A 57,671-nucleotide genomic window follows, 5' to 3' on the forward strand; every position below is an offset into this window, starting at 1 on the left:
TCGCCGACGCACCCGCACCCCCGGCACTGGCCGCCCTGGACGTCGACCTCCACTACCACGGCGACGTCGGTGTCCCGCTGCACCGCTTCAACCCGGTGGCCGCCGAACCGGAGCGCGACCCCGAGCCGGTCCACGTTCCCACCGCGGGATCGCCCCACCCCGCCACCAGACGGCTGCTGGCGAGCCTGGAGGAGCACGGCACCCGCCCCGCGTCCCCCCGTTGGGAGGAGCTGCCCGCCACGCTGCGCGCCGTCAGCGCGGTGGCCACGGACACACCGGGCCTCGCCCGGCGCGCGACGGCCTGCGGAGCCCGTGCCCTTCTCCTGGGCAGGGACGACGGGGACGGCGACACCAGTGCCGCCCCCCGCCCCCCGGAGGCGCTGCGCACTCTCCGGCCCGGTGCGGGAGGTCCGCACTCCCACCCCGTCGGGGAGGAGCTCGCCCGGCTGCGCGCCCAGGGCCCCCTCACCTCGGAGGAACTCCGTTCGACGCTGCGTCACCTGTTCCTTACCGAGGCCACCCCCGTGCGGCTGGCGGAACTGTTTCGCCAGGTCCAGCTCGCCCCCGGCGCCGGGAATCCCGACCTGCCGTTGCACGACCGTCGGGTGGCGCTGCTCGCCCTTCCGGGCGACGACATCACGTCGCTGAGTCTGGCCGAGGACATCCTCGCCCAGCAGTACCCGCCCGCCGAGGTCGTCGTCCCGCAGGAGTCGGCCCCGTTCACCGGGGTGGAGCGGCTGCGCTCCCACGGCATCCCGGTGCGCACCGCGCCCGTGTCGGTGCCGTCGGCCGCCCCTGGCCCCGACGTGTGGGCGGCCCTGGCACGCGCCGCGGAGTCCCCGTGGGCGGCACTGTGGCGCGAACCCCAGGGGCCGGCGTTCCTGGTCGACGCGTTGTGCGCCGCCGAGTGCTCCGGCGCCGACGCGGTCGGGCCCGCCATCGACTCGTGGCGCCAGGGGGACGCGCCGCACGCCGACGCGGTGGACCAGGCGGCCGCCGACCAGGAGTACGTCTTCGTCAGCGCCATCCGACCGGCACTGGCACGGTGCGAGCTGGTCCGGCGCGGTCTGCAGCCCGGTGTGTGGAACCGGCACGGCGCCCGGCTGCTCGCGCTGAGCCCGCCGCACGGAACCGAGCCCGAAGAGTCGCCCGACCACGCGCGAACCGCGCCGAAAGGGAACACGTGACCAACAACCGACGCGAAGGTCAGCGAGTGAGTGCGAAACCGGCGCCGGGTGGCCGGGTGCGCGAGGAGCAGCGCGGCCGGCCGCTTCGGGCCCTCGTGTACGGCGACGTCGACATGAACATCATCGACGGTTCCGCGGTGTGGGCGCAGTCGATGACCCGTGCCCTGGCGGGCGCCGGCTGCGAGACGACCCTGCTGCTGAAGGCGCCGGTGCGCACCGACCGGCTCACCGCCCCACTGGACGCGACCGAGGGAGTGACCCTGCGGCGGCCGCACGAGGAGGGGCTGCTGTCCGGGTCCGACGGGCGCGGGCTCACCCCGGAGCAGGCGGTCGCCCTGATGCAGCGGCTCGACGCCGAACGCGGCTTTGACGCGATCGTCGTCCGGGGGAAGCGGCTGGCGGAGCAGGCCGCGCAGAACGAGAACCTCGCCGGACGGTTGTGGACCTACCTCACCGACATCCCGCAGAACGTCGGGGAGATGACGGCGACCGTCGTCTCCGAGCTGACCGACATCGCGGAGGCGTCCCGGTTCCTGCTCTGCCAGACCGAGGAGCTGCGGGGCTTCCTGGAGTCCAGCGTCCCGGCGGCCTGCGGCAGGAGCGTCCTCTTCCCTCCCGTCGTGGAGGTACCGGACGAGGCCCTCGGTGACAGCACACCGGCCCAACGGTTGAGGCTCGTCTACACCGGGAAGTTCGCGCCCGCCTGGAACACGCTGGAGATGACCGCCCTGCCCGAGGCGCTGGAGCAGCGCGGTGTCCCGGCGGAGCTGCACATGGTCGGCGACAAGATCCACCGGGACTCGCCCGACTGGGCCAAACGGATGGGCAGGGCGCTGGAGGACACCCCCAACGTGCACTGGCACGGCGGCCAGCCGCGCGCCGAGGCGCTGCGGCTCTCCGCGGGGTGCGACGTCGGCCTGTCCTGGCGCGACCCGGCCATGGACGCCAGCATGGAGCTGTCCACCAAGGTTCTGGAGCTGGGCGCGCTCGGGCTGCCGGTGGTACTCAACCGCACCCCGATGCACGAGGACCTCCTGGGAGCGGACTACCCCCTCTACGCCGGGGACGACGCGGAGTCGGTCGCCGACGCGCTCACGCTCGCCGCGGACCCGGACGTCTACGCGGAGGCGGCCCAGCGCTGCCGGGACGCCGCCGCGCGTTTCAGCCTGGAGAACGCCACCGCGCGGCTGCGGGACTACCTGGAGCAGGCGTGCCCCGGTCCGCCGTCCGGCACCACCCCGCAACGCCCGCTGAAGGTGGTGATCGCCGGGCACGACCTGAAGTTCTTCACCCGCCTGGCCGACTACTTCACCTCGCTGCCGGGGATGGACGTGAAACTGGACCAGTGGGACTCGCTGCGCCACCACGACCAGTACCGCAGCCGCGAACTCGCCGCGTGGGCCGACGTCGTCATCTGCGAGTGGTGCGGACCCAACGCGATCTTCTACGCGCAGCACAAACGCCCCGGACAGCGGCTGCTCGTGCGGTTGCACCGTTTCGAGCTGTACGCCGAGTGGCCGCGGAAACTCGACATCGACAAGATCGACGCGGTGATCTGCGTCAGCCCCCACTACGCGTCACTCACCCGGGAGCTGGCCGGATGGCCGTCCGACAAGGTGGTGCCGCTGCCGAACTGGGTGGACGTCGAGCAGCTGGACCGGCCGAAGCTTCCCGGCGCCGAACACACCCTGGGGATGATCGGGATCGCCCCGTCCCGCAAGCGGTTCGACCGCGCGCTGGAGGTCCTGTCCGAACTGCGCCGCCGCGACTCCCGCTACACCCTCGCCGTGAAGTCGAAACAGCCGTGGGAGTACTGGTGGATCTGGAACCGCCCCGAGGAGCGGGAGTTCTACGAGCGCACCTACCGCCGGATCCAGCGGGACGAGCTCCTCTCCGGCGGGGTGGTGTTCGACCAGTTCGGCCCGGACGTGGCGACCTGGCTGCGCCGGATCGGTTTCGTCCTGTCCACGAGTGACGACGAGAGTTTCCACCTGGCACCGGCCGAGGGTGCGGCTTCCGGCGGCGTCCCGGCGGTGCTGAACTGGCCCGGTGCCGACACGATCTACTCGCGGCAGTGGCTGCACGAGAGCACCACCGAGATGGCGGAGGCGATCCACGGCACCGTCAGCGAGGGACGGTTCGACGAGGCGCGCGCCGCGGCCCGGGAGGAGATCACCGGGAACTACGCGCTGCGCCGCGTGTGCGAACTGTGGACACGGCTGATCGTGGACGGGGAGCGTCCCGCCCAGGTCGACCTGTCCACCTCCGCCGTCACCGCGTGAGGCCGCCGGGTCGCGCGGGAACGGTCCGTAACCACCGTTCCCGCGCGACCCGGCACCGTTGTCAGCCGCACTCCACCTCGGCGTCGCTGGCGGTCTTCCCCTCGACTCCGTCGGGAACGCCGCCGCTGTCGCCGCTGCCCTGGAAACCGTCCCAGTCGCTGGACAGCACCAGCTGCACGGTCTCACCCAGCGCCGGGTTGGACTCCACGGTTGCGGTGCTCAGTTCGTCGGCCAGCGCCTCGGCGTGCTTCTTCTGCCCGTCCCCGTAGTACACCGTCGTCTGGTCGGGCACCTCCCCGCGCGGGTTCCCGGTTCCGGCGACCCGGAAGTCCCGTTCGCGCAGCCCGCCGGAGACCTCCTCGGCGAGCCCGGTGATCCCGGTCGCGTTGATGACCTCCGCGGAGACCTCCTGCGGTTCGACCGAACCGCCGCCACCGTCGCCGTCGCCGCCGCTGTCCTTGTCGTCCTCGGCGAGGCTCTGACCGTTGGCCAACGCGTTGAACAGTTCGTCGGCCGCGGGCTGCGACCACTGCAGCCGGTTCGGGTCGTTGGGGTGGGGGCCGTTGGGGACGGTGACGAACGTGATGTCGTCCATGCTCACCTCGCGCATGGTGATGGCGAGGTCGCTCATGGTGCTCAGGTTGAGCTCGTCGTCGGTGGTGAGGGACTCGGTCACCGACGCGAGGAAGTCGTTGATGTTAGTGGGGCTGGTCAGCATGTCCCCGCTGGTGACCTTCTTCAGCATCGCGCCCATGAAGTCCTGCTGGCGCTTGATGCGGGACAGGTCGCTGCCGTCGCCCTGCCCCTTGCGGGAACGGACGTAGCCCAGGGCGTCCTCACCGTTCAGCGTCTGCTTGCCGGCCTCGAGCTCGAGGCCGCCCGCCTTCTCGTCGGTGACGGGCTCCGGGATGCACATCGGCACGCCGCCGACGGAGTTGACCATGCCCTTGAACCCGGTGAAGTCGACACTGACGAAGTGGTCGATGTGCACACCGGTGAGCTGCTCCACCGTCTTCCACAGGCACTGCATCCCGCCGCTGTTCATCGCCTCGCCGATCATGCCGGTGTGCGCCTCCTGGCCCGGCTTGTTGTCCTTGCCCTCGACCGGGTCGCAGGCGGGCATGGCGACGATGGAGTCGCGCGGGAGGTTGACCAGGTTGGCGCTCTTCTCCTCCGGCAGCAACTGCGCGATGGCCAACGTGTCGGGACGCTCCCCCTCGGCTTCCCCGTAGTCCGCGTTCTCGCCGTCGCGCGCGTCGGAGCCGACGACGAGGATGTTGGTCACCCCCTCGACCTTGGTGGGGCGGTCGCCGAACTTGTCCGTGTTCACGTTCTCCTGGTTCAGGTTGCTGGAAATGTTGTGGTATCCGGCATAGGCGGTCAGGCTGCCGCAGATCACCAGGGCTGTGGTGATGATGGCGACCCAACCGCCGACGGATAGTTTCCGCGACGTGGAACGGGCTCGTGCGGGCGAGTGTTTTCTGGACATCGGGCACCACTAGGTCGGTGTCAGGGGAGGGGCCTGATGTTGCCCGTGAGAGCGGGGGACCCGGGCCGCGCGCCGGCGATCGCCGTGACACGCTCCATATCAAGCCGTGATTGCAGGGTGGTGGGGGAGTCGGTTTCGGGGGTCAACAGCAGGGACGATCCGGTCACGACCGGGCAGAGAGCGGGGGAGAGGTCGTGACCGAGCGTCTGGAGCGGGGCGGACGCTGGTGTGATGATAGCCACTCGGTCAGCCGGTGTCAGCTCCCAGCTGGCGGCGCGATCCCGTGCGGCGGCGGCGATCCCGCCCCCCGTGTGGCTGCCGGCGCTCTCCAGGGCCGCGGCCGCGGGGTCGTCGGCCGCGGGAGGGACGAACTGGTCGGCATACCCGCGCACCTCGACGGTGTAGTCCAACGCGGCGGGCGGGCAGTCGGCCAGCGGAGCACCCAACGGGTGCAGGGAGGTTCCCACCACCTCGCGGGCCCCCGAGTCCAGCCCCGCCTCGATCCGGGAGGCGTCGGTGACGGCGATGTCCGCCTCCGGAACCTCGTCGGCCTCGGGCAGGACCACCGTCGTCCTGGTGGACCAGCACGCCAGCGCCCAGGCCAGGCTCTGCCAGTGCACCGGAAGCGCCAGCGCGACCCGATCGCCCGGTTCGGCGCCGAGGCCGTCCACGAGCATGTTCGCCGTTTTGGAGACCCAGTTGTCGACGGTGGCGTAGGACAGTTCCACCCGGCCGTCGGTGTCACCGTCATAGGCCGTGACGAACGGGCGCGCCGGATCCGCGGCCACGGCGGAGCGCCACAGCTGCGCGGGGGTTTCCGTACCCACGGGTAGCTCCCACTTCTCGGATCGGTGACGTGGTCCCACCACAGGGGCGGACGCCGCACATGCTACTTGCGGGTTCGGCGATGCTCACATCGGGAGCGGACGAGGAGGAAGCGTACGGGACCGCTGTCGTCCCTCACACCGTTTCGGTGGGTTCGTGCGTCTTTCCCGTGGTGAGAAACGCCACGGACACGAGACGTCAAGGACCCTCCCGAGGGGTTCCATCGGGACGCGGGCGGCGCGTGCCGATGGAACAGTCCGCCCCGGAAACCCGGGAGGCCCCCGCTGGTAAGGGAGGAACCCACCACGTCGCCGGTGGGAAGCCGGGTTCCCGCCCTCGCGGGACGGCGAAACCAGATGCGGGCGTTGTCCCCGCGCACGGGAGTGCCGCCCCCGGTGAGCGGGTTGGTAGATTCACGGGGCGGACCCATGCCGACGCCGCAACTCCGGTCGAAGGGAAGCTCCGTGGTCGACCCCGCACCCCTGCAGAACGGCGACCCCGCACGGCTGGGCCGGTTCGGCCTCCTCGGCCGCCTCGGAACGGGCGGGCAGGGCGTGGTCTATCTCGGCCAGGACCACGACGGCTCCCGCGTCGCAGTGAAAACCCTGAACGACCAGGGGACGAACGACCCCGACCTGCGTCAGCGGTTCCGTCGGGAGGCCGAGGCGGCCCAGCGTGTGGCGTCGTTCTGCACGGCGGCCGTCCTGGAGGCGGACCTCGACTCGGCCCCGCCCTACATCGCGAGCGAGTACGTGGACGGCCCCTCCCTGCAACGCCGGGTGGAGGAACACGGGCCGCTGTCCGGCGGGGAACTGAACCGGGTGGCGGTCGCCACCCTCACCGCCCTCGTCGCGATCCACGAGGCCGGAATCGTCCACCGGGACCTCAAACCCGCCAACGTGCTGCTGGGTCAGGGCGGTGCACGGGTGATCGACTTCGGCGTCGCCCAGGTCGCCGCGGGGGCGGGCACCCTCACGAACTCCTCGATCGGTACCCCCGCCTACATGGCGCCGGAACAGATCTCCGGCGACCCGGTCAGCCCGGCCAGCGACGTGTTCGCCTGGGGCTCGGTGATGGTCTACGCCGCCACCGGCCGCACCCCCTTTCCCGGAGACCAGGTGCCGGCGATCCTCCACCGGATCCTCAACGGTGAGCCCGAACTGGACGGACTCCCGGAGACCCTGCGTCCCCTGGTCGCCAGCGCGCTCGCCAAGGACCCGAACCAGCGCGTCTCCGCCACCGACGCGCTGATGGCGCTACTCGGCAAACGCGAGTACCCCGCCGTCGCCGCTGCCGGTGCGGCGGGTGCCGGAGGGGCCGCCGGAGCACAGACCGCACCGGCACCCACCGTCGCCGACGCGGGCGGCCCGCCCACCGCGGTCGAAACGGCTCGGGGGCGTTCCGGGCGCCGACGCGGCGCCGGAAAGTGGGTGCTGGGCGTGGTGGTCGCGATGCTGCTGCTCGCGGCCGCGTTCGGCGGGCTGATGCTCGGGCGCGACCTGGGCGGCGCCCCGCAGGCCGGGACTGGGGGAGAGTCCAGTCCCGGCTCCTCCAACAACACGGAATCCCCGCCGCCGACCGGCACCACGACGGGCGGCTCACCCGACGAGACGACCGAGACCCCGTCCGACGACGACACCGCCCCGCCACGGGAGCCCGCCACGTTCGACGCCTCCTACGACGGGGACTGGGCGGGATACGGCGGAACCGAGGAGTACCAGCTCGACATCAGCGAGGGAGACCGGGAGGCCACCCTCGAGGGCGACGACTGCGAGTACGACCTCGTCCTCACCGACACGTCCGGTACGGGCTACGACGCCGCCGCGACCTCCGCCGATCCCGACGAGGAACAGTGCGCGCGCCCTGACAGCGCGCACCTAGAGCAGCGGGGCGGTGTCGTCACCGTCGAGCTGGGCGGCGACCCCGACGCGGAAACCGTGACCCTGCGCCAGGAGAACTAGGGTCCCGGCCGTTTCGGTAGCTGGCGCGGTGCCCCGAGTGCCCGATGCCCGCGCCGGACGAGGACACCGGCCTCATCCCCACGTGCGTGGGGCTCACGCCACCACCCGCCTGACGCTGCCCAACGGCGCCGGTCCATCCCCACGTGCGTGGGGCTCACCAGCGCGCTGGCGGCCCTGGCGATCGGGCTGTAGGTCCATCCCCACGTGCGTGGGGCTCACACCAGCTCCAGGCGCCACAGCTCCGCCCGGGTAGGTCCATCCCCACGTGCGTGGGGCTCACGTCACCGCCTACGACCTCAGACAGGTCATCACCGGTCCATCCCCACGTGCGTGGGGCTCACGCACATGTTGGTGTTTTCGCTCACGGGTTCCCCGGTCCATCCCCACGTGCGTGGGGCTCACCTGGATTACGTGACCACGGCGCTGCGGATCTGGGGTCCATCCCCACGTGCGTGGGGCTCACCCTTCGCCACCTGCAACAATGCGTGGCGTTATTCTTTTGCAACCCCATATGGCCGGTATTCCGGTGAATGCGGTCAGGATCTGACCGTACCGTTCCGCTGCTATCAACACACCCCCATGAGAGCACGGAAAACCGACCACTCCCGGGGGCGCCAAGTAGAAGGCAGGAGCAGCCGGGAACGACAGTGGGGGCGTGTGCGGCCTCAGCCCACACACGCCCCCACTTGCGCGCCCGACCGGCGACGCGCATAACCATTGGGGTCTATTCCTGGAGTTCGACCGGGATCCAGTCGGTCAGGGTGCGGGGGTTGGCGTGGCGCACCGGGCCACCCCTGACGGGTCGTACGAGGACCTCACCCCGATCCGTGCCGGGCTGGGGTGTGTGGCCGGTGACCACGTGCACGGTGGAACCGGCCGCGTGCAGCCGTACCCGCAGTCCCACGGGCCACCGCGCACGCAGATACGACAGATCCCCATGGCACAGGCGCTCCACCGTGTCGGGGTGCACGGTAACCGTGCGGGCGTCGCCGACCGTGTCACGGGGAGCGATCCGCAGCATCCCGTCAACCTGCTGTGTGACCACATCCCACGGGGTGAGGCCGTCGGGCTCCCCGCAGAACCGCACCCACATGCCGGGTTCCCACCCGGGCTCTACTCCTCGCACAGGCCACCACCTCCCCCAACCTCGCGCTGGTGAGAGATCGCCCCCGTGTCCCTGTCGCTCCCGTCGGTGTCGTGGTCCTCCTCGCCGAGCCAGGCGTCCAGCCGGTCGCGCAGCGCGAGGATGGTCGCGCGGACCTGGTTGAGCCAGAACGCGTGGCCCTCGGTCGCCTGGACGAGCTGCTCCACCAGGTCACGTAGCTCTTGGCGTTCCTGCGGGGTGAGATTCACGCCTGACCACCCCCGTCCTGGTGGTGGATGGCGGCCAGCAGGGTGTGGACATCGTCCGGGAGGAACCGGCGATGCCCGCCCGGAGTGACCACCACCGGGGACAAGCGCCCCTCACGCACCCAGACGTTGACAGTCGAGGTGGTCACACCGAAGACCTCGGCGACATCACCCGGACGCAGCAACGGGGCGGGCCAGCTGTGGGGGATACTCACCGGACCACCCCCACACGGTTCTTCTGCTCGCGCTGGGACAGCCACTGGCGCACCAGCGGGGACAACTCCGCGCGCACGTCGTCCAACCCGTCCTCGTAGGTCGGCGGGGCGGAAGGTTCCGGCATGGTGGCAGCACCGCAGGCCGGGCAGTGCCCCTGTTCCTCCCGCTGTTGGCGGTGGCGCTCGTACTCGGTCACGTAGGGCCGCACGGGGCTGTGCTCCTCGGGATCGAGTGCCTCGGGTTCGGGAAGCGGGTGAGTCAGTGGCTCCGGGAGTACTTCCGACGCTCTCGACGGCGGCACAGTGAAGCGGCGTGCCGCCGCCCGGCGGCGAGGCGCAAGCGGCACCGCAACGCGCGGTTCCAGCCGCTGGTAGCGATCCCGATGCCGCGTGGGCGGGAACAGGGCGATAGCCAGCATCAAGAGCAGCGTCCACAGGGACGCGAGGTTACGCATAGCTCACCTCGTGTAGTTGGCGGCTGGTTAGGCCGCTGGGTTCTGGTACTGCCCATATACTGCCTCCTTGCTTCCATATTTTCAATACAAAGATTTAGATAGATGATCTACTGCTCTCAAAAGTTTGGTTGAAGGGGTGATCTACCATCGCGGCACGACGAACACGGCGATACCAGGGGGAGCGTGCTGTGGCTGACAGGCAGAGTCCAGCTGTCCGAAGAAGACGGCTGTCTGCTGAATTGAAACGCTTGCGTGAGGAGTCGGGCTTCACAGCAGAGCAGGTGGGAGAACGCCTTGGCTGGTCACGAGGCCGCCTCACCAACATGGAACTCAACAAGTGGAAACGACCGGACCCAACGATCGTTCGTGCGTTGGCCGAGCTGTACAAAGCTCCTAAGGAAACCGCTCAGGCCCTGGAGACACTGGCTCGGCAGTCTCGCGAAAAGGGATGGTGGGTGCGCTACTCCGACGTGTTCACCGACTCCTACGTCGCGTTCGAAGCCGAGGCGGCAGCCATCTCCACCTACCAGTCGATGGTCGTACCAGGGCTGCTACAAGGACACAGCCACCTACTCCCAGGACCCGGCCGTGAACCAACGCGCGGTTGAAGCGCGCATGGAACGCCAAGAGATCCTTGACCGCGAGGATGCCCCCAAGTTCTGGGCAGTCATCGACGAGGCAGTCTTGTTGCGCCCGGCCGGTGGCACCGATGTGATGCGCGGCCAGATCGAAAAACTCGTGCGGCTGTCCGAGGAGGCGAACGGGATCAAGATCCAGGTGCTTCCTCTTGAAGTGGGACTGCATCCGGGAACGACGGGTGCGTTCACGATCCTGGACTTCGCCGAAGCGATCGACCCGTCAATCGTCTACGTGGAGAGCCGCACGGACGGCCTTTACTTCGACGACCCCGCCGAGGTCGAGATTCACCGTGAAGCGTGGGACGACATCCGGGTAAGGGCCATGCATCCTGAAGCATCAGCTGAATATATGGTGCAACTGGCCAGGAAGAAGTACGAGTAGGAAGCCCCATGTGCCAGAACCAGAACCTGTACTTCCGCAAGTCCAGCTACAGCGCCACTCGCAACGAGTGCGTTGAGGTAGCGGATGCCCCCGCATTGCATGCTGTTCGCGACTCGACACGTCCCGAAGCTGGACACCTCGACTTCTCGTCAACTGCGTGGAAGGCATTCATCGAGGCGATCAAGACCGATAGGCTGTAAGGCCGACACATAGCTATGGCCCCGAAACAACATCGGGGCCATAGCTGTACCAGAACCACTTGCACCTTACCCCGTCCCGGCGACATTCAGCTATGCGCCCGCCGGGGGCTGCTGCTGCCGTTCTACGGCTGAGTCCCTTTGCCGTTGCAGGCATCACACCGGGTGGAGTTCCCTCACCCAACCTGGGCCTGGGCGATCAAGGGGGTCCATCCCCGCGTGCGCGGGGAGTATGGTAACAACAGGGCGGGGGAAGAAACCGCCCGGGTCCATCCCCGCGTGCGCGGGGAGTATCCTCTTTGACCTGGTCTTCTAGGGCGCGCGCATGCCCGTGTGTGCAACTTCTGGATATTCAGACATAGCACGCACACCCCTCACAAACGGATTCCTGCCAGGTGGAGCGGCATCCACCACCGCGGCAAGGCCAGGAGACCATAACTGTCCTCACGGCGCATGCCCTGCCGATCACGCCCCCGCGCGATCCCGTCGGGATACCGAGGCCGAGAACGCGACCAGACTCCCGCCCGTGTGTGCACCCGTTGCCAGTACAGCTCACAGGTGGTCTCGCTCGGCCCCATCCCCACGTGCGTGGGGATCACGCGTGGCCTCGCTGGGTACCTCGCCCGCGGGAGCCAGCCGGCCATCGTTGATCTGGGCGGCGATGTCGTCGGCGATTTGCAGGTATACCAGCGTCGCTGGTGTCGCCCCCTGCCGCGCCCACCCATAGTCCTCACGTTTCCCGTAAGCTCCTGTACGTGAGTGATAGTGCCGGAGGTGCTTCCACGCTGCCGCTGCACTCAGTGTCGGTAGCCGGAGCGGTGGTACGTGACGACGGATGCCTCCTCGCGATCCGCCGTGCTGACAACGGAACCTGGGAGTTGCCGGGCGGAGTGCTGGAAACCGCTGAGGCCCCGGAGGACGGTGTTGTCCGCGAGGTCTGGGAGGAGACCGGGATCGAGGTCGAGGTGGATCGGCTCACCGGGGTGTACAAGAACACCACACGCGGCGTTCTCGCCCTCGTGTTCCGGTGCGCGCCAATTCGCGGGGTCGCGCGCCCCTCCGGGGAGTCGACCGCTGTCGCCTGGCTGACGACCGACCAGGTGGCCACCCGCATGTCCGAGGTGTACGCCGTCCGCCTCCTGGACGCCCTCGACCGCACTGGCCCCCACGTACGTACCCACGACGGGCGGACCCTGGCCCCGACACGGTGACCACCGTGCCCGCCCCGCCTCTGGTTCACCCCCGCGCGTGGGGAGCATGCGTTCACCGAGGAGCAGATGGGTGCGGCGTGGGGTCCATCCCCGCGCACGCGGGGAGCATCCGCAGTGGCTGCGACCGTCTCCGGGTCCATCCTCACGGGCGTGGGGATCACGGCCAGCTGCAACTCCTCCAGCCGACGCACCGCGGTCCATCCCCACGTGCGTGGGGATCACGTGACGCTGCGTCCCGCCGCTTCTGCGAGGTCTTCCTGGTTCCACTGGTGTTGGCGCCGCAGCCCTCGGATCTGTCCGCGTGGTGTAATATCCTCATTCATGAGAAAACCCCGTCCTTGCTGGCTGGTTGCTCGCTCCAGCATAGGGTGGGGCTTTTTCTGTGTCAGGGCCGCTACCGGTTCGTGACACCGGGTCGGCCGCGTCACGCAGCGGGCACGGTCACACCTCGGTGTTCGGCCCACGACTCGACAGCGTCAACCATGGCCTTGCGCCACGGCTGGTCAGGGAACCGCTCCGCGTGCGCCCGGTACATCCGTACCGTGGCCGCAACGAACACGTTGACCGCGTCCGAATCCGCGTGCGTCCACGCGTCGCACTTGCCCGCCCATGCCTCCGCGTCCGCTGGATTGCGCTTTGCTGCAATGAGCTGTACGACGAGCAACGCCGGGTCAATGAACGCGGCCCCGCGCGTCGGCCACGCCCAATCCACGACCCACGCGTTGTCTTCGCCGATCACGAAGTTACTTGGGTTGATGTCGACATAGAGCATGCTGTTCCCACGAAGTAGGGGCGTCTCCGCCTCGTCTGACACGAACCGGTCCCAACGGGTTTCCGTCCAGTCGTGCGCAACATCGGGTAGCGGAAGTGCCCCGATTCGGTTCACGAGGTCCACGAGCGTAGGCAGGTCCTCAGAGCCGGGCCGGAAGTTCGCGCGTCGTCCGTGGATCGGTTCGAACCCAAGAGCCACCCATTCGGAGTCTTCCGCGCGCCACAGCACAGCCGGGGAGAGCGGGCGGACGTGCGGGTTGATCTCCCCTTCCCGGACCAAAGAGTCCCGGCGGCCCCCCGGACGGTTGGGGACCGCCTTGACGAAGAACGGGCCGTTCTCGCACTCGACTACGGCGGTAACGTCCGTCATGAGCCCATGAGACGTCGGACGGAACTCAGACACGGAACCCGTGTAGGGCTGTATCAGTGCTTCGAACTCTGGCCCGGGAAGGGAATCATTCATCAGCGTTCCTTAGTACCTCGGGTCGCATTCGCTACCGCGCCAACGCCCGGGTTGCAATCTAGGTTCGGATCACAGTTCGAACCAGAGGACGGGGAACAGGGGTTGCAGCCCTCTCCCGCTTCGGCCCTGATTGCGGCGTTAGCCTCGTCCATCGCAGTTCCGCGAAGGATAGCGGCCAACGGGTCGGCTTGTACGCTCCCTACGCTTATCCACGTGGAGAACACGCACGGAGAGACGTCCCCCGTCGGACCGATGGACGCGGCTCCCTTTCCGCACTGGCCGCACAGGCGGGACGCGTCGGGTTCCTGCCCGTCTCCGCCACGCCCGAACGGGCGAACGTGGTCGACATGGATTCGTGTTACGCCCAGTGACTCCAGGTCCCGCCACGCTTCGTCCACGCGTTGTCCGTCGTCCGTCGCGATGATGCCAACGCGGAGCGGGATACCGAGCTTGATTGTCTTCGCGAGGTTGGCGCGCGTCCGGGCGTGGCTCCGCCGTCCGGTCACGGCGTTGTGCTCGTCGGGCTCGTCGGAGTAGTAGGACGTTGCCAATGAGACCTTCGGACGCTGGAAAAGCTCCCAGTGTTTGGGGGAGATGTGCACGAGGTTGCTGAACACGGTCCATCCCCACGTGCGTGGGGCTCACTCACTTTTAACAACTCCGAGATATTCCCGAACGGGTCCATCCCCACGTGCGTGGGGCTCACCCTTCGCCACCTGCGAGAACGCGTAGCTTTATTGTTTTGCAACCCCATATGGCCGGTATTCCGGTGAATGCGGTCAGGATCTGACCATACCGTTCCGCTGCTATCAACACATCCCCATGAGACCACGGAAAACCGACCACTCCCGGGGGCGCCAAGTAGAAGGCAGGAGCAGCCGGGAAAGACAGTGGGGCGTGTGCGGCCTCAGCCCACACACGCCCCACTTGCGCGCCCGACCGGCGACGCGCACAACCATCGGGGTCTATTCCTGGAGTTCGACCGGCATCCAGTCGGTCAGGGTGCGCGGGTTGGCGTGCCGCACCGGCCCACCTTTAACGGGACGAACGAGGACCTCACCCTGAGCCGTGCCGGGCTGGGGTGTGTGGCCGGTGACCACGTGCACGGTGGAACCGGCCGCGTGCAGCCGCACCCGCAACCCCACGGGCCACCGCGCACGCAGATACGACAGATCCCCGCTGGAGAGCCGCTCCACCGTGTCGGGGTGGACGGTGACCGTGTGGGCGTCGCCGACCGTGTCGCGGGGAGCGATCCGCAGCATCCCGTCAGCCTGCTGTGTGACGACATCCCACGGGGCGGTGCCATCTTCCTCGTGGGGGAACCGCACCCACATGCCGGGCTCCCACCCGGGCTCTACTCCTCGCACGGGCCACCACCTCCCCCAGCGCTGTGCTGGTGGGAAACCGTCTCCGTGTCCTCGTCGCCGAGCCAGGCAACCACGCGGGCGTGCAGTTCCCGGAGGATGTCGCGGATCTGGTTGGGCCACAGGGCGTTGCCGTCCATGGCCTGGGAGAGCTGCTCCAGCAGGTCGAGCAGTTCCCGGCGTTCCTGCGGGGTGAGGTTCACGTGTCACCACCTCCCCCGTCCTGGTGGTGGATGGTGGTTATGAGGTCCTGAACCTGGTCGGGAGCGAACCGGCGGTGCCCGCCCGGAGTGACCAGGACCGGGGTCAGGCGGCCCTCGCGTACCCAGGTGTTGACGGTGGAGGTGGTCACGCCGAAGGCCTCGGCCACGTCCCCCGGACGCAGCAACGGGGCGGGCCAGCTGTGGGGGATACTCACCGGACCACCCCCACCGGGGTTGTCTGCTCGCGCTGGGACAGCCACTGGCGCACCAGCGGGGACAGCTCCGCGCGGACGTCGTCCAACCCGTCGCCATACATCGGCGGGGCGGAAGGTTCCGGTGCGGGGACGGCCGCGCCGCAGGCCGGGCAGCGCCGTCCTTCCTCCTGTTCCCGCCGGTGGCGTTCGTGCTGGGTCACGTAGGGCCGCACGGGGCTGTGCTCGTCGGGATCGAGCACCTCGGGTTCGGGAAGCGGGTGAGTCAGTGGCTCCGGGAGTACTTCCGACGCTCTCGGCTGCGGCACGGCGAACCGCCGCGCCGAGTGGCGCCGGGGCGGGGGCGGCGGTGTCCACACGGGGTCCGGACGCTCATGGCGTCCACGGATCGGTGCGACCAGGACGACGGTCAGCAGGAAGAACAGCGTCCATAGGGACGCAAGGGTGCGAATAAACTGGGGCATGTCATCGACTCCTTCTCAGTCGGTGGCCACACCTCCGGGAGAGCGCTCACTCTCGCCGGGGGTTCTTTTAATGCCCCGGGCGCGGTCGGCAGCCAGCCATTCCCGCGCTCGGGGCTTCTTTCATCATGACCGAAGACACGCTCCTGGTAGAGACCTATGTCAGTTCAGCGTCAATAGCTGAATCTCCCTGGAATTTTTGGGAAAACCACGACGTGGCATGACCGTTCGCGGCATGCTACGAACATGCCCTCTAAGGATCTGAACAACTTGGATAAGCGAGTGCTGCTTGCCTACGGACGTGAGGTTCGGCGACTCCGCGAAGAGGCAGGATTCACCCAAACGGCGCTCGCTCGTCACGTAGCAAGCTCGAAGACCGCAGTATCCGACGTCGAGCGCGGCAAGGCTGCTGCCTCCGCGCAACTACGTTCCGATTTGGACGAGATACTTGGCGCCGGGAGGCTCACACACCTCTGGAAGGAGCTGACCGGATCCGGGAAGGAGGTGTGGAAACACGAGATAGCTGAGCTGATTGCCGGGGCGAACGCCGTATACGAGTACGAGGTTCTTGTTTTCCCCGCTTATCTTCAGACAGAAGGATATGCGCGGACCCTGATCCGTTACGGAGTCCCATGGCTTCCGGAGGACGAGATAGCCTCGCGGGCCGAAGAGCGGGCCAAGCGGTCACAAGAGCTGGTCGAATCTGGTCAGCCAATGGTCTGGCTGGTACTGGACGAGACAATCCTGATGCGGCGTTACGGCTCGACGGACGTCATGCGGGAACAACTGTCACATGTACTGGACCTCGCCGAGCGCGAGCGGATCACTGTCCAACTGGTACCGGCGAGTTCCCCTAAGCATCCCGGTGTTTCTGGAGCGTTTAAGCTGGTCACTACCGACCACTTCCCCGACGTGATGTTCGCCGAGAACGTTCACGAAGGTCAGATGGTTACCAGTACGGTGGATGTTGCCCACTACCGGATGCTGTTCGCTGCCCTGCAAGGTGTCGCCAGCAGTCCGGAAGAAGCGCAGGCGAGGCTTCGAGACGAGCTACAGAAGTTGGAGTCATGATGGCTACCCGCGAGTGGCACAAGAGCAGTTACAGCAACGGTGGAACCAACTGTGTCGAGGTCGCCGAAGGGCCGGTTACCGCTGTCCGCGACACCCAGAACCGGGAGGCCGGGCACCTGTCGTTCTCCGCCACGGAGTGGAAGGCGTTCCTCGACGAGGTCCGTGCCGAGAACCTGTAACCCCTTCGCCCCGTGGCGCCCCCGATCACGAGACGAACGCGTCAGTCCCCGGTCCGTCCGGGGGCTGTTGTTGTGCCGGGGCTACGCCGACATGGGGAACACAGCGTCTACTTGGGTGTCTGGCCTGAACCTCCGCAGGCATAGCACGGACGGCGTTCGTGATTCCCGTCGTTGGTTATTTTGGTGTCGCCCTCGCCGTGACATACCGGGCACTCTTTCTTCTCCCCATGCCTGCCTGCCATCAGCCCATCCTTTCCACCAGGCACTCGGGACGATCGAGCCACACTCGTTGTCCACTCGCGTCAATGGTCAATCCGAATCGTTCAATCCCTGGCCCGCCCCGGTCGATCCACGCGAGATAAGCCTGTTCGAGTTCCTGCCACAGGTCGCGGGGACCGCGCTGACGGACTCGGCCGGAATGTTCCTCTGGCCAGTAATCCACGCGAGCGTGAGACTCGCCGTGGCGGTCCCAGGCGACCATCCGAAACGCTCCGTCCGGTCGATGGTTGCCATCGCTGACCGATACCCCAGGCATGGCCCCGGCTATCCATACCGACAGGCCCGAACCAGCTACGGCAATACGACGAGGATCAACCGTGGGCTCGGATTCCCGTACCTCGCCCTCGATCGGCTGGGTAGGTTCCCGCTGGGAACGCAACATCATGTAGGCGCATTCGCCATGGAACCGGCCAACGGCACGATTGCCGGTAACAATGAGCTTGGCTTTATGGCCGACATCAAGCGCCCCATGCATCCACGGCAGCACGATGACTCCGCCGGGGCGCGTCTGCTCCACCCACGCGTACGGGATCTCGCGTACCCCGCAGGTGACGTGCACCCGGTCGAACGGGGCGCCCTCCGGGTGCCCCTTCTGGCCGTCGCCGACCACCAGGTGCGGAGACAATCCCGCCCGTTCCAGATTCGTGCGCGCGTGGTCGGCTACACGCTCGTCCACCTCGATCGAGGTGATGTTGTCGCCGCCGAGCCGCGCCGACAACAACCCGGCCGTCCAGCCGGTGCCGGTGCCGACCTCCAACACCCGATCGCCAAAGTAGGGGGCGAGGAGGTCCAAGAAGTGAACAACGAAACGAGGAGCGGAGCATGAGCTACTGTGGTTCGTCGTCATCCACGGGGACTCGTTGGTAAGTTCCGTAGACCCATCATCGATTTGGGTCACGATGGGCGCATCGGTGTAAACCGCTTGGTTCCAGGCATCCGGGTCGGATTCCCGTTCCAACAATCCTGTGCGTGTTGTCCATGCCCGTTCTGGCACGAACCATTCTCGCGGAACGTCCCGCAGCGCCTGCTTCCACGCGTCGTCGCCAGTGAGTTCGGCCAGATTCTCCGGACCGGGCGGAGACTCCTCACCCATCCGCACCGCCACGGGTACTCATACTCATCCTCCACGCCTCGGGGGAACATCCGTCCACGTCCCTACCCCACGCGCGGAACAGGCAACTCCCTGTGGCCGGAAGCGGCCAACCGGTAGTGATCCGCCACCTAATCTGCTCCGACCGAAGGTTGCCTTTCTGTTCTCCGACTGGGGTTTCTGCTACTTTGAGACAGTTGTCGCTTATCCGGCTCCCGCTCGCCGGGAGCCTGCGTTTTCCCAGGGCACTACACCGCTCAGAGCCACACGCCTTGTAAGCGATAGGTTAGGGGTTCGATCCCCCGCCGGCTCTTTTCATACCCGGAATCGCAGGGCAGAGCCATGACATGAAACCGCCGCCCGGCGGGACCGAGCGGCGGATGCACATTTTCTGCACACTGACAGCGATCGCTTACGCGGCCTCTGGCTCGGCGAGGCTAGCCAGCTGTGAGGCCCGGGTGGCGCCGAGAGCGTCGGCCACCTCGTCGAGCCAGTCCGGCCAGAGATGGGCGTAGGCGTCGAGCGTGATGCTGGGTCCGAGCGGTCTGGTCGGCCGGGGCGTGCCGTTCGTTGCATTCCCGCTGGGTGAGGTCCATCCCCGCGTGCGCGGGGAGCATGGTCCGGGTAACCCTCACGGGGGGTTTCCGTTGGGTCCATCCCCGCGTGCGCGGGGAGCATCCTGGACAGTGTGAACCAAGAATTCCGTATCCGGGTCCATCCCCGCGTGCGCGGGGAGCATGTCGCGGTCGTCCACCCCCGGACCGGCCGCGCGGGTCCATCCCCGCGTGCGCGGGGAGCATGTCTGTGACCAACGAGAACGAGTCCCCGGGCGGGGTCCATCCCCGCGTGCGCGGGGAGCATATGTGCCTGGTGGACGAGGGCCGCAGTGTGGCGGGTCCATCCCCGCGTGCGCGGGGAGCATCCTCTCTGATCTGGTCTTCTAGGCCACGCGCGTGCCCGTGTGTGCAACTTCTGGATATTCGGACATAGCACGCACACCTCTCAAAAACGCGTTGTCGACGAGCAGTGCGGCGCGTAACGCCAACGCCGCGACGACGGAGCCAGGAGACCACATCTCCCGTCGCTGTGCACGCTCTCCCGGATGAAACCGCGCCTGATCCCGCGTGGTATCCCGAAGCGCGAACGAACCCCGCTCCGGCGCGGTAGCTGGCACAGTTACCCGTATGCCCCCGACACCCGCCCGTGTGTTCGCCCGTGCCACGGCAGTGCCCGCGCTCGCGCTGGCGGCGTGGCTCCTCGTCGCTCTCCCGCTGCTGATCACGGGGCAGTTCACCCCGCTGGCCGGGCTCCTGCTCGGCGTCCCCGCGGTGGTGGCGGCTCTCGTGTTCCTGCCGCGGCTCGTCCCCGACCCGCCCTCCGGCGGGTCCGGCTGGTGGCCGCTGGTCGCCACCGCGGCGATCACCGTGGTGTTCGCCGCGGTGCAGATCGCCTACCACGCCGAGGCGCTCGTGATCCGCCGCGACCCCTCCTCCTACGCGCAGTTCACGATCTGGATCGCCGAGCACGGCTCGTTGCCGATACCGCAACAGCGCGAACTGATCGCCGGAGACGAGCCGGCACTGAGCTACGAGAGCCTGGCCTACTACCAGGTCGGTGACGTCATCTGGCCGCAGTTCCTCGCGGGAGCCCCCCTCACGCTCTCCCTCGGGTACTGGATCGGCGGCGTCCCCGGCATGCTGGTCACCGCCCCGCTGCTGGGGGCGCTGGGAGTGTGGACCTTCGCCGGCCTGGCGGTGCGGCTCATCGGTGCCAGGTGGGCCCCGCTGGCGGCGCTGCTGCTCGCCGTCTGCCTGCCGCAGCAGTGGGTGAGCCGCTCCACCTACAGTGAACCCGCCGCCCAGATCCTGCTGTTGGGAGCGCTCGCGCTCACCGTGGACGCGCTCACCCGGCGCTCCGGCACGGGAGGTCGGTGGACAGCCGCGCACACCCTCGCTGCGACGGCCGGGGCGCTGTTCGGCCTCGCCCTCGTGGTGCGCGTCGACGCGCTGCGCGACATCCTGCCCGTGGTGGTGTTCTGCGGCATGCTGCTGCTCTCCCGGAACGGCCGGGCACTGCCGCTGCTCGCCGGGCTCGTGGCCGGGCTGGGTTACGGTTTCACCGCCGCGTTCGGACTGTCCCGGCCCTACCTGGAACACCTGTCGGAGTCCTTCGGCCCACTGCTGCTGATCACCGTCGGCGTCGTACTCGGGACCACGGTGATGGCGGCGGCGCTGTGGCGCCGCGGCGTACCCCGCACCGACCGCCCCGCCTGGTTGCCGACGGCGGTGGGTGCGCTGGTGCTGGTGACCGTGGCCGCTCTGGCGCTGCGCCCGCTGCTGTTCACCCAGCGCGGGCACAACGAGCCCGGAACCGGTGCCTACGTCGGCCAGGTGCAGGAGATCGAGGGGCTGCCCGTGGAACCCGCCCGCACCTACGCGGAGACGAGCCTCACCTGGGTGGGGTGGTACGTGGGGCTGCCCACCGTGGTGCTCGCCACCCTCGGGGCGGCGCTGCTGCTGCGCCGGGTGATGCTCGGGAGAGACACGGTGTGGCTCCTGCCGCTCATGGTGCTGTCCTGGTCGGTGGCGACGACGCTGCTGCGCCCCTCCATCACTCCCGACCATCCGTGGGCGAGCAGGAGACTCGTCGTGCTGGTGCTCCCGGCGTTCGTCCTGCTGGCGGTGTGGTTCACGGCGTGGGCGAGACGTACCCTCCCCTGCCGTTACCGGAGCTTCCGCGACGGGTGGGTGGCGGCTTCCCCCGCCGTGGCCGGCGTGGTGCTGATGCTGGTCCCGACGCTCCTCACGGCGCAGGGGGTGATGACCTACCGTTCCGACGTCGGGTCGGTGCGGGAGAGCCGCCAACTGTGCGAGGCGCTGCCCGCGGACGCGAGCGTCCTCATCGTGGACGCGAGCGCGGCGAACTACATGCAGCTCATCCGGGGAATGTGCGACGTTCCCACCGCGGCGGCGCGGGAGAGCGGCAGGGAGGAGGTGCGCCATTACGCCGCGCGGATCAGGGAACGCGACCGCACACCGGTGCTGGCGGCGTCCGACCGCGGCGCGCTCATCGACGCCGCCCCCCAGAGGGTTCAACTGGAGCACCCGTTCGACGTGGACAGCGACAAGGACCCCAGTACCCTGACGAAACCCCCCGCGGGACCGTGGCCGTTCACCGGGGACGTGTGGGTGGCTGTGCTCGATTAGCGGGCGTGCTCGCCGGGTTCCGGCTATCGTGGACGAACTGTGAACGCCAATCCCCCAACCGAGCCCTCCGCGCAACCCGCGCCCCGGGTCACGGTCGTGCTTCCCTGCTACAACGAGCACGACCACGTCACGCTCGAGATCGACCGGATCCGCGCCGCCATGGACGAGTCCGGTTACCCCTACGAGCTTCTCGCCGTGGACGACGGCTCCACCGACGGAACCCGGGAGCGGCTACGCGAGGCCGAGGCCGCCCACGAGCAGGTGCGGGTGTTCGCGTTCGGCCACAACGGCGGTTCGGGGACCGTGCGCCGCATCGGGACACAGCGCGCCCGCGGCGACATCGTGGTGTGGACCGACGCCGACCTGACCTACCCCAACGAGCGCATTCCCGAACTGGTCGCGCTCCTGGACGGCGATCCCGAAGTGGACCAGGTGGTCGGTGCCCGGATCCAGGAGAACGGGCGCCACCGGCTGCTGCGCGTGCCCGCCAAGTGGGTGGTCCGCAAGATCGCGGAACGGCTCACCAATACCCGCATCCCCGACCTGAACTCCGGGCTGCGTGCCTTCCGGCGCGAGGTCGCCCTGCCGTACCTGCGGCTGCTGCCACCGGGTTTCTCCTGCGTCACCACGCTCACGCTCGCGTTCCTGGCCAACCAGCACCAGGTCCGCTACGTTCCGGTGGCCTACGCCAAACGCGCCGGAACCTCCAAGTTCCACCTCATGCGGGACGCGTACCGCTACATCCTGCAGGTGCTGCGGATGGTGATGTACTTCAACCCGCTCAAGGTGCTGATGCCGCTCACGCTCGTGCTGCTCGGGACGGGCACCGTGAAGTTCGTGTTCGACATGGTCACCGACCCGTTCTACCTCCCGAACAACACGGTCATGCTGCTGATGACCGGTCTCCTGGTGGCAGCCATGGCGCTGCTGGCGGACCTGATCGTGCGTTCCCGGGACGGGGACTGACGGCGCCCCACCCGCGCGGAGCACGCAGCTGGTGAGGTCGGCGCGGAGCCGGTTCGGCCCCCGGGAGGGCGGGCCATTCACCCACCGGCTGATCCGGACGCGATGGTAGCGTTCGGCGACAGGTTTTTCACCCAAAGTGTTCACCTCCGCCGGTCGGGCGGGAGCGGTTCCACGGCGCGGGGTGACGGGTGAGGCGCCGCGGCGCCCCTGGAATGCGGATTCCTGGGGGCCTGTTTCCCAGGGATGAGTGTTGTCTTAACGAATTCTTAGTTTTTCTTGTGTACGCTTTCTGTGTGCCTGGCCCCGTTCCAGTCGGCGACGCACCTGTTTCCCCTGCCGCTGGGACGGCTCCGGCCGTGGCCGGACGGAACCGCCCAGTGAGGCACAGCTCCGCCCGGTCGCGAGGTTTCGGACATTGGAGGAGAGCATGCAGGCGGAAAAGAGCCGGGTCGACTGCGGGGACGTCCTGGAACTGTGTCTCGCCGACGATCAGCGGGACCGGGCGGAGGGATCCGAGGAGGTCCTGACGCTGCGGCGGACCGAGGAGCCGCGGACACGTGTCCGGGCTCCCGGTGTACACACCTCGAGCCGGGACATCCGGGTCGAGGTGGGAGAGCTACCGCTCGAGGACGGCGTCTGGGAGGTGCTGTACACGGACCCCGAGGGCGGTGGTGACACCCCCGTGGGTACGCGGGACTGCTGTTTCAGTCTCGCGCGCAACATGGAGTACCTCGGGCAGCCCCGCCAGCGGAAACTGCAGGCGCTGCGTTCCCCCGACGGTGCGCTGTTGTTGCAGGTGTCTACCGTCGCCGCCTACGCCGAGGTCGGGTGGGTGGACAGCGGTACGGACACGGTCACCGTCTCCGGGAGGCTGGCCTACACCGAGCGGCCTCCGGGGAGTGTCGGGGCCGAGATCGTCGCGCGTCAACGCGAGCGTTCCGGAACGGCGAGCGCGCCGGCCGAGATCGACTCGGGCCAGTTCCACTGCGAGATCCCGTTGAAGCCGCTGCTGGAGGCGCACGATCCGGAGCGGAAACGCAACGAGTGGGACCTGTGGTTGCGTTTTCCCGGGGACGAGCGGGAACTCCGTCTCGCGACCCACGCGGATGGCGTTCCCGCGAAGAAGAGGAAAGTGCTCTACCCCACGGTCACTCCCGCCGGAGGAAACGTCCGGATCCGCCCCTACTACACAGTCGATGACACGTTCTCGCTGCTGGCTACGGAGGCGAAGTCGCCGTGAAAATCGCGATCGTCCTGGCGAACGCCTACGGAATGGGCGGAACGATCCGTACGGTCTTCAACCTGGCATCCGCCCTGGCGAAGAAGCACGAGGTGGAGATCGCCAGTATCGGCAAGTACCGGGAGGAACCGTTCTTCGCCGTCCCCGACGGGGTCACGCTGCGCCCTCTCTCGTCCTACGGGAACCCGCCGTCGCAGTCCACAACGACCTGGCTGGGACGCTGGCGCCAGCGCCGCTACGGCGGGATCGTTCCTCCCTCGGAGGAGGAGAAGAAACCGATGCTGGACGCGGACAGGGCCCACGCCTTCCGCTCCTACCTCCGCTCCACCGACGCCGACGTCGTCATGGGGACCCGCCCGGGGATCAACGTCATGCTGGCCAGGTGGGCCCCGTCGCGGCTGCTGACGATCGGCCAGGAGCACGTTCACCTGGACAAGCACACCGGGGACGTGCGTGAGGCGATCGGTGAGCACTACCCGCACCTGGACGGGATCTCCGTACTCACCGACACCGACCGGGAGTCGTACCAGGACTTCTTCGCCGGAGATCCAGCATGGGTCCGGACCATCCCCAACCTGCTTCCCGACGGGGCCTATCCCCGCTCCCACCACGACAACCCGATCATCGTGGCAGCGGGCCGGATCACGGCCGTCAAACAGTACCCCCGGCTGGTGGAGGCCTTCGCGCCCGTCGCCCGGCGGAATCCGGAGTGGCGGCTGCGGATCTACGGCGGGGGAAAGGACAACGACAAGGACACGAAGGTCCAGCGGAAGATCGCCGAACTGGGGTTGAGTAACCAGGTCACGCTGATGGACCGGACCGCGGACATCACCGGGGAACTCGCCAAGGCATCCATCCTCGCGGTCAGCTCCCGCCTCGAAGGTTTCGGGATGACGATCATCGAGGGCTTCTCCGTGGGGATTCCCGCCGTGAGCTTCGACTGTCCGCACGGGCCGCGCGAGATCATCCGGCACGAACACAACGGTCTGCTGGTGCGTCACCAGGACGTGACCGCCCTGTCCGACGGGCTGCTGCGGCTGGTGGAGAACCCGGCGGAGCGTCGGCGGATGGGCGAGGAGGCGCTGCGCTCCTCGGAGGCCTACGGTTCCGCGCAGGTCGCCTCCCGTTGGGAGGAGTTCTTCGCGCAACGCCTGTCCGAGAAGCACGGGCGGCGGGTGCAGGCGGCCTGAGTCCCCGACACTCCGCACGGTCCGGTAACGACGCCGCGGAGGCGGAAGCGTAGGCTGCCGGCCATGAGTGGTGCCACAGCCGGAAACCCCGAACCCGCCCCGACAGCACTCCGCCGCGCCCTCGCCCGGGCCCGCGACGGAAAGACCCTGGACCAGAGCGAAGCCGAAACCCTCCTGCACGCCCGGGGAGACAACCTCGAGGCGCTGCTGCGCTATGCCGGACGAGTACGGGACGCCGGCCTGCAGGCGGCGGGTCGTCCCGGCGTCGTCACCTACAGCCGGAAGGTCTTCATCCCGCTGACGCGGTTGTGCCGGGACCGCTGCCACTACTGCACGTTCGCGACCGTCCCCGGCCACGTGGACTCCCCCTTCCTCACCCCCGACGAGGTGGTGGAGATCGCGCGGGAGGGCGCCGCCATGGGGTGCAAGGAGGCCCTGTTCACCCTCGGCGACCGCCCGGAGGAGCGCTGGGACCAGGCGCGGCAGTGGCTGAACGAGTACGGCTACGACGACACCCTGTCCTACGTGCGGGCCATGGCGATCCGGGTCCTGGAGGAGACGGGTCTGCTTCCCCACCTCAACCCCGGTGTGCTGAGCTGGTCGGACTTCCAACGGCTCAAACCCGTCGCCCCGTCGATGGGGATGATGCTGGAGACCACCTCCAAGCGGCTGTTCACCGAACGCGGCCAGCCCCACTACGGCAGCCCCGACAAGGACCCCGAGGTGCGGGTGCGGGTTCTGGAGGACGCCGGCCGGACCAGCGTCCCCTTCACGACCGGCATCCTCATCGGTATCGGCGAGACCGTCGCCGAGCGCGCCGACACCATATTCACGATGCGCCGCGTCGCCCGGGAGTACGGCGGTGTCCAGGAAGTGATCGTGCAGAACTTCCGCGCCAAACCCGACACCGCGATGATGCACCGCCCGGACGCCGAGCTGGACGAGCTCGCCGCGACGATCGCCGTCACCCGTCTGGTCATGGGGGCGCGGATGCGCGTCCAGGCACCGCCGAACCTGGTCGGAGACGAGTACGCGCTGATGCTGCGTGCCGGTATCGACGACTGGGGCGGGGTCTCCCCGCTCACTCCGGACCATGTCAACCCGGAGCGCCCCTGGCCGCAGATCGAGGAGCTCACGGCGCGCACGGCCGAGTCCGGTTTCGAGCTGTGCGAGCGCCTCACCGCCTACCCCCACTACGTGCTCCAGGGGGAACCGTGGCTGGACCCGCGCGTCTCCGGCCACGTGGCGGCACTGGCCGACCCGGACACGGGATTGGCCCGCGCCGACGCCGAGGTGCGCGGACTGCCGTGGCAGGAACCGGAGGCCCACCTCACCTCCGCCGGCCGCACGGACCTGCACACCAGTATCGACACACAGGGGCGCAGTGCCGACCGGCGCGGGGACTTCGACGCGGTCTACGGCGACTGGGAGCAGCTGCGGGAGCGGGTTCCCCGCCCCGAACTCGGCCAGGGTGCCCCGCGCCGGTTCGACCCCGAGGTCCGGGACGCGTTGCGCAGCGCCGAGCGGGACCCGGCGGGGCTGACGGACGAGGAGTCACTGGCGCTGCTGTACGCGCACGGGCCGGAGCTGGAGGAACTCACCAACCTCGCGGACCGGGTGCGGCGCGACGCGGTGGGAGACGACGTGACGTTCGTCGTCACGCGCAACATCAACTTCACCAACGTCTGCTACACGGGGTGCCGGTTCTGCGCCTTCGCCCAGCGCCGGACGGACGCGGACGCCTACACGCTCTCCCTGGACCAGGTGGCCGACCGCGCGGAGGAGGCGTGGGAAACCGGCGCGGGCGAGGTGTGCATGCAGGGCGGTATCCACCCGGACCTGCCCGGCAGCGCCTACTTCGACATCGCCAGCGCAGTGAAGGAACGCGTCCCCGACATGCACGTGCACGCGTTCAGTCCGATGGAGGTGGTCAACGGCGCCTCCCGGACGAACATGTCAGTGCGGTCGTGGCTGGAACGCGCCCGGGAGGCCGGGCTCGACTCCATCCCCGGAACGGCGGCGGAGATCCTCGACGACGACGTCCGCTGGGTGCTCACGAAGGGCAAACTCCCCGCCTCCGAGTGGATCGACGTGGTGACGACCGCCCACGACCTCGGTATGCCCACCACGTCGACGATGATGTACGGCCATGTGGACACGCCCGAACACTGGGTGTCCCACATCAAGCTGCTGCGTTCGCTGCAGCAGCGCTCCCTGGAACGCAACGGCCGTCCCGGTTTCACCGAGTTCGTGCTGCTGCCGTTCGTGCACACCAACTCCCCGATCTACCTGGCCGGGCTGGCGCGGACCGGACCCACCGTGCGGGAGAACCGGGCCGTGCACGCCCTGGCGCGGTTGCTGCTGCACGGTTCCATCGACAACATCCAGTGCTCGTGGGTGAAGCTCGCCGAGGACACGTGCCGCGAGCTGTTGAACGGCGGTGTCAACGACGTCGGCGGCACGCTGATGGAGGAGACGATCAGCCGGATGGCGGGTTCCGACCACGGCTCGTTCAAGACGATCAGTGACATCCGCGCCCTGGTGGAACCCACCGGGCGCCCGGTGCGGCAGCGCACGACGCTGTACGGGGATGTCCCCCCGGAGCGCCGGGAGATCGCCGAGGCACACGACGGGGTGGCCGCCAGCGTGCGGCGCCCGCAGCTTCCCGTGGTGTGACCCGCCGGCCGGGGCGGGGAGGGCCGGTCGCGGACGGGTTGTGGGGCCCCGTCCGCGACCGGCGGACCGGAGGGCTCAGGTGGTGTTGAGCCGCTGGCCGAGGGCGGTGGCGAACTCGTTGTTGTTGGTCGCATCCCAGTTGACCGACCACGTCATCGCCCCTCCGATCTGCCCGTAGGCAGTGTCGGGGCTGAAGGAGGCGCAGTTCTCACCGCGTTCCAGGCAGTCCAGTGCCCGGATGACGTTGTCGGTGGGCTGGTGTCCGCCGCCGGCGGCGGAGGGGGTGGCGGGCAGTCCCAGCCCGACCTGGCTGGGGTCGAGGTCCATCTCCAGCTGGATGCAGGCCTGGGCGGTGAGGAAGTCCACGCTGCCCTGGGAGTAGACGTTGTTGTCGCAGCCCATCATCGACCCGGAGTTGTAGTACTGCATGTTGATGATGGTGAGGATGTCGGAGATCCCCTCGGCGAGTTGGTAGTACTCGTAACTCGGCGCCTGGAAGTCGATGGTCTGCGGCGCCATCGTGATGATCGGCTCGGAGCCGGCCTGGCCCACCAGGGAACGCAGCGCGTCCTCCATGTAGCGCGCGTTGATGCCGTGCTCCAGGTCGATGTCGACCCCGTCGAAGCCGTACTCCCGCATCAGGTCGTGCGCCGAGTCGGCGAAGTTGGCGGCCTCGGTGGCGTTGGTCACGTTCACGTGGCCCTTCTCGCCACCCACCGACAGGATCACCTTGCGGCCTTGGTCCTGGATGTCGGCGATGTCGTCCTTGAACTGCTGCTCGGTGTAGCCGCCGAGCTCGTCACTGGCGAGGTCGAACGTGATGCCGCCCGGTGTGTCCGGGGTGCTCTCGGCGAACGCGACGGCGACGAGGTTGTACTCCTCGGGGACGTCACTCAGCGGCATCGTGGTGGAGCCGTTGTCGAAGTTGTGCCAGTAGCCGGTCAGCCACTGGCTGTCCGCTGTTTCCACGGGGGTGCTCTCCTGGGCCTGGGCGGCGGGTGCCGTCGCGAGCGCGCCCGCCGCCAGCAGGGCGAGAGCGGGGAGGAGTCGGGTGGCTCGGTTCCGGAACGAACGGTGCATGGGGGATGCTCCTTGGTCGCGGCCGGCGGGGGAGCCGGCGAGCCAATAAATTGTTAAGAAACCTAAGAGTCATTCCGCGTTCAGGTCAATAGAATCGGAAAGAAAGTTTCATGTTAGGGGCGGCCGTGCTGCCCCAGCTTCCACACGCGTCACATGCGCCACGGAATGTTCGACCATGGGGCCCTGCGGGGCGGGGCCGGCGGTTGAGCGCCCCGTGCTCTCCGTGACCCGCCTTTGGGCCAGCTCGCGGGGACGGTGCCATCCCGGGCGGTCCGCCGCGCCTCGGGCGCTCTCCCGCCGCGCGACGGCGACGTGTCAGTGCTTCCGGCGCGGGGGCTCGGCGAGGTCCAGCTCGTGGCCCACGGTCTGGAACACCTCGTGGCCGATCTCGCCGTCGCGGTACAGCTGGAGCAGAGCCTCCCGCTCGGCCGCGGAGATCTCGTGCCTCAGGAACGCGGTCCCGTGCGCCTCGGGCGGCGGGGAACCGCCCCGTTCGTCGGCGTCCAGCACGCTCCGGGACTGTTTGACCCGCAGCGTGTAGAACCGCCGGTACGTTTCCGCGACCTGCTCACCCGTCTGGCCGCTGGCCAGGAGCTCGTCGATGCGCGCCAGGGCGGCGCGGCTGATCGCGACCTCCGCCCTCGCGTACTCCACCCGGCTGCTGCCCTCCTGGTGCACTCCCATCCTGCGCAGCACCAGCGGGAGCGTCATCCCCTGGCCGAGCAGGGTCGCCAGGACCACGGCCGCGGCGAGGAAGACCAGCACGCTGCGGTCCGTGAACTCCTCCCCGTTCACGGTGAACGGCAGGGACAGGGCCATGGCCAGCGATATTGCCCCGCGCAGTCCGCTCCACCCGATGATGACCCGGTCCCGCAGCCTCCCCGGGTCCAGTCGCAGCGGCCCGGGCAGGTACCGCATCACCGGCGACACCGCGACCTGCCACCCCAGGCGGACCAGGACGGTAACCACGATCACGGCGACGGCGATCCCCACCAGCCGCACCGGAGGAACCCCGCCGATCCCCACCAGGACCTCGTGCAGCTGCAGTCCCAGCAGGACGAACAGTGTCGACTCCAGGAGCATGACCAGCCCGCGCCACACGGTGTGCCCGGTGACCCGTACCCGGGGCGGCAGCAGTCCCTCTCCCCGGGTCCCCAGGTAGAACCCCGCGACCACCGCGGCGAGTACGCCGGAGAACCCCACCGTCTCCGCGGGGATGTAGGCGACGAACGGTGTCACCAGGGACACGACCAGCTGCGCGTTGCTGTCGTACAACCGTTTGCGCAGCCACGCCACCGCCAGCGCCACCACGGCCCCGTAGGCCAGACCGCCCACCACCACGGTGAGCAGCTCCCGGAGCCCGTCGCCGAAGGTCAACGGGGTGGACATCGCGGTCACCGCGAGCCCGAACAGTGTCAACGCGACCCCGTCGTTGATGAGACTCTCCCCCTCGAGGATCGTCACCACCCGGTTCGGCGCGCCGACGCGTTTCAGTACGGCCGAGGCGGAGACCGCGTCCGTGGGGGCGATGGCAGCTCCCAGCGCCACCGCGGCGGCCCAGCTGGTTCCGGGAAGCAGCAGCCAGGTGACCCCGGCGATCGCGAACGCGCTCACCAGTGTCATACCGACAGCGAGCGCGATGATCGGCCGGGCCTCGCTGCGCATCTCCCGGGGCGCGGAGAAGAAGGCGGCGTTGTAGATCAGCGCGGGCAGGAAGACCAGCAGGACGATCTCCGGAGCCACGCGGATCTCGCGCATCCCCGGCAGGTAGCTCACCGCGAACCCGAGCCCGACCAGAACGATCGCGTCCGGCATCCGCAGTCGGCCCGCCAGCAGCCGTCCCGCCAGTACGACGAGTACGATCACCAGACCAACGAGGACGTAACTCTCCTCGGACACCAGCGGCACCTCCCGGTGCTGGCCGCAGCGCCGCGCCGCGGCCAGCTCACTTCCGCTCCCGTTCCGAGGTTTCCAGCGAGTGGTGGCGGTGCCAAGCGCGCAGCGCCGCCACCACCGGCCCCGTTCCCCGCCGGCACGCCCCCGTAAGTTCCCCGCGGCAGCGGCCGCGGGGAGGAGGGAACGGGATCAGCGCACCGCGACGAACGACTCCGGATCGCGCGGGGGCCGGTCCTTCGGGGGAGCGGCGGGATGGCCCACCGCCACCGTTCCCATGGGCTGCCACTCGTCGGGCACCTCCAGCACCCGGCGGACGACCTCGGGGCAGAACAGGGTCGAGGAGACCCACGCCGAACCCAGCCCCTCCATCGCCAGCCCCACGAGCAGGTTCTGCACACCCGCGCCCATGGCGACCAGGAACATGGACCGTTCCGCCGTGGCCCTGCGCTCGTCCGGGTACGGGTGGGCGCCGTCGGCGACCAGGAACGGCACGACGAGGTACGGTGCCTGGCGCAGCACGTCGCCGCGTTTGACGCGTCTCGCGACGGACTCCTCGCTGAACCCGTCACCGCGCAGGTCGGCTATCCAGGCCTGGCGCATCTCGTCCAGCAGCCGGGTGCGTGTCTCCTCGGACCCCACCAGGACGAACCGCCACGGTGTGGTGTGGTGCGGCGCGGGAGCCGTGACCGCGGCGGAAACCGCCCGGCGCACGGCGGCCGGGTCCACCGGGTCGCCGCTGAACTCGCGGATCGTGCGGCGCGCGGGCACGACGTCGCGGGAACCGTAGCGGAACAGGTCCTCGTCTGCGGGCCGGACCAGGGCCGCCGCCCCGTCCCCGTCGTGCCGGGTCACCAGGTGCTCCAGCCCGCGCACCACGGCCACCGGCGTTCCGGTCGCCTTCCCCTTGACGAGTTCCCCCGCCGCGGCGACCTCGTCGGCGACGGCGTTCATCGTGTTCTCCAGCACGACGCCGCGCGTGTCCGTCGTGCCACGCAGGTCGTCCACCGCGTCGATCCCGGCGGCGCCGATGGCGATATCGGTCTGTCCGATGCGCCAGGGGCGGCCGAACGTGTCCGTGATGACCACGGCGAGGCGGACGCCGAGCCGTTCGCGCAGCCCGTCCCGCAACCGGCGCGCCGAGGCGTCCGGGTCCTCGGGCAGCAGCAGTACCTTCCCGGGCTCGACGTTGGAGGCGTCGACCCCGGCGGCCGCCATCACCAGGCCGTTGCGGGTCTGGACGATGCGCGCGTCGCCCTTGCGGGCCACGACCCGCTGGGTCTCGGCGTCGATCGCCTCCTCCCGGCCCATCCGGTACAGCCGCCCCTCGGCCTTGCTGACGATCTTCGACGCCACGACGAGGACGTCGCCGTCGTTCAGCTGCGCGCGGGAGGCGATCGGTTCCACCAGGTCGTCACCGGGGTGGAACTCCGGTAGGTCCGGGACCCCGTACACCTGCAGTCCGGTCACTGGTCGCCGCCTTTCAGCTCCGAGGCGAGGTCCAGGGCCTCGCGCGCGATCGCGGCGGTGGCCTCCGGGGAGTCCATGTACAGGGGCCGGGAACGGGTGGTGATGCCGTCCACCCGTGTGCTGGCGGCGTCCGCCTCGTCCACGAGCCACCCGTCCAACAGCCGGGGGCCGTAGTGCTGCGCGACCGCCTGGGCGCTGGTCTCCACCCCGATCGCGGAGAGGCACACGTCGGCCATGCCGCGCACCGGGGCGCCGCCGATGATGGGGGAGACCCCGACGACGGTGGCGTCCTCCAACGCCTCGCGGATCCCGGACACGCCGAGGATGCTGCCGATACTGACCACCGGGTTGGACGGTGGGAGCAGTACCGCGTCGGCCTCCCGGATGGCCTCCAGCACCCCGGGAGCGGGGGTGGCGCTGTCGGCACCGATCCCGATGATGTCGCTGGCGGGAAGCGCCGCGCGGTGGCGGATCCACCACTCCTGGAAGTGCATGGCCCGCCGCCCCTGCTCGTCCTCGACCACGACGTGCGTCTCCACCGGGTCGTCGGTCATCGGGAGGAGCCGCACCCCCGGACGCCACCGGTCGCACAGCGCTTCGGTGACCTGGGAGAGGGGGTAGCCCGCCGCCATCATCTGGTTGCGCACGATGTGCGTGGCGGTGTCCCGGTCACCCAGCCCGAACCAGGTGGGATGCATACCGTAGGCGGCGAGTTCCTCCTTGACCGTGAACGTCTCCTCGGCGCGCCCCCACCCCTGCGCCTCGTTGATCCCGCCACCGAGGGTGTACATCACGGTGTCCAGGTCGGGACAGATCCGCAGGCCGAAGAGAGTGATGTCGTCACCGGTGTTCCCGATGACGGTGATGGTGTGTTCTTCCGTGGCGTCACCGTCCCCCGTGACCCCGAGCGCCTCCTTGAGGCCGCGCAGGAAACGGGCGCCTCCGATACCGCCGGCTGGTACGACTATCCGCATAGGGCCAAGTCTGGCACTCTGGGCGGGCGTGTCCTGCCACACACCTGTGATGTGTAACGCGGACCCCCGGATCGCCCCCCGGCCTCCGGCGCGGGAGAATCCTGTTCGTACCCGCGTGCCGGTGGACGGCGCGGGAGGATGGAGAGAACGGCGATTCCGGTATCCCCGAACGTGTGACGGAGTGCCGGTGTCGAAGGAGCGACGTTCCGGTGGCGGGCGGCGCTGGAGCGCCGTTCCGGGTCGCTGCGCCGAAGGCCCGCCGTACGGGAAGCCCGGGAAGTACGCGTCCCCTGTGTAACCGAGGTGCGACCCCGCGGCGCGGGAGGTGTGTAGCAGTTCGCGGTAGGAACAGAGCCGATGCCGGATCTTATAGTGGGGCAGTCGGCGCGGAGGCGGGGATCCACCGAGACGCCGCACCGGCGCGGTCGGAGCCGTCGCTTTTCCCGGCGGAGAGCACGCCACCACATGCAAAGCTTCCACTGATGCGATAGCGAAGCAGCGGAGGGAAACCTCTTTTGAATAATGAAACAGTCAATCGGATGCGGGTGCCGGCCGCTTGGGTCCTGCTCAGCGCTGTAGGCGCGCAGATGCTCGGTGGTCTCATCCGCGTGTTCGGGGTGGACACCGGCATCACGGGTGCCTCGTCGGTGTCACAGAATTTCTACGAATACGGGGCGACGTTCTTCTTCAACCCGGTCCTTGTCGGGATGCTGGCCGTGGCGGCGCTGCTGGTCGTCACAGCGCCCCGGAAGAGCGGCGCGAACTTCCCGGTGGTGCTGATATCCATGATCCTGGCAGCGGTGTCCGCGCTTCTGGCGCTGACAACCCTGGTCATGGCGTTCGTTTGGGGCGCGGACACCAACCAGGTGGCCGCCGCAGGGTTCAGCTCCGTGTTCGCCCACGGCGGCCAACTCGCGTTCGCCGTCATCGTGGGCGTGTTCCTGCTGCAGGTGCTGGGGGACCGCTCGCTGGTGCCCCGTGCCGAACCCCCGCAGCAGATGAACCCCGCGATGGGCCAGCCCGGAGCGCCGCAGACCTTCCCCCCGCAGACCGGAGCGCAGCAGCCGTTCGGTCAGCAGCCCGCCCCCGCCACCGGAGCCCAGCAGGGTTTCGCCGGGCAGCAGGAGTGGGTCGGCCAGTCGTTCGGGGACCCGGCCCAGCAGGGGTACGCGGACCCGGCCCAGCAGTGGCCGCAGCAGGATCCGTGGGCGCAGTACCAGCAGAGCGGTGCTCAGCAGAGTTATCAGCAGGGGTACGCGGATCCGAATGAGCAGACGTATGTGGATCCGGGTCAGGGTGGTTACGGTCAGCAGTGGCCGCAGCAGGCCCCCTGGGCGCAGTACCAGCAGAGTGGTGGCCAGCAGGGGTTCCAGGCGGGTTATTCGCCGACCGGTGGCCAGCAGGGCTATGCCGGGCAGCAGGATCCGTGGGCGCAGTACCAGCAGAGCGGTGCTCAGCAGAGTTATCAGCAGGGGTACGCGGATCCGAATGAGCAGACGTATGTGGATCCGGGTCAGGGTGGTTACGGTCAGCAGTGGCCGCAGCAGGACCCCTGGGCGCAGTACCAGCAGAGCGGGGTCCAGTACCAGCAGAGCGGCGGCCAGCAGGGCTTCCAGTACGGCTACGAACCCAGCGGGGGTCAGCAGGCCTACGGCCAGGACTGGCAGTCCGCGAATCCCCCCTACGCCGGCTCCCCGGCGCAGTCCGAGTCCGGTGGCTACGCCGCCCAGGGCAACCCCACCGCGACCACAGGCGGACAGCCCGTCTACGACCCTTCCCAGTACCCTCCGCAGAATCCCGCGGATGTCGGGAACGGCACTTCCCAACACGGGTGGCAAACCGGGCAGTATGAGAATGGTTCGGAGAACCGGGCGGAAACCCCTCTGGACCAATTCTTCGGCCCCGAAGAACAGCACCCGGCGGATAACCCCCAGTACCGTGACCAAGGACACGGCGGGCAGTAGAGCGTCCGCAGCCCGGGAAACGCAGCTGGTCCGCTAGCCTCCGGGCAGGACGCTGCGCACCGCCTCCATGACACGCGTGCCGCGGGGATAATTGCGTGGTAATCCACTGAAAGAGCGTGGTGGGAACACCGCTAAACGTTCGTTACGTGATATTCAGGGGATTACCACGCACCGCGCTTGACGTATAGCGAGACGCGCGCGTGTAATTCAAGGTGTGATTCACCCCTCCCGGGGGCTTGAAGGGAGGGGACATCTAGGGGGGCAATAGGAGGTGCGCATGAGGGAGGTCATCCCGCTAGCGCACGGCGCAGACGAAGATCTGGGCTGGCAAGAACGTGCCTTGTGCGCGCAGACAGATCCGGAGGCGTTCTTCCCCGAGAAGGGCGGCTCGACCCGAGAGGCGAAGAAGGTCTGTCAGTCCTGCGAGGTACGAGCGGAGTGTCTGGAATACGCACTGGAGCACGATGAACGCTTCGGTATATGGGGGGGACTCTCCGAACGTGAACGCCGTCGACTGAAGAAAGCATCCGGACAGGATTTCGAATTCCTCGCCGACATGTTGTGATCCTTCCAGCGTCGGTCGTGTGCCCTGGGCCTACTGCCCGGGGCACACGTTTGTCGTGGCCGTGTGGCGTATGGTGATCCCCTGGCGGCACCCGGATACCCGGACACCGGGACACCTGCACCGCTGCCCGACACACGACACCCGAAAGCCGACCCTCACCCGTGTTACCCATGGACTCCGACTCGCACAGCGTCACCGCTGTCATCGTCGCCCACGACGGTGCCCGCTGGCTCCCCGAGACCCTGGACGCCGTCCGTGGCCAGTCGCGCCCGGTAGAGCGCGTCGCCGGAGCCGACACCGGCAGCAGTGACCACAGCGGCCGGATCCTCGCCGACCACATCGCCGCGGACGCCCGCACCGCCCTGCCCGCGAACACCGGTTTCGGCGAGGCCGTCCGAGCCGCCCTCGACGTTCCGAGGCTGCGCGAGGCGGCCCCGCCCTCCGGCACCACCGAGTGGGTGTGGCTCCTGCACGACGACTGTGCCCCCGACCCGGACGCGTTGCACCACCTGCTGGCCGCGGCCGACGACGACCCGCGCGCGGCCGTGCTCGGCCCCAAGCTCCGGGACTGGTTCGACCGGCGCCTCCTGGTGGAGGTCGGGGTGACCATCGACGGTGCCGGCCGGCGCGAGACCGGCCTGGAGGCCCGGGAGTTCGACCACGGCCAGCACGACGGCCTGGGCCAGGTCCTCGCCGTCTCCAGCGCGGGAATGCTCGTACGGCGGGATGTGTGGGACGAACTGGAAGGGTTCGACCCGCGGCTCCCGCTGTTCCGCGACGACATCGACTTCTGCTGGCGCGCCGGAGCCGCCGGCTACCGCACCCGGATCGTCCCGGAAGCCGTCGCCTACCACGCCGAAGCCACCGCGCGCCGCCGCCGCGACCTCGGGGCGGCCAACGGCCACCCGCGCAGGCTCGACCGCCGCAACGCGCTGTTCGTGCTGCTGGCGAACCTTCCCCCCGGAGCGATGGCGGGCGCGTTCGTCCGCAACGCGTTCACCTCCCTGCTGCGGGTGCTGATCTACACCGTGGGGAAGCAACCCGGCAACGCCCTGGACGAAGCGGCCGCGATCGCCTCCAGCTACGCCCGCCCCGGGCGCCTGATCTCCGCCCGCCTGCGCCGCAGACGCACCCGCCGCCGCACCTACAGCGCCATCCGCCCCTTCCTGGCCCGCGGCGTGGCGGTCCGGCAGTTCGTCGACCTGATCTACAACGTGCTGTCCGGTTCCCGCGCCGTGGACACTCCGGGACGCCACCAGGCGGTCACCCTCCCTCCGGAGTCCGAGGACGACGATCCGCTGCACTACGAGCAGGGGCCGCTGCGCCGCCTGCTGTCCCGCCCCGGAGTGCTGCTCGTCGCCGGACTGACCCTCGTCACCCTCGTCGCGCAACGGTCCCTACTACTGGGCGACCACCTCGCCGGCGGCGCCCTCCCACCGGTCCAGGGCGACGCGTTCGACCTGTGGGCCACCTACCTGGCGGGCTGGCACGACGTGGGCGTCGGCTCCGGGGCGGCAGCACCGCCCTACGTCGGCCTGCTGGCGCTGCTGTCCACCCTGGCCCTGGGCAAGACGTGGCTGGCGGTCACCGTCATCCTGGTGGGTTCCGTCCCCCTCGCGGGGCTGACCGCCTACCTCCTGGCCCGACGCATCCTGAGCTTCCGCCCCGCCCAGTTGTGGATGGCCGGTTCCTACGCCCTCCTGCCGATGGCGACCGGAGCCGTCGCGCAGGGCCGGTTGGGCACCGCCCTCGTGCACGCCCTGCTTCCGGTGCTCGGCATCCTCGCCAACCAGCTCCTGACACTGCCCCCGCGCCAGTCCCGGCGCGCGGCCTGGGCGCTCGCGCTGCTCCTCGCCGTCGCCACCGCCTTCGTCCCCCTGGTGTGGCTGTTCGCGCTCGTGGCCGGGCTGCTCGTGGTGACCGCCTTCGGCCACCTCGGCCGCAGACTCCACGTCAGCGTCGGTATCGCGCTCGGGACGGCACCCGTCCTGCTGCTGCCCTGGTCGCTGGAACTGTTCACCCACCCCTCCATGTGGTTGCTGGAAGCGGGACTGCACCGGCCCGAACTGTCGGACCCCCCGGCCAGTCCCGAGGCGCTGCTGCTGCTCTCCCCGGGCGGCCCGGGCAGCCCACCCCTCTGGGTCACCGCCGGATTCCTCGGAGCGGCACTCTGCGCCCTGGTGCTGCTGCGCCGCAGGATGCTGGTCGCCACCGGCTGGGCCATGGCACTGTTCGGGCTGCTCGTCGCCGTCGCCATGACCCGCCTACCGGTGGCGCCCCCCTACGGTGGTCCCGCCGCCCCACCCTGGCCCGGGGTCGCGCTGGCGTTCTCCGCGGCGGCGCTGCTGCTGGCCGCCGCCATAGCCGCCCACTCCTTCGGGGTCCTGTGGCAGCGGGGCGGGATCCGACGCGTTTTCGCCGCCGTCGCCGCGCTCCTCGCGCTCAGCACCCCCGTCTCCGCCGCTGTGGTGTGGACGGTCGAGGGGGCGCAGACCCTGGACGGTGACGCCCCCGCCGCGATCCCCGGCTTCCTCCCCTCGCTCAGCGACGACGGGACACAGCCGCGCACCCTGGTCCTGTCGCCCTCCCCGGACGACACCGTGCGTTACAGCGTGCTGCGCGGCCGCGAGCCCCGCCTGGGAGAGGAACAGATCCCCGCCGACGAGGAAGCGGGGAAGGCCCTGGACACGGCGGTGTCCGAACTCTCCGCCGGCGTGGGCGGCGACGGGGCGGAGAGGCTCACCGACGTCGGAATCGGTTTCGTCCTCCTCCCGCGCCCCGACATCGGTACCGACGCCGACGTCACCATGGTCGACACCATGGACGGCGTTCCCGGGCTCTCCCGCATGATGCTCACCGACGAGTTCGGGCTGTGGCGGACCGACGACCCCGCGGGGCGGCTGCGTGTCACCGGCGACGGCGATCCCCGGGTGCTGGAGACCGGCCCGGGGGAGGGGACGGCCAAGGTCCCGGACGGCAGTGGCGACCGCACCCTGATCCTGGCCGAACCCGCGGCCGACGGGTGGACCGCCACCCTGGACGGCCGCGAGCTGGAGCCGGGCGCCACCAGTTCCGGTATGCGCACGTTCGACCTGCCGGCCTCCGGCGGCAGGTTGGAACTGTCCCACGACGACACCGAGCGGTCGCTCTGGCTCCTCGTGCAGGGGGCCCTGTTCGCCACCGTCGCCGTGCTCGCCCTGCCCGGGATGCGCACGGAGGAGGAGATCCGCCAGCAGGAGGAGCAGGAACGCGAGACACCACGACCGCGCCGGCCGCGCCGGGCCCGCCGCGCGGCGTCCGGCGGCCGCACCGCGGAACGCGGACGCCGCGGAAGAGGCGCCCGGAGGAAAGGGGACCGCCAGTGAGAACACTCGTTGACAACAGGTTCGCGCTGTTCGGCGCGGTCGTGCTGGCGCTGGCGGCGCTGTTCGGCATCGCCACGGTGACACACCCCCTCAGCGCGGCGGGGCGGGAGGAGGACCCGGTGGCGGCCCCGGTGGACTCGGCTCTGCGGGTGTGCCCACCGCGGCACGAGGACGGGGACAGCGGCGAGATCGCCGCTGCCGCCGTCCCCACCGACCGCGACGGCGGCTCCCTGTCCGTCGCGGGGAACAACCCCGACGCGGAACCGGCGGCGACCCTCGACACCCCGGGAGAGGTGTGGCGGGGAGAGGCCGGCGACCCCGAACGGCACACGGTCGTCAGCGCCGAGGGGGCGATGGCCGCCGGCATGGAGGCCACCCACACCACCCTGGGCGAGGACGAACAGGCCACCGAGGTCAGCTGCGCCGAACCCGGGATCAGCACCTGGTTCACCGCTCCCGGCGGGGAGCAACTGGAGGAGCTCCGCCTGTTCCTGGCGAACGTGGACGGCAGCGCCGCCACCGCCAACGTCGACCTGTACACCACCGACGGCCCCGCCTTCTCCACCGACACCCGCGGAGTCCCGGTGGACGCGCACGGATCGGCCGAGGTGGACCTGACCGGGCTGCTGGAAACCACGGACGCCGTCGCGGTGCACGTACGTACCCAGACGGGCCGGGTGGCACCGTCCCTGCTGGCGCGGCGCTCCACCTCGGGCACGGACTGGGTGCCCCCCGCGAACGCCCCGTCCGAGCGTCAGGTGGTCCCGGCGGTGCCCAGCGGGGAGGGGAAACGCCACCTCCTGGTCGCCACCCCGGAGGACACCCCGGCCACGGTGCGCGTGCGGGCCTACACCCCTGACGGTGAGGCCGACCAGGACGCCTCGCGGGAACTGAACGTCCCCCCGGCCGCCTCGGCCACCCTGAGCCTGGGCGGCCCGCTTCAGGAGGAACCCGCCACCGTGACCGTGGAGGCCGACCAGCCGATCGTGGCCGGACTCGCGATGAGCCGCGCCGGCGGGGACGACACGGCCTACACCGCGGCGGCCGACCCGTTGGGGGACTCGCTGGACAACGCCGCGCTCCTGCCCGCCGGACCCGACGGAACCGACAGCTCCCTGCTGTTCGGCGCCGTCTCCGGCCCCGCCACCGTGCGGCTCACCCCGCTGCTGGAGGACGGGACCGAGGGGGAGGCACGCACCGTGGACATCGCCGACGGTCACACCGAGGCGGTAACCACGGACGACCCCGAAGGGGCGCAGGCCACCCTCGTCGCCACCACCGGCGACTCCGGACCGGTCCACACCGGCAGGGTCCTCACCCAGGGCTCGGGAGACGACCGGGCCACCGCGGCCCGGCCCGTGGAGCCCCACCCCACGCGGGTGTCCCTTCCCGCGGCGCAGGACACCCTCGTCAGCGTGGTGCCCTGACCCGGCCGGAGCCGGGGGTCAGGACTCCGGGTCGATGGCCTCCGGCTCCAACCCCAGCAGGTTGGCGACCTCCTCCACGACAGCGTCGTACACCAGGTACGCCATCTCCTCGGGTTCCCTCGTCCGGATCTCCACCGGCCTGCGGTACACCGTGATCCTGGCCCGCCCGGGGCCGGTCCGGTCCAACCGGGAGAACGGGATCCCGTCCTCCACTGAGGAACCGAGTAGAACGCGGGGGACGTCCTCGACCAGAAACTCCACGTTGGCGAGCTCTCGCGCCCATACCCGCTCCAGCCGTTCGACAGCGTCCAGAACGAGGTCGTCGAAGATCTGGGCCCGGCTGCGGGATATCGGCAGCCCCGGCGGCGCCAACGGGCCGCGCATACCGCGCCCCCGGCGGTCCCTACGCCGCATCCGGTCGGCTCGCGCCCTAGGAAGGTGCATTCGTCGCACGCTTCGAGAGTATGTCATCCGCGGCCGTGACGCAGCCCCCGCGTGGCAGTTCGCGGCGGAATCATGGCGCCTGCCGCGCGGGGGCCCGGACGGTGGCCGGTGACACGGTGCGGGGGTGCTGGCGTGGCGGGCCGGAGAACGAATATGGTCGGAGGCCGTGAGCCATGGACGACGCTGCTCGCGCACCGCGTGCCGGCAACCGGCAATGTTCACGCTCACCTATGTCTATGCCGATTCCACCGCGGTGCTCGGTCCCCTCGCGGCCTATGTGGAGCCGCATTGCTACGACCTGTGCTCGACGCACGCCGAACGCCTCACCGCCCCCCGCGGCTGGGAGGTCGTGCGGCTGCCCGCGGAGAGCGACGACCCCGGTGGCCCGGGCAGCGACGACCTGGAGGCGCTCGCCGACGCCGTCCGTGAGGCGGCACGCCCGCCCGAGGGGCCCAACCGGGTCGGCCAGGGAGTGGAGACCAACCGCCGCGGCCACCTGCGTGTGGTCAAGTCCGAACCCGGCAGGGAGGGCCACGCCGGCTCCGCGCCGCCGGGAGAGGGATAGGTCCTGTTTTTCGGACGTTTGCCCCACCGTGCGGCGCCGGCGCGCCGCCGTGCCGGCGGCGTTCCCGTCAGCCGGCGGGGGAGCCACTCCGTCTCTCCCCGCGGCCTCGCCAGCGCGGCGCCCGCACGAACGGCACCCTCGAACGGGTCGCGGACCACAGGTGTGGACGCGTTCCGTAACCGGCACACCCGGTGGGGTAGGTTGGTGGCGGGCGGGTGCCGTCCCGCTTCCGTTCACGCACAACGCGAGATCCGGAGGAGCTGTGCGCGACCTCGGCCAGATCTTCAAGGCGTACGACATCCGCGGCGTGGTCCCGGACACGCTCGACCCCGACACCGCGCACGCCATCGGCGCGGCCTTCGCCCGGGTCACCGCCGCGCCCAGCATCGTCCTCGCCCGTGACATGCGCCCGTCCTCGCCCGACCTCGCCGCCGCTTTCGCCGACGGCGCGGCCAGCCAGGGAACGGACGTCGTGTCCGCCGGACTCGGCTCCACCGACCTGATGTACTTCGCTTCCGGACACCTCGGCGTCCCGGGCGCGATGTTCACCGCGAGCCACAACCCGGCGCAGTACAACGGCATCAAACTGTGCCACGCCGGCGCCGCCCCGATGGGCGCCGAGACCGGCCTCGAGGAGGTGCGCCGACTCGCGGAGCAGGGGGTGCCCGCCGCGGACGTGGCGCGCGGGACGGTCACGGAGCGCGACATGCTCTCCGAGTACGCCGCTCACCTGCGTTCCCTGGTGGACCTCTCCGGGATCCGCCCCCTCACCGTCGCGGTGGACGCCGGGAACGGCATGGCCGGACACACCGTCCCGGCCGTACTGGGCGACCTCCCCCTGCGGATCGTGCCCCTGTTCTTCGACCTCGACGGCACGTTCCCCAACCACCCGGCCGACCCCATAAACCCGGACAACCTGGTCGACCTGCAGCATGCCGTGCGCGAGAGCGGCGCGGACATCGGTCTGGCGTTCGACGGCGACGCCGACCGGTGTTTCGTCGTGGACGAGCGCGGTGAGCCCGTCCCGCCCTCCGCCGTCACGGCGCTCGTGGCGGTACGGGAACTGGCGCGGGAACCAGGGGCGACCGTGATCCACAACCTGATCACCTCCGCGGCGGTACCGGAGATCGTCCGGGAACACGGCGGGAAACCGGAACGCACCCGGGTCGGCCACTCGTTCATCAAGGCCGCCATGGCCGAGACGGGGGCGATCTTCGGCGGGGAGCACTCGGCGCACTACTACTTCCGGGAGTTCTGGCGCGCCGACACCGGCATGCTGGCCGCGATGCACGTGCTGCGTGCGCTGGGGGAGGAGGGCGGTCCCCTGTCGCGCATCACGGCGGAGTACTCCCGCTACCCGGCCTCGGGCGAGATCAACTCCGAGGTCGCCGACCAGGAGGAGCGCATGGCGGCGGTGCGTCGCGCCTATGCTGGACGCGACGATGTCACCATCGACGACATGGACGGGCTGACCGTACTGTTCACCGGCGGCGGGTGGTTCAACCTGCGCCCCTCCAACACCGAACCGCTGCTGCGGCTCAACGTGGAGGGCAACGACCCGGCCGCCATGGCCGCTCTCCGCGACGAGGTGCTCGCCATCGTCCGCGCCTGACGCGCCGCCGTACCCACCCGCACGCGAGGACAGTGAAGATGAACGCGAAGATCGACGACTGGTTGCTGGAGATCCTGGCCTGCCCGGAGAGCAAAGCTCCGCTGCGGCTGGACGAGGAGGCCGGGGAACTCGTCTGCGACGAGAGCGGACTGGCCTATCCCATCCGGGACGGCATCCCGGTACTGCTCGTCGACGAAGCCAGAAGGGTCAGCTGACGGGAGACGGCCGCGTCCGCGATGGAACTCGCAGCCGGCCGGAACCCTCTAACCATGTAGGCCGCGGCGTACAGCCGCGACGTATGGTTATGCCGCAATACCCCCTATTCTGGTCGTGCGCGAGACGCGGCCCCGCCCTTCTGGAGGAGATCGATGCCCGGTCCCGAATCGCTGTCGCCGAACGATCCCAGCGCGTTCGGTTCCTACAGCGTGGTCGGACGTGTGGGAAAGGGCGGCCAGGGAGTCGTCTACCTCGGTGAGGACGCGGAGGGCGAGAAGTACGCCATCAAGGTCCTCAACGACGACTGGGCGCAGGACGAGGACCTCCGGAAACGCTTCGAGAAGGAGGTCCGGGCCGCGCAGAAGGTCGCGTCGTTCTGCACCGCCGCCATCCACGAGGCGAACCTCGACGAGGACCCTCCCTACGTGGTGAGCGAGTACGTGGAGGGAATGTCGCTGCAGGAGAGCGTCGCCAAGGACGGGCCGCACAAGAGGGCGGCGCTGCAGCGGCTGGCCGTGTCGACCGCGACCGCGCTCGTCGCGATCCACCAGGCCGGCATCGTGCACCGCGACTTCAAACCCGGCAACGTGCTGCTGGGTCCGGACGGCCCCCGGGTGATCGACTTCGGTATCGCGCGCGTGGCCGACGGCACCGCCACCATGACCAACTCGATCATGGGAACGCCGTCCTACATGGCGCCGGAACAGATCGAGGGCACCGGGGTCACGGCGAAAGCCGACATCTTCTCCTGGGGGTGTGTCATGGCCTACGCCTCCACCGGAAACGCCCCCTTCGGCAGTGACAGCGTTCCCGCCGTGGTCCACCGGGTCGTGAGCGCCCCGCCCAGTCTCGAGGGGATGCCCGAGTCCCTGCATCCGATCGTCTCCGCCTGCCTGGAGAAGGACCCGGACCAGCGCCCCTCGGCCCAGAACCTGCTGATGCGGCTGCTCGGCCACGAGGAGAGCACCAGCGACTCCACCGCGGACGCTGTGGAGGAGGGCGAACGCATCGCCGAGTCCGGAGCGCCGGCCAGTGGCCCACAGGCGCCCCCGGCCCCCGGCCCCGGCGGTCAGCACAGCGGCCCCCAGGCCCCGCCGGCGGGCCCCGGAATGCCACCCAGCGGGCCGCAGGCGCCGCACCCGCAGCCGAACCCCGGGGCGGAACGCCCCGTGTCCGGTCCGCAACCGGGCGGTTTCGCCCCGCAGCCGCCCCCCATGGGGCCGCCCGGGCCGCAGGGGCCGCCCACCCAGGGCCCGCAGCCGCAGATGCCGCCCGGTCAACCGCAGATGCCCGGACCGGGGGTGACCGGGCAGAACCCGGGTATGGGCGGGCCGCCGCCCCCACCGCCGCACACCGGCGGGCAGAACACGATGTACCAGCCGGGGATGAACGCTCAGCAGCAGTACTCCCAGCAGCGGCCGATGCAGCAACCGGCCCAGCAGCCGGAGGACCCGATCCTGTCCCAGGGGTGGGTCGTGCCGGCGGTGCTGGTCTCGATCATCATCCTCCTCCTGCTGCTGGTGCTCGTGGCCCTCAGCGGCTGAGCGCGAGCCCGCCCGAGCGGCCTCTCAGAGGCCGAGGCGGGCGAGCCGGTCCGCGGTGGTGTCCACGACGGTGTCCACGAACCTCTCCACCTCGGGCCACCGTTCCCCGGCGGTGTCGGTGGGGATGAGCGTGACGCACCGGGTGCAGGCGAGGTCGAGGATGTCGGTCTCGCTCCCGCCCGTCGCGAGCCACGCCCCGGCGGTCACCGCGAGTACCCCGGTCGCCGGGGTGCCCACGTCCTGGACGGCGACCAGCATCCGCACCGTCCCGTCCGCCATGGTGAGGTCCACCGACACCCACCGGCAGACCGGTCCGCGCGACACCAGGGCCCGCGCGGCGGCGTCGTCGCAGCGGAGGTTCTCGGGCGCCTCCTCGGCGCTTCCCGCCTCCGAGGTGACGCGGGCTGTCGTGTCGAGCTCACGCAGCACGAGCGCCAGGTATCCGCTCCGGCTGGTCACGTGTTCCTGGACGCGCCGGTGCACCGCGGCGGCCAACGGTTCGGTGCGGGGCGGCCGGTACTTGCCGCCCGGTACCGAACAACCCAGCTCCTTGCGCAACGCGGCCGCCTCCATCCCGGCCAGGACGGGGACGAGGCCGGACACGCGCCGCGTGTGGTCCGTACCCGAGGCGGCGTCGTGCAGTTCGGAGGCCAGCCGGTGGTCCAGCGCCAGCGGCGGGTAGTTGGAGCGCAGCAGCGACAGGGAGGCCAGTGCCCACGGCAGGGGGTGGCGCCAGTGCTGCGGCGGGCCCGGGCGGTCCTGCTCCGGTGCGGCCGGTGCCAGCTCCGCCGCGCACGCGAGGAACACGTGCGCCGCACGCACGACCGGGTGGGCCTCGATCCGTGCCGCGTCGGCGATGCGCTCGCCGGCCTCCGGGCTCCACGGAGCGGGGTGGTCGAACCCGGGGAAGCGCTGGGCGAGGAGGTGGAGGTAGGTGGGGGTGAGCTCCTGCACCGCCCGGCAGTCGGCGGCGGTGGTGGCCAGGGCCTCCTCGTCGGCGCGTAGCTGCTCGACCGGGGTGGCGGTGTGCCCCGCCAACGCCCGCAGCTCCCGGGCATGGCGCTGGATTAGGGCGTGGCGGGCCTCGTCCGGCCGGTCCGGAGGGTGGGGACGGCGGTGTTCGGCCCACACGTCGCGCAGCCGGTCCAGTTTCGCCAGTTCGCGGCTGGTATCTGCCGCGAGGTGTTCCCGCACGAGGACGCTGCCAGATCCAAAGTTCACGGTGTCACCGTAGCCCGCGTATCGGTGGTGGAAACGTGTCGGACCCGGATTCTTCCCGGGGCGAGGGGCGGATGACACTGCCACCTGGGGTTTCCGTTGCGCGGGAAACGGGAGCCGAGGCTTTGTGGGACTCCGCGGTACCGCGGACCGGTCGACGCCGGCCAGGGTGGCCGGATCCGGCCAGCGCTGACGGGCGGCTGCCGTAACGCGCCCGCGCGCCTATATGCTCAACGTATTATGAAGCGCTTCCTCCCGCACAGTGCCCTGTGGCTGGCAGTAGTACTCGGCGTGGCCGCCTGCCAGGGTGAGGGCTCCGACTCCGGAGCCGAGAAGGACACGTCCCCCGACTGGACCCCGCAGTCGGACATGGACACCGTCGACCTCCCCGACAGTGACCTCGAGAAACTCGCCGACATCTCCGAGAAGCGGATGAACGAGGCCCTGTCGGTGCACGTCACGGTCAGTGTCGAACCCGACATCCCCGAGGCGGAGCCGCTCGAGAACACCGAGATGGACCTGCTCCTCACCGACCCGGTCGCGGCGGAGATGACGGTCGAGGACACGGTGGACGGCGAGACCACCACGAGCAACGTCGTCGTCAAGGACAAGGTGATGTACACCCAGCTCGAGGAGGAGGACATCATGGACGGCAAGTCCTGGATGCTCATCTCCCAGCAGGACATCGCCGAGAACGAGGAGCAGCTCGGCCCCATGGCCGAACTGTTCAACGTGCTGCTGAAGGAGACCAACGAGGCGCTCGCCCAGGCCTCCGGGAACTCCAGTCTCGACGTGGTGCGGCTGGGGGAGCTGGACGGTTCCCCGGAGACCGAGGACGCCGGGGGAGACACGGTCACGCGCTACACCGGTACGAGTTCCACCCAGGACCTCTCCGACGCCGGACACGAGGAGTTCACCGACCTCGTCGACCAGGGGTTGGATGAGGTCTCCTGGGAGTTCGCCGTCTCCGACAAGGGGCTGCCCCGGGAGTTCAGCGTGGAGCTCCGCAGTCCCGAGGCGGACGGGCCGGTCACGAGCACGGTCGACTTCAGCGGCTGGGGAAGCGAGCTGATGGTCGAGGCGCCCGCTGAGGAGGAGACCGCCACCCTGTCGGAGAGCCTGCAGGGGTGAGTGGCGGCTCTGCCGAGGGGCACCGCGGGCGGTCCGGTTTCCGGAGCGCACCGGTGTTTCGGCTGCTCGCCGGGGTGTTACCGCGGGTTCAGCTTCCGGGCTCCGCGGTGTAACCGCTCGCGGGCAGGATGGCCCGGCACGGCCGTCCGCGCCGGCACCCCGAGCGCCGCGGGTGCCCCAGGCGTGACGTGCGCGGCGGGCGGCCCAACCCCGGGTCAGAAACGTAAGGTATCCCCTCGTGCCATCCGCCCCCGCATCCACCGCCGCGCACGGTGGCACCCACCAGCCGTCGCGGCCAGCCGCCTCCGCGCCCCGGTCCGGTTACCGGCCGGAGCTCCAGGGGCTGCGTGCGGTCGCGGTCCTGCTCGTCGCCGTGTACCACATCTGGTTCGGCCGGGTCTCCGGTGGTGTGGACGTTTTCCTGCTGCTCACCGGGTTCCTGATCACCGGTTCCCTGGTGCGTTCCGCGGAACGCGACGGCCGGGTGGGGGTCGTGGAGTTCTGGACGAGGCTGGTGCGCCGGCTCGTCCCCACCGCCGCGGTGGCACTGGCCGGCATCCTCACTGCCACATACCTGTTCCTGCCACAGGCCCGGTGGCGGGACACGCTCAGTGAGGTCGTCGCGGCCGCGCTGTACCACGAGAACTGGCACCTGGCACTGAACTCGGTGGACTACCTGGCCAGCAACACCGCGGCCAGCCCGGTGCAGCACTTCTGGTCCCTGTCCATCCAGGGCCAGCTCTACCTGGTGTGGCCGTTCCTGGTGGCGGCGGCGGTGTGGGCGGCCGCCCGGTCCGGGTGGAACACGCGCCGGACCGTGCTGGTGGCGCTGACGGCGGTGTTCGCGCTGTCGCTGGCCTACTCGGTGGTGGTCACCCGACTGGAGCAGCAGTGGGCCTACTTCGACACCGGTGCCCGGGTGTGGGAGCTGGCTCTCGGCGGAATGGCGGCGCTGCTCCTCCCGAGACTGCGGCTGGCACGGACGCTGCGCGTCGCGCTGGGGTGGGTGGGACTGTTCGGCCTGGTCGCGTGCGGGGCCCTGTTCCAGGTGTCGACCATGTTCCCCGGCTACGTCGCGCTGTGGCCGACCCTGGCGGCGGTGCTGGTGCTCGCCGCCGGTGACACGGGCAGCCGCGTCGGCGCCGACCGCGTGCTGTCCCGGCGCCCGCTGCGCTACCTCGGCGACATCTCCTACGCGCTGTACCTGTGGCACTGGCCGGTGCTGGTGTGCTATCTCACACTCACTGGTCAAGAGGTTCCGGGCATGGTCTCCGGCAGCGCGGTCCTGGCGGTGTCGCTGGTGCTCGCGGCGGCCACCCAGCGGCTGGTGGACGGCGGCCGCGACCGGCTGCTGCGGGGCGGAACCACGCCGGTGCGCTCGGTCGCGGCCGGGCTCGCGTTCCTCCTGCCCGTGCTCACCGCCGCCGGCGGGTGGTCCGGCTACCTGGACCTCCAGCAGCGCCACCGCTCCGCTCTCGCGGCCGAGCCGGGGAACTACCCGGGAGCGCGGGTGATGACGGGGGACGCCCCCGAGACCGTCCCCGACCTTCCGGTCCAGCCGGACCCGGCGGAGGCGGCGGAGGACCTGCCGGTCACCTACGCGGACGAGTGCAACCAGAACACCCGGGACGCGGAGGTGATCACCTGCTCCTACGGCGCGAGCGACCCCGAGCGCACGATCGCCCTGGTCGGGGGTTCCCACGCCGCGCACTGGTTCCCGGCACTGGAGCGGATCGCCGACGACAACGGGTGGCGCGTAGTCAACATCGTCAAGGGCGCGTGCCTGTTCACCGACCTGGAACAGACCTACGACGGCGAGACGTACACCTCGTGCGCCGAGTGGAACGACGGCGTCGTGGCCGAGCTGGCCGAGCTGCGGCCCGACGCGGTCTTCACCACCGCCACCACCAGCAGCATCGACCCGGAGGCCGGGTTCGGGGGTGAGGTGGTCGTGGAGGGCTACCTGGACCGCTGGCGGGAACTGGACGAACTCGGCATCGAGGTCGTGGCGGTGCGGGACACCCCGCGTGTGGGATTCGACACGGCCGAGTGCGTGGCGAGCGAGGGGCCGGAGGAGTGCGTCGGCCAGCGGTGGGGGTCGCTGGAGCGGACGTCGCCGCTGGCCGGGGTCTCCGGCCTTCCCGGGAACGTGTCCCTCCTCGACCTGAACGACTACCTGTGCTCCGGTGCCGAGTGCCCCGCGGTGGTCGGGAACGTGCTGGTGTACTGGGACGGCAACCACATCACCCGTACCTACATGCGTACGTTGGCGCCGGTGCTGGAGCGGGAGATGACCGGGGCCACCGGCTGGTGACCCGGTAACCCGGGGCGGCCCGCACGCCGTGTCGGGCCGGGTCCGGTGGGCGCCGCCCGTCACGGACGAGGACGCCGGTGCCGCGCAGGTGGGGCCGAGGACCGGGGCACGGGTCCTCCGCCGGCCGGGGAACACCGCCGGGGCGGTGCTGGGGCGCCGCGCTGCGGGACGGGCGTCCGTCCGACGGTGCTTACTGGTCCTGCTCCCGCTGCCGCATCAGACGCAGCGCCTTCTGCTTCTCGAAGTCCATGGCTCGCGCCGGCGGCGGGGCCAGGCGGCCCAGGCGCTCCCCGTAGGCGCGGACACGGGCGAGGGTTGTGGGCTCGGCGAGCATCCGCAGCGCGAACGCCAGGGCCGCCGGGGTGATGTCGTAGGCCCGTTCCAGCTCCAGCCCGGCGGCGACGGTGCGCAGGTCCGCCTCGGAGAAGCGCCGGTGCCGGTGGCCGCGGCCGGTGGGCTGCTCCTTGGTCACCGGGAGCAGACCGAGGTTCTCCCGGTAGCGCAGCATCCGCGCGGAGGTGTCGAGCCGTTCGGCGGCCGAGGAGATCGGGATGCGCTCCTCGCTGTCGTTCCTGCTGGGCCTGTGGGCCGGTGTGGAGGGTGAACGTTCGCGGTCGGACATGGCAAGACCCTAACCGAGAAACCCGCTGGAAAGAGGTTTTTTGACAAAGCAGCGTCAATTTTCCCGGTTTGGCCGTGCTTTTACCGCCGATCCGTGTCTAGACTCGACGCGTATCCATCAGGAGGAGTAGATACGCATGGCATTCGACTACAAAGTCGCCGACCTGTCCCTGGCTGAGCTCGGTCGCAAGGAGATCAAGCTCGCCGAGCACGAGATGCCGGGCCTCATGGCCACCCGTGCCGAGTACGGCGCATCCAAGCCCCTCAAGGGCGCCAAGATCATGGGCTCGCTGCACATGACGGTGCAGACCGCCGTCCTGATCGAGACCCTCGTTGAGCTGGGCGCCGAGGTCCGGTGGGTCAGCTGCAACATCTTCTCCACCCAGGACCAGGCGGCCGCGGCGGTTGTCGTCGGCCCGAACGGAACCCCGGACAACCCGCAGGGTGTCCCGGTGTTCGCCTGGAAGGGCGAGACCCTGGAGGAGTACTGGGAGTGCACCGAGACGGCGCTGACCTGGCCCGGCGGTGACGGTCCCAACATGATCCTGGATGACGGCGGCGACGCCACCACGCTCGTCCACAAGGGCGTGGAGTTCGAGCGCGCCGGCGCTGTTCCCCAGCCGACCGCCGACGACCCTGACGAGTTCAAGGTCGTTCTGGAGCGGCTGCGCAACAGCCTGGCCAAGGACCCGCAGAAGTGGACCAAGATCGCGTCCAAGATCAAGGGCGTGACCGAGGAGACCACCACCGGTGTCCACCGCCTGTACGAGATGTACCGCAGTGACGAGCTGCTCTTCCCGGCGATCAACGTCAACGACTCGGTCACCAAGAGCAAGTTCGACAACAAGTACGGGTGCCGTCACTCCCTCATCGACGGCATCAACCGCGCCACCGATGTCCTCATCGGTGGCAAGGTCGCCCTCGTCGCCGGCTTCGGTGACGTCGGCAAGGGCAGCGCCGAGTCGCTGCGCGGCCAGGGCTGCCGCGTGCTGGTCAGCGAGATCGACCCGATCAACGCGCTGCAGGCCGCGATGGAGGGTTACGAGGTCACGACGGTGGAGGACGCCGTCGAGATCGCCGACATCTTCGTCACCACGACCGGCAACTTCAACATCTTCACCGCTGAGCACATGAAGCGGATGAAGCACAACGCCATTGTCGGCAACATCGGTCACTTCGACAACGAGATCGACATGGCCGGCCTGGAGAACATCCCGGGCATCAAGAAGACCGAGATCAAGCCGCAGGTGCACGAGTACGCCTTCCCGGACGGCCACAGCGTTCTGGTGCTGTCCGAGGGCCGGCTGCTCAACCTGGGCAACGCCACGGGCCACCCGAGCTTCGTCATGTCGAACAGCTTCACGAACCAGACGATCGCCCAGATCGAGCTGTTCACCAAGACGAGCGAGTACCCCACCGGCGTCTACATGCTGCCGAAGCTCCTCGACGAGAAGGTCGCCCGCCTGCACCTCGACGCGCTCGGGGTGAAGCTGACCGAGCTCACCAAGGAGCAGGCCGCCTACATCGGTGTGGACGTCGCCGGGCCGTACAAGCCCGAGCACTACCGCTACTAGTGGCAGACTACTGCACATATGGCAGTACCACATGATGTCGCGGACCTCGGCCTGGCCCAGGCCGGGGTCCGCCGTATCGACTGGGCCGAACGGGCCATGCCCGCGCTACGCCGCATCCGGGAACGGTTCGCCGACCAGCGGCCCCTGGCGGGTGTGCGCATCGCCGCCTGCATGCACGTCACGGCCGAAACGGCGAACGCGCTGTGCACGTTGCGCGCCGGCGGCGCCGACATCGCGCTGGCCGCGTCCAACCCCCTGTCGACCCAGGACGACACGGCCGCCGCGCTGGTGGCCGAGTACGGGGTCTCCGTGTACGCACGGGCCGGGATGGACCAGGTCAGCTACGACCGCAACCTCGCCACGGTTCTGGAGGGCTCCCCGCACATTCTCCTCGACGACGGGTGCGACCTGGTCAACATCGTGCACCGGGAACGACCGGAGCTGCTGCCCGGCATCACCGGCGGCTGCGAACAGACCACCACCGGTGTCATCCGGCTGCGCCAGATGGGGGCGGAAGGGGTACTGCAGCTCCCGATGGTCGCGGTCAACGACACCGCGACGAAGCGGATGTTCGACAACCGCTACGGGACCGGGCAGTCCACCATCGACGGCATCATGCGCGCCACGAACGCCATGCTGGCCGGCCGGACACTGGTCGTCGCCGGATTCGGCTACTGCGGCCGCGGCCTCGCCGAACGCGCCCGCGGCATGGGAGCCCGCGTCATCGTGACCGAGGTCGACCCCGTCAAGGCGCTGGACGCGGTGATGCAGGGCTACACCGTCCTGCCCATGGAACAGGCGGCGGCGGAGGGCGACGTGCTCGTCACCGTCACCGGCAACCGTGACGTGATACGCGCCGAGCACCTCGCCCAGCTCAAGGACGGCGCGGTCCTCGCGAACTCCGGACACTTCGACGTCGAGATCGACCTGAACGCGCTGGAGTCGCTCGCGGTCGAGGTGCGACGCGAGGTCCGTCCCCAGACCGACGAGTACGTGCTCGCCGACGGCCGGCGCATCGTCCTCCTCGCCGAGGGGCGACTGCTCAACCTCGGTGCGGCCGAGGGCCACCCGGCCGCGGTGATGGACACCTCGTTCTCCGTGCAGGCGCTCACCGTGGCCTGGCTCGTCGACAACAGCGACGACCTCACCCCGGGAGTGCTCGACGTTCCCGACCCCATCGACGTCGACGTGGCGCAGCTGGAACTCGACGCGCTCGGCGTCGGCATCGACACCCTCACACCCCAACAGGAGGACTACCTGCACTCCTGGCGCGTGTGAGAACCGGAACCGACCGCGGCGGCCGCCGTGCCTCCTCAGCGCGCTTGGACCCGCGGCGGCCGCCGCGGGTCGGCGCGGTCAGCGCCAGCTGCCGCGCTGGGCGATCTTCTCCTCCTCGCGGCGGCGGCGCTCCGCGAGCACGGCGGCGAGGAAGTCCTCCGGCGGGGTTCCGGGAGGCGGCGGCGGGCTCACCGAACGCGCCACGACATCGGCGACCTGGCTGCCCAACGTGTGCCGGCTCTCCTCGGTCAGCTCGCCCAGGCGCAGGACGTACTGCCGCGCCATAGCGGCGGCGTCCGGCCCCACCTGGGACAGTTCGGCCGTGTAGGCCCACGCCGCCAGGTGCGGCGGCATGGTCACGTCCGCCTCCGCCGGACGCGGCACGCGTTCCGCCGTGACGAGCGTTCCGGCGAGGAAGTCACCGACACGCCGACCGTCCCGGTTGGCCAGCGAGGACAGCAGCGCAAGGATCCCGGACAGGGTCCATATCTCCACCGCGGCGGCCAGCGCGCGCGCCAGCGCTTGCCGGAACCGTTCCGGCGAGCCGTCCATGCCCACGACGCGCAGCCCCAGCGCCATCTTCCCCAGCGAACGCCCGCGCGTCGCCGTCTCGAAAGCCACCGGATAGCCCACGAGGATCAGGACCATCAACCCGATCTGGACCGCGGCCGTGGCCGCCCCGTCCAACCCCTGCGAGACCCACAGCGTCAGGAACGTGGCGCCGAGCAGCAGGGCGAGCTGGACGATGACGTCGCAGAACAGCGCCGCCATCCGGGTGGCGAACCCGGCGGGACGCAGGTCCAGGACGACAGCCTCCCCGGTGACGAGGGATGTCTGTTCGTCGTAGCCGTGGCTACCCGGATGCGTCACGGTTGCACCGCCCCTGTACCGTCGCGTTCCCTACCTACCCGCCTCCCAGTCTGGCAGGAGCGGGCGCCGTACCGAGCCAGTCCCCGGGGCGCCACCCCCGCCACCCCGCGCCGGGCCGGCGGTGTCGGTAGAGTCCGGTGTGTGGATCTCGACGTTTTCGCCTCCGCCCACCGCGACGAGTGGAACCGACTCGACCGCCTGGTGCGCAAGCGCCGCCGCCTGACCGGTCCCGAGGTGGACGAGCTGGTGGAGTCCTACCAACGGGCGGCCACCCACCTGTCGGTGGTGCGTTCCTCCGGGCAGGACCCGGCGCTGGCGGGGTGGCTGTCCGGGCTGGTAGCGCGGGCCCGCGCCGCCGTCACCGGCGCGAGCACCCCCGCCTGGCGGGACGCCGCCCGCTTCTTCACCCATACCTTCCCCGCCGTCGTGTACCGGCTGCGGTGGTGGTGGATCGCCACGACCGTGGGAACCGTGGCGTTCTCCGCCGCGCTGGCGGTGTGGCTGGTGGTGGACCCGGCCGCGCGCTCGGCCCTGGGAACCCCGGAGGAGATCCGCGCCTACGTGGAGAACGACTTCGCCAACTACTACGTGGAGCACCCCGGAGCCTCCTTCGCCGCCCAGGTGTGGACGAACAACGTGTGGGCCTCGGCCCAGGCGCTGATACTGGGAGCGTTCGGCTGTCTGCCCACGATCGCGGTACTGCTCCTCAACGGCGGGAACCTGGGCGCGGCCGCGGGGATGATGTTCGCGCACGGCAAGGGGGACATCTTCCTCGGACTGATCCTGCCGCACGGGATGCTGGAGCTGACCGCCGTGTTCGTCGCCTCCGGGGTCGGACTCAAACTCGGGTGGAGCCTGATCGCGCCCGGGCCGCGGCCGCGGCTGCGGGCCCTCGGGGAGGAGGCGCGCCCCGCAATCGCGGTGGCTCTGGGACTGGTCGTGGTGCTGCTGGTGTCGGGCCTGATCGAGGGGTTCGTCACGGGGTGGGTGCACACCACCTGGCTGCGTATCGGCATCGGCGTGGTGGCGGAGGCGGCGTTCCTGGCGTACGTGTTCACCCTCGGCCGCGCCGCCCACCGGGACGGCGAGACCGGCGACATCGCGGAACGCCCGCAGACGGCCCCGGTCGCGGGGTAAGCCCGACCCCCCGGGGGGTCGGGCGATCCCGATCTCCTCTTCCAAGGGGACACACCCGGCGAATGCACCCCGCCGGAACGGCGGGGGCTCCGGCCTCCGGCTCGCCGGCCGCCCCGGTTCCACCCCGGTCGGGGACGGCGCGTGCGTCGCCGACCGTTCCCGACCGGCTGCGGCCGCTGGCCAGGAACCGTACGCCGGCCCAGCCGCCTCAGAGCCTTCCCCGGGCCTTCAGCGAGATGTAGGCGTCCGCCAGCGCCGGTGCGATGTTCTCCGGGTCGGAGTCGACCACCTCAACCCCGTGCCGGCGCAGCTCGGCGGTGATGCGGCGCCGCTCGGCCAGGGTGCGTTCCGCCGCCGCGGCCTCGTAGACCGACCGGGCGTCGCCGCGCTCCCGGGACATCTCGGTCACCCGGGGGTCACCCACCGCGGCGACCAGCAGCGTGTGCCGCGACGTCAGGGCGGGAAGCCTGGGGAGGAGCCCCTGCTCCATGGCGGTCGCGTTCAGGTCGGTCAGTAGCACCACCAGCTGGCTGCTGCGGCGCTGACCCCCGAGGACGGACGAGGTGAGACCGTCCGCGTCCATCTCCACCAGCTCGGACTCCAGCGGCGCCATCGCCTGGACGATGGCGGGCACCGTGGTCCCACGGCCGTGGCTGCGCACCCGAGCCCGCACCTGCTGGTCGTAGGCGAGCATGTCCACCCGGTCGCCGGCCTGGGCCGCCAGTGCCGCCAGCAGCAGCGCGGCGTCCATCGCGTGGTCCAGGCGCGGGGCGTCGCCGACCCGGCCCGCCGACGTGCGGCTGGTGTCCAGGACCAGCAGGATCCGGCGGTCCCGCTCGGGACGCCACGTCCGTACCACCACACTGTCGCTGCGGGCGGTGGCGCGCCAGTCGATGGAGCGCACGTCGTCGCCGGGGACGTACTCCCGCAGCGAGTCGAACTCGCTTCCCTGCCCGCGTACGAGCGCGCTGTGCTGCCCGTCCAGCTCGCGCAGCCGCGCCAGTTTCCCCGGAAGGTGGCGACGGCTGCGGAACGGCGGAAGCGCCCGCAGTGTCCACGGCACGGTGTGGGTGCACTGCCGGGCCGCCAGCCCCAACGGTCCGAGACTGCGCACCGTCACCCCGGCGGCGCGGTGGTCGCCCCGCCGCCGGGGGGTGAGAGTCGTGCAGAGCCGCGCGCGTTCTCCCCCCGCGACGTTGACGACGTGCGTCGGCGTGTGCCCGCCCCCGCGCGGCCGGCTGGGGCTGGACGGGTCGGGTCGGTCCCCGGCGCTCGGGCTCCACGCGTCCCGGACGCGGCCGCGCAGCCGGCGCCGGGACGGGTTCGTGAGCACGAGCGTCACCGACGCCGTTTCCCCCAACCGGACCGACGTGTCGCCGCCCCGTTCGAACGTGACCGCCCGCGCGCTCGGCGCGAGCACCAGGTCCGCAACGACCGCGGCCGCGAGCAGGAACAGCACGGCCCCGACGAGCCACATGCCCACCGCACCCGCGATGAGCACGACAAGTGTGCCGCCGCAGGCGGCGAGAACCGTCCGTCCGGTGATCGCCATCCGTCGCCTCTTCCTCGTCCCCGTGCTGCCGTGCCGGTTTCGCCGCTGTCGCCGTCCGCGGTGGTGCTCACTGGGGAACCGGGACGGAGGCCAGCACCCCGTCCAGGACGCCGTCCGTGGTGGCACCCTCCAACTCGGCTTCGGGGCGCAGCGCGACACGGTGCCGCAGCGTCGCTTTGGCCAGCGACTTCACGTCGTCGGGGGTGACGTAGTCCCGGCCCGCCAGCCAGGCCCAGGTCCTGCTGGTGCGCAGCAGCGCGGTCGCCCCTCGGGGGGAGGCGCCCAGCTGCAGTGACGGGGACGCCCGCGTCCCCCGGCACACGTCCACGACGTAGGACAGCACCTCCGGCGTGACATGGGTACGGGCGACCGCCTCGCGCGCCGCGCGCAGCTCCGCCACACCGGCCACCGGGCGCACGCCTGCCGCTGCCAGGTCGCTGGGGTCGAACCCCTCCGCGTGCCGGGTGAGCATCCCGACCTCCTGGTCGCGCTCCGGGAGGGAGACGACGAGCTTGAGGAGGAACCGGTCCAGCTGGGCCTCCGGGAGCGGGTAGGTCCCCTCGTACTCCACCGGGTTCTGGGTGGCAGCCACGACGAACGGGTCGGGGAGCGGAACGGGATGCCCCTCCACCGTCACCTGCCGTTCCTCCATGGCCTCCAGCAGGGCCGCCTGCGTCTTGGGCGGGGTCCGGTTGATCTCGTCGGCGAGGAACAGGTGCGTGAACACCGGCCCCTCGTAGAACTCGAACTTCGCCGAACGCGCGTCGTAGATCTGCGAACCGGTGACGTCTCCCGGCATCAGGTCGGGGGTGAACTGGGTGCGCTTGTGGTCGAGGGAGAGCGCGGCGGACACGGCCCGCACCAGGAGGGTCTTGGCGACACCGGGCACGCCCTCCATCAGCACGTGGCCGCGGCACAGCAACGCGACCACCAGGCCGGTCACGGTCTCCTCCTGGCCGACGACGGCCTTGGCGACCTCGTGGCGCAGCGCGGTCAGCGCCTCTCGCGCCTGTTCGGCGGAGGGCGGTTCCTCAGCGGTGAAGGCGGTCACCTCAGACTTACCTCTTTCGTCCTTGTCTCGTGGTTGCTGTCGGGGGAACGCAGTGCCTCACCGCACGCGCCGCGCGAGCGCGTCCAGCTGGTCGGCGAGCCGTACGAGGGCGCGGTCGTCGACGGTGAACGTGTCCGTTCCCTCGTCGGGGGCGTACACCAGGGCGCGCACCCGCTGCGGATCCTCTCCGGTACGGGTGGCGAGAGCCTCCAGCACGGTCTCGGGCGTGGCGTCCGGACCGAG

At 70.0% G+C, this 57,671-nt stretch carries 51 protein-coding genes and 2 CRISPR repeat arrays (2 of these 53 running past the window's edge); of the genes, 27 read left to right on the top strand and 24 right to left on the bottom strand.

Translation table 11 applies throughout. From position 1 onward, the window contains the following. Together FHX37_RS01335 and FHX37_RS01340 are read left to right on the top strand one after the other, a co-directional pair. On the top strand, positions 1-1,187 hold the 3' portion of the coding sequence (locus FHX37_RS01335) for a hypothetical protein (RefSeq protein WP_141921655.1). 580 nt of this gene lie to the left of the window's left edge; the window shows 1,187 of its 1,767 coding nt (coding positions 581-1,767); its start codon lies beyond the left edge, outside the window; it ends in the stop codon at positions 1,185-1,187. A 113-nt stretch (positions 1,188-1,300) separates the two neighbouring features. Beyond that, entirely contained in the window at positions 1,301-3,469 is a 2,169-nt protein-coding gene (locus tag FHX37_RS01340) for a glycosyltransferase family 4 protein (RefSeq protein WP_141924942.1), read from the top strand. A 61-nt stretch (positions 3,470-3,530) separates the two neighbouring features. Here FHX37_RS01340 and FHX37_RS01345 read toward each other — a convergent pair whose 3' ends face one another. Both FHX37_RS01345 and FHX37_RS01350 read right to left on the bottom strand, forming a co-directional pair. Continuing rightward, complete coding sequence (locus FHX37_RS01345) at positions 3,531-4,958, bottom strand: LCP family protein (RefSeq protein ID WP_141921656.1); 1,428 nt, start codon at positions 4,956-4,958, stop codon at positions 3,531-3,533. A 20-nt stretch (positions 4,959-4,978) separates the two neighbouring features. Then, positions 4,979-5,785: a TIGR03089 family protein gene (locus FHX37_RS01350; RefSeq protein ID WP_141921657.1), complete on the bottom strand. Its 807-nt coding sequence runs from the start codon at positions 5,783-5,785 to the stop codon at positions 4,979-4,981. A 462-nt stretch (positions 5,786-6,247) separates the two neighbouring features. Here FHX37_RS01350 and FHX37_RS23380 point away from each other — a divergent pair, with 462 nt between their 5' ends. After that, a complete protein-coding gene (locus tag FHX37_RS23380; RefSeq protein ID WP_246061996.1) occupies positions 6,248-7,744 on the top strand; it encodes a serine/threonine-protein kinase in 1,497 nt (498 codons plus the stop codon). A 69-nt stretch (positions 7,745-7,813) separates the two neighbouring features. Beyond that, positions 7,814-8,207: a CRISPR direct-repeat array (repeat unit 28 nt; unit sequence GGTCCATCCCCACGTGCGTGGGGCTCAC). Positions 8,208-8,468: 261 nt separating this feature from the next. Here FHX37_RS23380 and FHX37_RS01365 read toward each other — a convergent pair. From FHX37_RS01365 to FHX37_RS01380, 4 genes are read right to left on the bottom strand one after another with little or no spacing between them, the layout of a single operon-like run. Then, positions 8,469-8,870, bottom strand: a complete 402-nt coding sequence (locus FHX37_RS01365) for a hypothetical protein (protein WP_141921659.1) — start codon at positions 8,868-8,870, stop codon at positions 8,469-8,471. After that, complete coding sequence (locus tag FHX37_RS01370) at positions 8,858-9,097, bottom strand: hypothetical protein (protein ID WP_141921660.1); 240 nt, start codon at positions 9,095-9,097, stop codon at positions 8,858-8,860. Before FHX37_RS01370 ends, FHX37_RS01365 begins: the two co-directional genes overlap by 13 nt. After that, positions 9,094-9,309 (bottom strand): MerR family transcriptional regulator, encoded by a 216-nt coding sequence (locus FHX37_RS01375; RefSeq protein ID WP_141921661.1) that lies wholly within the window; start codon positions 9,307-9,309, stop codon positions 9,094-9,096. The genes FHX37_RS01370 and FHX37_RS01375 overlap by 4 nt, the downstream gene beginning before the upstream one ends. Beyond that, positions 9,306-9,764 (bottom strand): hypothetical protein, encoded by a 459-nt coding sequence (locus tag FHX37_RS01380; protein WP_141921662.1) that lies wholly within the window; start codon positions 9,762-9,764, stop codon positions 9,306-9,308. Before FHX37_RS01380 ends, FHX37_RS01375 begins: the two co-directional genes overlap by 4 nt. Positions 9,765-10,045: 281 nt before the next feature. On the opposite strand from FHX37_RS01380, the gene FHX37_RS23385 reads away from it, so the two are divergent. From FHX37_RS23385 to FHX37_RS01400, 4 genes are all read left to right on the top strand, one after another. Next, positions 10,046-10,372, top strand: coding sequence for a helix-turn-helix domain-containing protein (locus FHX37_RS23385; protein ID WP_246061997.1), 327 nt, complete (start codon positions 10,046-10,048; stop codon positions 10,370-10,372). Further along, positions 10,353-10,784, top strand: coding sequence for a DUF5753 domain-containing protein (locus tag FHX37_RS23390; protein ID WP_246061998.1), 432 nt, complete (start codon positions 10,353-10,355; stop codon positions 10,782-10,784). The genes FHX37_RS23385 and FHX37_RS23390 overlap by 20 nt, the downstream gene beginning before the upstream one ends. A gap of 8 nt (positions 10,785-10,792) precedes the next feature. Beyond that, positions 10,793-10,984, top strand: coding sequence for a DUF397 domain-containing protein (locus tag FHX37_RS01390; RefSeq protein ID WP_141921663.1), 192 nt, complete (start codon positions 10,793-10,795; stop codon positions 10,982-10,984). A 752-nt stretch (positions 10,985-11,736) separates the two neighbouring features. Beyond that, the gene (locus FHX37_RS01400) at positions 11,737-12,192 is read left to right on the top strand and encodes an NUDIX hydrolase (protein ID WP_394344464.1); all 456 of its coding nucleotides are present in this window, start codon (positions 11,737-11,739) and stop codon (positions 12,190-12,192) included. A gap of 424 nt (positions 12,193-12,616) precedes the next feature. Here the strand turns inward: FHX37_RS01400 and FHX37_RS01405 are convergent, their stop codons facing one another. The 6 genes from FHX37_RS01405 to FHX37_RS01430 all read right to left on the bottom strand — a co-directional run bounded on the left by FHX37_RS01405 (position 12,617) and on the right by FHX37_RS01430 (position 15,669). Further along, positions 12,617-13,333: a protein kinase gene (locus FHX37_RS01405; protein ID WP_211351718.1), complete on the bottom strand. Its 717-nt coding sequence runs from the start codon at positions 13,331-13,333 to the stop codon at positions 12,617-12,619. Between the two features lie 92 nt (positions 13,334-13,425). Next, positions 13,426-14,043 carry an SPASM domain-containing protein gene (locus FHX37_RS01410; RefSeq protein WP_141921664.1) on the bottom strand — a complete coding sequence of 206 codons (618 nt, stop codon included), beginning with the start codon at positions 14,041-14,043 and terminating at the stop codon, positions 13,426-13,428. A gap of 348 nt (positions 14,044-14,391) precedes the next feature. Next, positions 14,392-14,793, bottom strand: a complete 402-nt coding sequence (locus FHX37_RS01415; protein ID WP_141921665.1) for a hypothetical protein — start codon at positions 14,791-14,793, stop codon at positions 14,392-14,394. Continuing rightward, the gene (locus tag FHX37_RS01420; RefSeq protein ID WP_141921666.1) at positions 14,781-14,993 is read right to left on the bottom strand and encodes a hypothetical protein; all 213 of its coding nucleotides are present in this window, start codon (positions 14,991-14,993) and stop codon (positions 14,781-14,783) included. Before FHX37_RS01420 ends, FHX37_RS01415 begins: the two co-directional genes overlap by 13 nt. After that, the gene (locus FHX37_RS01425; protein WP_141921667.1) at positions 14,990-15,208 is read right to left on the bottom strand and encodes a MerR family transcriptional regulator; all 219 of its coding nucleotides are present in this window, start codon (positions 15,206-15,208) and stop codon (positions 14,990-14,992) included. Before FHX37_RS01425 ends, FHX37_RS01420 begins: the two co-directional genes overlap by 4 nt. Further along, a complete protein-coding gene (locus FHX37_RS01430) occupies positions 15,205-15,669 on the bottom strand; it encodes a hypothetical protein (protein ID WP_141921668.1) in 465 nt (154 codons plus the stop codon). The genes FHX37_RS01425 and FHX37_RS01430 overlap by 4 nt, the downstream gene beginning before the upstream one ends. 279 nt (positions 15,670-15,948) lie before the next feature. Between FHX37_RS01430 and FHX37_RS01435 the strand changes: the two genes are divergently transcribed. Continuing rightward, the gene (locus FHX37_RS01435; RefSeq protein WP_246062000.1) at positions 15,949-16,737 is read left to right on the top strand and encodes a helix-turn-helix domain-containing protein; all 789 of its coding nucleotides are present in this window, start codon (positions 15,949-15,951) and stop codon (positions 16,735-16,737) included. After that, the gene (locus FHX37_RS01440) at positions 16,737-16,916 is read left to right on the top strand and encodes a DUF397 domain-containing protein (protein WP_141924945.1); all 180 of its coding nucleotides are present in this window, start codon (positions 16,737-16,739) and stop codon (positions 16,914-16,916) included. Before FHX37_RS01435 ends, FHX37_RS01440 begins: the two co-directional genes overlap by 1 nt. A 241-nt stretch (positions 16,917-17,157) precedes the next feature. On the opposite strand, the gene FHX37_RS01445 is transcribed toward FHX37_RS01440, so the two are convergent. Further along, the gene (locus FHX37_RS01445; RefSeq protein ID WP_141921670.1) at positions 17,158-18,300 is read right to left on the bottom strand and encodes a protein-L-isoaspartate O-methyltransferase family protein; all 1,143 of its coding nucleotides are present in this window, start codon (positions 18,298-18,300) and stop codon (positions 17,158-17,160) included. Between the two features lie 573 nt (positions 18,301-18,873). Next, positions 18,874-19,207: direct repeats of the CRISPR family, unit length 29 nt; unit sequence GGGTCCATCCCCGCGTGCGCGGGGAGCAT. A 262-nt stretch (positions 19,208-19,469) separates the two neighbouring features. On the opposite strand from FHX37_RS01445, the gene FHX37_RS01450 reads away from it, so the two are divergent. From FHX37_RS01450 to FHX37_RS01470, 5 genes are all read left to right on the top strand, one after another. After that, the gene (locus FHX37_RS01450) at positions 19,470-21,491 is read left to right on the top strand and encodes a hypothetical protein (RefSeq protein WP_141921671.1); all 2,022 of its coding nucleotides are present in this window, start codon (positions 19,470-19,472) and stop codon (positions 21,489-21,491) included. Positions 21,492-21,530: 39 nt separating this feature from the next. Beyond that, positions 21,531-22,457: a glycosyltransferase family 2 protein gene (locus FHX37_RS01455; protein ID WP_141921672.1), complete on the top strand. Its 927-nt coding sequence runs from the start codon at positions 21,531-21,533 to the stop codon at positions 22,455-22,457. A 427-nt stretch (positions 22,458-22,884) separates the two neighbouring features. Next, complete coding sequence (locus tag FHX37_RS01460; protein ID WP_141921673.1) at positions 22,885-23,697, top strand: hypothetical protein; 813 nt, start codon at positions 22,885-22,887, stop codon at positions 23,695-23,697. After that, on the top strand, positions 23,694-24,887 hold the full coding sequence (locus FHX37_RS01465) for a glycosyltransferase family 4 protein (RefSeq protein ID WP_141921674.1): 1,194 nt from the start codon (positions 23,694-23,696) through the stop codon (positions 24,885-24,887). Before FHX37_RS01460 ends, FHX37_RS01465 begins: the two co-directional genes overlap by 4 nt. 63 nt (positions 24,888-24,950) lie before the next feature. Continuing rightward, positions 24,951-27,563: a bifunctional FO biosynthesis protein CofGH gene (locus FHX37_RS01470; RefSeq protein ID WP_141921675.1), complete on the top strand. Its 2,613-nt coding sequence runs from the start codon at positions 24,951-24,953 to the stop codon at positions 27,561-27,563. 75 nt (positions 27,564-27,638) lie between these two features. Here the strand turns inward: FHX37_RS01470 and FHX37_RS01475 are convergent, their stop codons facing one another. From FHX37_RS01475 to cofD, 4 genes are all read right to left on the bottom strand, one after another. Beyond that, entirely contained in the window at positions 27,639-28,643 is a 1,005-nt protein-coding gene (locus tag FHX37_RS01475; RefSeq protein ID WP_141921676.1) for a chitinase, read from the bottom strand. Positions 28,644-28,958: 315 nt separating this feature from the next. After that, positions 28,959-30,542: a Na+/H+ antiporter gene (locus tag FHX37_RS01480; protein WP_141921677.1), complete on the bottom strand. Its 1,584-nt coding sequence runs from the start codon at positions 30,540-30,542 to the stop codon at positions 28,959-28,961. Positions 30,543-30,728: 186 nt separating this feature from the next. Next, positions 30,729-32,006: a coenzyme F420-0:L-glutamate ligase gene (locus FHX37_RS01485; RefSeq protein ID WP_141921678.1), complete on the bottom strand. Its 1,278-nt coding sequence runs from the start codon at positions 32,004-32,006 to the stop codon at positions 30,729-30,731. Continuing rightward, the gene (cofD, locus tag FHX37_RS01490) at positions 32,003-32,980 is read right to left on the bottom strand and encodes a 2-phospho-L-lactate transferase (protein WP_141921679.1); all 978 of its coding nucleotides are present in this window, start codon (positions 32,978-32,980) and stop codon (positions 32,003-32,005) included. The genes FHX37_RS01485 and cofD overlap by 4 nt, the downstream gene beginning before the upstream one ends. 539 nt (positions 32,981-33,519) lie before the next feature. On the opposite strand from cofD, the gene FHX37_RS01495 reads away from it, so the two are divergent. The 4 genes from FHX37_RS01495 to FHX37_RS01510 all read left to right on the top strand — a co-directional run bounded on the left by FHX37_RS01495 (position 33,520) and on the right by FHX37_RS01510 (position 40,301). Next, positions 33,520-34,944, top strand: coding sequence for a mediator complex subunit 15 domain-containing protein (locus tag FHX37_RS01495; protein WP_141921680.1), 1,425 nt, complete (start codon positions 33,520-33,522; stop codon positions 34,942-34,944). Positions 34,945-35,221: 277 nt separating this feature from the next. Then, on the top strand, positions 35,222-35,509 hold the full coding sequence (locus FHX37_RS01500; protein ID WP_141921681.1) for a WhiB family transcriptional regulator: 288 nt from the start codon (positions 35,222-35,224) through the stop codon (positions 35,507-35,509). Positions 35,510-35,679: 170 nt separating this feature from the next. Beyond that, complete coding sequence (locus tag FHX37_RS01505) at positions 35,680-38,874, top strand: glycosyltransferase family 2 protein (RefSeq protein WP_246062001.1); 3,195 nt, start codon at positions 35,680-35,682, stop codon at positions 38,872-38,874. Then, the gene (locus FHX37_RS01510; protein WP_141921683.1) at positions 38,871-40,301 is read left to right on the top strand and encodes a DUF5719 family protein; all 1,431 of its coding nucleotides are present in this window, start codon (positions 38,871-38,873) and stop codon (positions 40,299-40,301) included. Before FHX37_RS01505 ends, FHX37_RS01510 begins: the two co-directional genes overlap by 4 nt. A gap of 18 nt (positions 40,302-40,319) precedes the next feature. Here FHX37_RS01510 and FHX37_RS01515 read toward each other — a convergent pair whose 3' ends face one another. After that, the gene (locus tag FHX37_RS01515; protein WP_211351872.1) at positions 40,320-40,715 is read right to left on the bottom strand and encodes a metallopeptidase family protein; all 396 of its coding nucleotides are present in this window, start codon (positions 40,713-40,715) and stop codon (positions 40,320-40,322) included. 196 nt (positions 40,716-40,911) lie between these two features. Here FHX37_RS01515 and FHX37_RS01520 point away from each other — a divergent pair, with 196 nt between their 5' ends. From FHX37_RS01520 to FHX37_RS01535, 4 genes are all read left to right on the top strand, one after another. Further along, positions 40,912-41,310 (top strand): DUF3499 domain-containing protein, encoded by a 399-nt coding sequence (locus FHX37_RS01520; protein WP_141921684.1) that lies wholly within the window; start codon positions 40,912-40,914, stop codon positions 41,308-41,310. Positions 41,311-41,572: 262 nt separating this feature from the next. After that, complete coding sequence (locus FHX37_RS01525) at positions 41,573-42,922, top strand: phosphomannomutase/phosphoglucomutase (protein WP_141921685.1); 1,350 nt, start codon at positions 41,573-41,575, stop codon at positions 42,920-42,922. A 38-nt stretch (positions 42,923-42,960) separates the two neighbouring features. Further along, positions 42,961-43,137: a Trm112 family protein gene (locus FHX37_RS01530; protein ID WP_141921686.1), complete on the top strand. Its 177-nt coding sequence runs from the start codon at positions 42,961-42,963 to the stop codon at positions 43,135-43,137. 153 nt (positions 43,138-43,290) lie between these two features. Continuing rightward, a complete protein-coding gene (locus FHX37_RS01535; protein WP_141921687.1) occupies positions 43,291-44,682 on the top strand; it encodes a serine/threonine-protein kinase in 1,392 nt (463 codons plus the stop codon). A gap of 24 nt (positions 44,683-44,706) precedes the next feature. On the opposite strand, the gene FHX37_RS01540 is transcribed toward FHX37_RS01535, so the two are convergent. Then, positions 44,707-45,903, bottom strand: coding sequence for a hypothetical protein (locus FHX37_RS01540; protein WP_141921688.1), 1,197 nt, complete (start codon positions 45,901-45,903; stop codon positions 44,707-44,709). Between the two features lie 237 nt (positions 45,904-46,140). Between FHX37_RS01540 and FHX37_RS01545 the strand changes: the two genes are divergently transcribed. After that, entirely contained in the window at positions 46,141-47,031 is an 891-nt protein-coding gene (locus FHX37_RS01545; RefSeq protein WP_141921689.1) for an LppX_LprAFG lipoprotein, read from the top strand. Between the two features lie 238 nt (positions 47,032-47,269). Then, positions 47,270-49,345, top strand: coding sequence for an acyltransferase family protein (locus tag FHX37_RS01550; protein ID WP_141921690.1), 2,076 nt, complete (start codon positions 47,270-47,272; stop codon positions 49,343-49,345). A 190-nt stretch (positions 49,346-49,535) separates the two neighbouring features. Here FHX37_RS01550 and FHX37_RS01555 read toward each other — a convergent pair whose 3' ends face one another. After that, a complete protein-coding gene (locus tag FHX37_RS01555; protein ID WP_141921691.1) occupies positions 49,536-49,967 on the bottom strand; it encodes a MerR family transcriptional regulator in 432 nt (143 codons plus the stop codon). A 136-nt stretch (positions 49,968-50,103) separates the two neighbouring features. Between FHX37_RS01555 and ahcY (FHX37_RS01560) the strand changes: the two genes are divergently transcribed. Together ahcY (FHX37_RS01560) and ahcY (FHX37_RS01565) are read left to right on the top strand one after the other, a co-directional pair. After that, entirely contained in the window at positions 50,104-51,540 is a 1,437-nt protein-coding gene (gene ahcY, locus FHX37_RS01560; RefSeq protein ID WP_141921692.1) for an adenosylhomocysteinase, read from the top strand. 18 nt (positions 51,541-51,558) lie between these two features. Continuing rightward, positions 51,559-52,818 carry an adenosylhomocysteinase gene (ahcY, locus tag FHX37_RS01565; protein ID WP_141921693.1) on the top strand — a complete coding sequence of 420 codons (1,260 nt, stop codon included), beginning with the start codon at positions 51,559-51,561 and terminating at the stop codon, positions 52,816-52,818. Between the two features lie 78 nt (positions 52,819-52,896). Here ahcY (FHX37_RS01565) and FHX37_RS01570 read toward each other — a convergent pair whose 3' ends face one another. Next, positions 52,897-53,688 (bottom strand): RDD family protein, encoded by a 792-nt coding sequence (locus FHX37_RS01570; RefSeq protein ID WP_141921694.1) that lies wholly within the window; start codon positions 53,686-53,688, stop codon positions 52,897-52,899. A 141-nt stretch (positions 53,689-53,829) separates the two neighbouring features. Here FHX37_RS01570 and FHX37_RS01575 point away from each other — a divergent pair, with 141 nt between their 5' ends. Further along, positions 53,830-54,825, top strand: a complete 996-nt coding sequence (locus FHX37_RS01575) for a stage II sporulation protein M (RefSeq protein ID WP_141921695.1) — start codon at positions 53,830-53,832, stop codon at positions 54,823-54,825. A 208-nt stretch (positions 54,826-55,033) separates the two neighbouring features. Here FHX37_RS01575 and FHX37_RS01580 read toward each other — a convergent pair whose 3' ends face one another. The 3 genes from FHX37_RS01580 to FHX37_RS01590 all read right to left on the bottom strand — a co-directional run. Next, a complete protein-coding gene (locus tag FHX37_RS01580; RefSeq protein WP_141921696.1) occupies positions 55,034-56,377 on the bottom strand; it encodes a DUF58 domain-containing protein in 1,344 nt (447 codons plus the stop codon). A 67-nt stretch (positions 56,378-56,444) separates the two neighbouring features. Further along, positions 56,445-57,428 (bottom strand): AAA family ATPase, encoded by a 984-nt coding sequence (locus FHX37_RS01585; RefSeq protein ID WP_141921697.1) that lies wholly within the window; start codon positions 57,426-57,428, stop codon positions 56,445-56,447. Positions 57,429-57,485: 57 nt separating this feature from the next. Next, positions 57,486-57,671, bottom strand: the end of a protein-coding gene (locus FHX37_RS01590) for a DUF4350 domain-containing protein (RefSeq protein WP_246062004.1). It continues 1,017 nt past the right edge of the window; the window shows 186 of its 1,203 coding nt (coding positions 1,018-1,203); its start codon lies beyond the right edge, outside the window; the stop codon is at positions 57,486-57,488.

This window comes from Haloactinospora alba (genome assembly GCF_006717075.1).
In the GTDB taxonomy this organism is placed as follows: domain Bacteria; phylum Actinomycetota; class Actinomycetes; order Streptosporangiales; family Streptosporangiaceae; genus Haloactinospora; species Haloactinospora alba.

Bases quoted from the DNA above. Each gene is read 5' to 3' on its own strand.
- FHX37_RS01440 (WP_141924945.1), top strand. From the start codon at position 16,737: ATGGCTACCCGCGAGTGGCACAAGAGCAGTTACAGCAACGGTGGAACC.
- cofD (WP_141921679.1), bottom strand. From the start codon at position 32,980: ATGCGGATAGTCGTACCAGCCGGCGGTATCGGAGGCGCCCGTTTCCTG.
- FHX37_RS01500 (WP_141921681.1), top strand. From the start codon at position 35,222: ATGAGGGAGGTCATCCCGCTAGCGCACGGCGCAGACGAAGATCTGGGC.
- ahcY (WP_141921692.1), top strand. From the start codon at position 50,104: ATGGCATTCGACTACAAAGTCGCCGACCTGTCCCTGGCTGAGCTCGGT.
- FHX37_RS01535 (WP_141921687.1), top strand. From the start codon at position 43,291: ATGCCCGGTCCCGAATCGCTGTCGCCGAACGATCCCAGCGCGTTCGGT.
- FHX37_RS01505 (WP_246062001.1), top strand. From the start codon at position 35,680: ATGGACTCCGACTCGCACAGCGTCACCGCTGTCATCGTCGCCCACGAC.
- ahcY (WP_141921693.1), top strand. From the start codon at position 51,559: ATGGCAGTACCACATGATGTCGCGGACCTCGGCCTGGCCCAGGCCGGG.
- FHX37_RS01340 (WP_141924942.1), top strand. From the start codon at position 1,301: ATGAACATCATCGACGGTTCCGCGGTGTGGGCGCAGTCGATGACCCGT.
- FHX37_RS01555 (WP_141921691.1), bottom strand. From the start codon at position 49,967: ATGTCCGACCGCGAACGTTCACCCTCCACACCGGCCCACAGGCCCAGC.
- FHX37_RS01470 (WP_141921675.1), top strand. From the start codon at position 24,951: ATGAGTGGTGCCACAGCCGGAAACCCCGAACCCGCCCCGACAGCACTC.
- FHX37_RS01515 (WP_211351872.1), bottom strand. From the start codon at position 40,715: ATGCGGCGTAGGGACCGCCGGGGGCGCGGTATGCGCGGCCCGTTGGCG.
- FHX37_RS01495 (WP_141921680.1), top strand. From the start codon at position 33,520: ATGCGGGTGCCGGCCGCTTGGGTCCTGCTCAGCGCTGTAGGCGCGCAG.
- FHX37_RS01430 (WP_141921668.1), bottom strand. From the start codon at position 15,669: ATGCCCCAGTTTATTCGCACCCTTGCGTCCCTATGGACGCTGTTCTTC.
- FHX37_RS01345 (WP_141921656.1), bottom strand. From the start codon at position 4,958: ATGTCCAGAAAACACTCGCCCGCACGAGCCCGTTCCACGTCGCGGAAA.
- FHX37_RS01450 (WP_141921671.1), top strand. From the start codon at position 19,470: ATGCCCCCGACACCCGCCCGTGTGTTCGCCCGTGCCACGGCAGTGCCC.
- FHX37_RS01475 (WP_141921676.1), bottom strand. From the start codon at position 28,643: ATGCACCGTTCGTTCCGGAACCGAGCCACCCGACTCCTCCCCGCTCTC.
- FHX37_RS01390 (WP_141921663.1), top strand. From the start codon at position 10,793: ATGTGCCAGAACCAGAACCTGTACTTCCGCAAGTCCAGCTACAGCGCC.
- FHX37_RS01460 (WP_141921673.1), top strand. From the start codon at position 22,885: ATGCAGGCGGAAAAGAGCCGGGTCGACTGCGGGGACGTCCTGGAACTG.
- FHX37_RS01580 (WP_141921696.1), bottom strand. From the start codon at position 56,377: ATGGCGATCACCGGACGGACGGTTCTCGCCGCCTGCGGCGGCACACTT.
- FHX37_RS01545 (WP_141921689.1), top strand. From the start codon at position 46,141: ATGAAGCGCTTCCTCCCGCACAGTGCCCTGTGGCTGGCAGTAGTACTC.
- FHX37_RS01380 (WP_141921662.1), bottom strand. From the start codon at position 9,764: ATGCGTAACCTCGCGTCCCTGTGGACGCTGCTCTTGATGCTGGCTATC.
- FHX37_RS01405 (WP_211351718.1), bottom strand. From the start codon at position 13,333: ATGACGGACGTTACCGCCGTAGTCGAGTGCGAGAACGGCCCGTTCTTC.
- FHX37_RS01530 (WP_141921686.1), top strand. From the start codon at position 42,961: ATGAACGCGAAGATCGACGACTGGTTGCTGGAGATCCTGGCCTGCCCG.